This is a genomic window from Luteibacter sp. dw_328 (genome assembly GCF_018449605.1).
Taxonomy (GTDB): Bacteria; Pseudomonadota; Gammaproteobacteria; order Xanthomonadales; family Rhodanobacteraceae; genus Luteibacter.
The window spans coordinates 339,470-395,320 of record NZ_JAAVUW010000003.1 but is presented as its reverse complement, the minus strand read 5'-3'; the positions used below and the strand labels follow the sequence as shown (position 1 = coordinate 395,320).

Genomic DNA, 55,851 nt, shown 5'->3' with positions numbered 1-55,851 from the left:
CTCAAGGACGGCCGCACGACCGAGCAGACGCTCAAGTCGAGCGATTCGTATGAAGAGGCCGACGCCGTCGACACCGATGCCAACTTCTCGTACGTGGAAGGCACCGGCAACGAGCGCGAGTGGATCTTCATGCAGAGCGAAACGTTCGAGCAGCACCGTGCCAGCCTCGCCGCCATGGGCGATGCCTGGAAGTGGCTGAAGGGCGAGGAAGAGTGCGTCGTCACCCTGTTCAACGGCAACATCATCGCTGTGCAGGCGCCGAAGTTCGTCGAGCTCAAGATCACCGAGACCGATCCGGGCGTGCGTGGCGACACCTCGGGCGGTGGCGGCAAGCCAGCTACCCTGGAAACCGGCGCCGTGGTTCGCGTTCCGCTCTTCGTCAACCAGGACGAAATCATCAAGGTCGATACGCGCACTGGCGAGTACGACAGCCGCGTCAAGTAAGGCGCAGCGTCTGATGCATCGATCGGCACGGCTGCCCTCCCGGGCGCCGTGCCGTTTTTTTTACGCTTCCCTGAGGCAGCAATGACTTCCAGCCCTACTGACATCGACCTCCTCATCGAAGCCCGCTGGGTCGTCCCCATCGAACCACACGCCGTGGTCCTCGACGAGCACGCGGTTGCTATCAACGGCGGCGAAATCCTGGCGATCCTGCCGATTGCCGACGCGCGTGCGGCTTACGCACCCCGCGAGCGCATCGAGCTGCCTGAGCATGCACTCATGCCGGGCCTGATCAACGCCCACACACACAATCCGATGACCCTGCTGCGGGGTCTCGCGGACGACTTGCCGCTGATGACCTGGTTGCAGGAGCACATCTGGCCGGCCGAGGCACGCGTGATGGGTCCGGACTTCATCCGCGATGGCGTCGAACTCGCGGTAGCTGAGATGATCCGCGGCGGTACCACCTGTGCGAATGAAAATTACTTCTTCCCCGACGTCATCGCCGCGACCTACAAGCACATGGGTTTTCGCGCGGTGATCGGCCTGCCGGTGATCGACTTCCCCACGCCGTGGGCGAAGACCTCCGACGAATACTTCAGCCGCGCGCTCGAAGTGCACGAGTCGCTCAAGGCCGAGCCGCTGCTGACCACGGCCTTCGTGCCGCATGCGCCGTACACCGTTTCCGACGAGAACTTCGTGCGCATCCGCGACCTGGCCAACGAGCTCGACATCCCCATCCACCTGCACACGCACGAGACCGCGCTGGAAGTGCAGCAGGGCAAGGACAAGGACGGCGTGCGTCCGTTCGAGCGGCTGCAGAAGCTTGGTATCGTGACCGACCGTCTGGTCGCCGTGCACATGACCCAGCTCAACGACGACGAAATCGCCGCCTGCGCGGCGGCCGGCGTGTCGGTAGTGCATTGCCCGGAATCCAACCTCAAGCTGGCCTCCGGCTTCTGCCCGGCGGAAAAGCTGCGCGCTGCGGGCGTCAATGTCTGCATCGGCACCGATGGCTGTGCGTCGAACAACGATCTGGACATGTTCGGCGAGATGCGCACGGCAGCGCTCCTGGCCAAGGCCGTCGCCGGGGACGCGGCGGCGTTCGACGCCGCGTTTGCCCTGCGCGCCGCCACGCTCAATGGCGCGAAGGCGATTGGCCTGGGCGACCGCATCGGCTCCATCGAGCCGGGCAAGCGCGCCGACCTGACCGCCGTGCGTCTCGACGCGCTCGAAACGCAGCCGCTCTATCATGTCGCGTCGCAACTGGTGTATGCCACGGGCCGTCATCAGGTCAGCGATGTGTGGATCGATGGCAAGCGCAAACTCGCCGATGGTGAACTGGTCGGCATCGACAAGGCGCGCATCCTCTCCAAGGCGCGCGCCTGGCGCGAGATCATTGCCTCCGAGGAGGAAGCGTGAGCGATTCAGAGCACCTGTACCTCGTACTCGTCATGCGGACGCCGGCCTTCCAGGCGGCCGCGGGGGACGCGCACCAGGCTTTTCTCGCCGGCCTTATCGCAAAGCATCAGCTTGAGATGACCGGCCCGTTCACCGACGGTACGGGCGGCGCATACATCGTGCGTGCCCCCGACCTGGCCGCGGCGACCGCGCTCGCGCACAGCGATCCCCTGCACTCCAGTGGATCGTCCACGCTCACTGTTCACGAATGGCGCGTGCGTCGCTTCGCGCCCGAGGGCTGAACCATGCAAACCAACGCCAATGTCAGCGCGGAAGAGATCGCGCGCTTCGAGAAACTCGCCGCGCGCTGGTGGGATCCCGATGGTGAGTCCCGTCCGCTGCACGACCTGAACCCGGTGCGCGCGGCTTACGTTTCCGCTCGCGTGAACCTGCGCGGCGCCAGGGTGGTCGATGTCGGTTGTGGTGGTGGCCTGTTGAGCGAAGCGCTCGCGCGTGCCGGCGCCCAGGTGACCGCCATCGATCTCGGCGCCAAGCTGATCGAGATCGCCAAGCTGCACCTTTTCGAATCGAACCTGCAGGTGGACTACCGCGTGCAGTCGTCGACGGAGCTGGCGGAGGCCGAGCCGGCGTCGTTCGATGCGGTCTGCTGCATGGAGATGATCGAACACGTGCCCGATCCGGCCGCCCTGATCGGTGACCTCGCCGGCCTGCTGAAGCCGGGCGGCCAGCTGTTCCTGTCGACGCTCAACCGCACCCCGGCCGCTTTCGGCGCTGCCATCCTTGGTGCCGAGTACCTGATGCGCCTGCTGCCGCGCGGCACCCATCACTACGCGCAGTTCCTCAAGCCCTCGGAAGTGGCCGGCATGTTGCGTCGCTTCGACCTCGAGCTCGAGGACATCAAGGGCCTTGCCTACAACCCGCTCACGCGCAACGCGAGCCTGTCGTCGAATACGGCGGTGAACTACGTCCTCAGCGCGAGGAAGCTCGGGTGAAGCGCTTGCCGTTCACGCTGGACGGGGTGTTCTTCGACCTCGACGGGACCCTGCTCGATAGTGCCCTCGACCTGCATGGGGCCCTGGTCGACCTATGTGCGGAGCAGGGCATCGCACCGCCCCCTTACGAGCAGGTGCGACCGGTGGTCTCGCGCGGTTCGCGCGCGATCATCGCGGTGGGCTTTCCCGGTATCGATGCCGAGCGCGTGCTGGCGCTGGTCCCGCGCTACCTCGACATCTACGAAGCGACCATGGCCCGGCACACCGTGCCATTCGACGGTGTCGAAGCCATGCTCTCCGGGCTGGACGCCGCTGGCCGTCGCTGGGGCATCGTCACCAACAAGCCAGGCTTCCTGACCGACGGATTGCTGCCGCGGGCTGTGCCGCACTGGAATCCCGCCGCGGTGGTCTCCGGCGACACCTTGCCAGTGAAGAAGCCGGACCCGGCACCCGTCCTCCACGCGTGTGCTCTCGCGGGATGCGATCCGGCGCGCTCGGTTTTCGTCGGCGACGATCGTCGCGACATCGAAGCCGGCCACGCCGCCGGTCTGTTCACCGTAGCCGTTCGCTGGGGCTATCTCGACGGCGGCGACCCGGACACCTGGGGTGCCGATGTCGTGCTTGACCGCGTGGACGAACTGGCTGCCCTGCTGGGTGTGCGGGAGATTCCTGCGTGACCGACGGTGCAACCCAGAGCTTTGTCGACAAATGGCTGGCAGTGCAGCCCCAGCAGCGGGTGGCCTTGCCCTTCGTCGACGTGTCCGTGCGCGACGCTCATGTGGCGCTGGCCGCGTTCGAGCAGGAACTGATCGCCTCGGCCTACGGCGTGCGCGAGCCGCAGGTCGCCGCGGCGAAACTTCAGTGGTGGGCCGAAGAATTGTCCGGTGCCGCTGCCAGTGGTGGGCGGCATCCGCTGACCAAGCAGCTGTTCGCCGACGAGCGTGCACGTCGCATTCCGGCCGATCGCTGGCTGGCGCCGGTGCTCGCCGCGATGGCCCAGCTGGAGCAGGGGACGCCGTCCGACTTCAACGCCCAGGTCACGGCCTCTCGCGGGATGCACGGGGCGCTGGCCGCGCTGGAGAACGCCTGGTGGTTCGGGGCGGACGCACCGGTGGAGGCCGCATCGCGCATCGCCACGTTGTCGCACCTGGTCTTCGCGTTGTCGCGCCTGGAACTCGATGCCGAGCGTGAGCGACTGCCGCTGCCCATGTCGCGGCTGGCCCGGCACGGCCTGTCGCGTGGCCAGCTGAAGGACGACACGCCGGCGCGGCGTGAAGCCCTCAAAGCCCAGTTGGGCGAGCTTGCGGCGGGCCTGCGCGAGGCCCTGGCGCTGGGTGAACCCCTCAGCACGTTTCGTGGTCTGGAGGGCCGTACAGCACTTTCGACGGCGCGTGCGGCGGCCAAGGCAACCGAACCCTTCCGTGAACTGCACTTACGGCAGTCGCGCAGCGGACCGGCCACGGCCATCCGGGCCTGGCTGGCCGCCCGACATGCGGGGCGGTTCGGCTGAACGGACCGTTTCCATGCGCGGACCATTGAGCCAATCCTCAACATCCCCATTTCGGTCACGGTAAGCCGGAAACGGCACGTCCCCTTAGGATCACCCGATGTATATCCAAGATTCCCCGACCCGCCTGCTGCCCGATGTTGCGTCCCAGGAGCATGCCCTTGCCATTGGAACCCTCGACTGGGTCGGCATGGATGGCATGGAAATGCCGGTGCAGTTCGACGCCGGTGACGGCGATGTCCGGTCGACCGGCGCGCGCGTGGGTGCCTTCGTCAACCTGAACAAGCCGGAGGTCCGCGGCATTCACATGTCGCGCCTTTACCTGCTGGTGTCGGAGGCTCTCTCGGCCGGCCCGCTGACCATCGAAGGCGTTCGCGGCCTTCTCGGTTCGTTCCTCAGCTCGCACGAGGGTCTGTCCGACCACGCGAAGATCACCATCGGCTTTGAGCATCTGGTTCGCCGTCGCGCGTTGCGCAGCGACAACAGCGGCTGGCGCTCCTACCCGATCACCATCTGTGCGAACCTGAGCGACGGCAAATTCACGATCGAGATCACGACAGACGTGGTCTATTCGTCGACCTGCCCGGCGTCGGCGGCCCTCTCGCGCCAGCTCATCCAGGACAACTTCGCGAAGACGTTCTCCGCCGATAACGCCCTCGACCGCGACACCATCCTCGCCTGGCTGGGCACGGAGCAGGGCATCATCGCCACCCCGCACGCGCAGCGCAGCACGGCCACGATTCGCGTGCGTCCCCTGGGCGAAGGCGTGTTCCCGCTGATCGACATGATCGACAACGTCGAGGCCGCGCTCGGCACGCCGGTGCAGACGGCGGTCAAGCGCGCGGACGAGCAGGCCTTCGCGCTCGCCAATGGCAGCAACCTGATGTTCTGCGAGGATGCCGCCCGTCGCATCCAGAAGACCCTCGATGCCGACGAGCGTGTCGCCGACTTCCACGTGCGCGTGGCACACCACGAAAGCCTGCACCCGCACGACGCCGTGGCGTTCGCTTCAAAGGTTCGCTGAAGGGTTGCGGGATGTTGTCGGAAAAAGGCCCGCCGTCAGGCGGGCCTTTTCGTTACTGGATGCCCGGCAACAGCAGTGGATCGAGCCGCACGCCGAACCAGTTGAATCCCCAGTGCACATGAGGCCCGGTCGCCCGGCCGGTCATGCCGGCTGCGCCGATCACGTCGCCCTGCTGCACGTGCTGTCCCACCTTCACGTCGATCCGCGACAGGTGCAGGAAGTTCGAGGACAGTCCGAAGCCGTGGTCGAGCAGCACGGTGCCGCCGGTGAGATACAGGTCGGGTTTGGCGAAGGTGATGATGCCGTCGGCCGGTGCCTTGACCGGTGTGCCCTGCGGTACGGCGATGTCCATGCCCGAATGCGGGGCCTTAGGGTCGCCGTTGTAGATCCGCTGGTTGCCAAAGCGCCCACTGATCCGGCCGGTGACCGGCCAGATGAAACCATGCGCGAAGTCCTCTCGGGCATCGTCGCGATTTCGTGCGGCGACCACTTCGGCTTGTTCGCGTTGGATGCGCGCCGCGATCTCCGGTGGCGGATTCACCGTCGCCGGCGGCACGCCTTCGACGCGCTCGATCGGCCAGTCGCGCGGCGTCACGTTGAGGCTGTGTCTGGTACCGCCGACCACGACGTCGATGGGGCCTTGCTCATCGCGGCCGGCGCCGAACACGAAGATGCCATCGGCACCGACATGGACGGGCTTGCCGGCCACGGTGACCCGGGATCCCGGCGCGGCATGGCCGATCACGAGACCACCTTGCGACACGCTGGAGGGCAGGTCGGTGATAGCGGCAGCGGCCGTGGTGGAGAGGATCAGTGCCGCCACCGCACTTACGAATTTCCTCATCGATCGAACGTCAGTCGCTGGCCGCGGACGCTCTCATCCACGGTCTTGCCGTCCCACACGCGCTGGCCGTTGACGAAGGTCGAGGCGATGCTGCTGCTGAAGGTTTCGCCCTCGAACGGCGACCAGCCACATTTGGACAGCACTTCCTCGCGAACGACAGTGTGCTTGCGCTTGGGGTCGACCAGGACGAGGTCGGCGGCATAGCCTTCACGCAGGAAACCGCGGTTTTCCACGTCGAACAGCTTGGCCGGCGCATGGCAGACCGCCTCGACGACGCGCTCCAGGGTCAGCTTGCCTTCGAAGACTCGCTCGAGCGCCGCCTGCAAGGCGTATTGAACCAGGGGCAGGCCGGATGGCGCCTTGTCATATTTCTGCGCTTTTTCTTCGAGAAGATGCGGTGCGTGGTCGGTGGCCAGAACATCCAGGCGACCTTCGGCGAGCGCCTTGGTGATGGCCTCGCGGTCCGATTCGTCCTTGATCGCCGGATTGCACTTGATCAGGAACCCGAGGCGTTCGTAGTCCGGCGCCGCGAAATGCAGGAAGTGCACGCAGGTTTCCGCAGTGATCTTCTTGCCTTCGATCGGGCCCGGCTCGAACAGGGCCAGTTCGTCGGCGGTCGAGATGTGCAGCACATGCAGGCGGGTGCCATGTTTCTTAGCGAGCGAAATCGCCAGCTTCGTGGACTTGATGCAGGCCTCGCGCGAACGGATGAGCGGATGCTCGCGGGCGGGGATGTCCTCGCCGTAGACCTCATGGGCCTTGGCAAGGTTCACGTCGATCATCGGCGTGTCTTCGCAGTGCGTGATGATCGGCGTGGGCGCGTCGCGGAAGATGTGGTCGAGGGTTTCCGGATTGTCGACCAGCATGTTGCCGGTCGAGGCACCCATGAATACCTTGATGCCCGGAGCGGCCTTGGGGTCTAGGGCACGGATGGCTTCGAGGTTGTCGTTGCTGGCGCCCATGTAGAAGGCATAGTTGACCCGAGATGTTTCGGAGGCCCGGGTGTACTTGGCTTCCAGTGAATCGCGGTCGAGCGCCGGCGGCTTGGTGTTCGGCATTTCCATGAAGCTGGTGATACCGCCGGCCGCGCACGCGGTGGACTCAGTGGCGATATCGGCCTTCTGGGTGAGGCCCGGTTCGCGGAAGTGCACCTGGTCGTCGATCATCCCCGGGAGTAGCCACAGGCCCGACGCGTCGATCACCTGTTCGTCACGCTCTTTTTCCAGGCCTTGAGCGATGGTCGCGATTTTTCCATCGCGCAAACGTACGTCGGCAGTGAAACGGCGATTTTCGTTGATCAGTTCGGCGTTCTTGATGAGCCAGGCGTCAGTCATGGATATGTGCTCCTTGGGCGCCACATCGGCGCAGGACGAAATGATCGGGTACGGGGTCCATGCCACCTTCGCAAAAGGGCTGGCAACGGCAGATGCGCCAGGCGCCAAGCACGGAGCCGCGCACCGGACCGAAGCGGGCTATGGCAACCCGTGCATAATCGGAACAGGATGGATGGAACCGGCAGCGCGTCCCTAGAAGGGGGCTCAGCCATCGTTTATAGAGGGACAGAAGGAATAGTAGGAGGCGGGTCACTTTTCAGTCCGGGGTCGACCGGCGTCAGCCAGCCGACAGTATCCCAGAAGATAGGTTGCTGGGCTAACGCATCTGGGCTATAACACCCCGCCGCCACGGCCACCGAGGTGAAGGAAATGGCGAAAATCGCTCGTAGTTCCGCAACTGCCAAGGGCGCCGCCAAAAAGGGCGGAGCCGGTGATGTGAGTAAGGCCAGGACGGCTACGGCCGTGGTGAAAACAAAGACGCCGGCGAAGACCGCAGTCAGTGCCGCGGCTAAGCCCGCGACGAAGACTTCGGCCAAGACGGCTCCGAAGAAGGGAGCACCGGTGAAGTCCGCGCCTGTAAAGAGTGTTCCCGCGAAACCGGTAGCCAAGGTTGCCGCCAAAAAGGCGCCCGCCAAGGCCGAGCCGGTCAAGGCAGCTCCCAAGGTGGCCACCAGGCCGACAACGAAGGCGGCTGCAAAGCCCGACACGAAGCCGGTGGCGAAGGCGCCTGCCAAGAAGGCGGTTTCCGCCGCGCCAACGAAAGCCGCAGCGCCCGCAGTGACCGCGGCGGCGGCCAAGAAGACAACTGCGGCGCCGGTCAAGAGCGCCGCATCCGCACCCGCGCCGGTGGTGAAGAAAGTCACCCCGGCCAACGATGTCGCGTCGCCCGTCAAGGGTCGCACGGCATCGGCCGTTGCTGCTGTGGCACCCCGGACAGCGTCCGCGGTGGGCAGCGCTACCTCATCCAGAAACGAGAAGTCCGCTCAATCCAGCATGAACAGCACAGCTTCCAATACCGCCGATAACGGCATCACGCGCGAAGACGGCCGCTATGCGCTGCCCGCTTCGACTGTCATCGACCTGCCCAAGGGCTACAAGCCGGGCAGTGACGAGGAGTACATGAGTCCTCGTCACCTCGCTTACTTCCGCAACAAGCTCAAGGACTGGCGCGACCAGCTCGTCGAGGAGTCCCGCCAGACCATGGACAACCTCCGCGAGGAAGTCCGTGATGTGGGTGACGAGGCCGAGCGCGCTACGCGCGAGACCGAAAACTCGCTCGAGCTGCGTACCCGCGATCGCTACCGCAAGCTGATCTCCAAGATCGACAAGGCCCTGCGCCGGATCGAGGAAGGCCGCTACGGTTTCTGCGAAGAGACCGACGAGGAAATCGGTGTGGAGCGCCTCGACGCCCGCCCGATCGCCACGTTGACGCTCGACGCGCAGGAGCGCCGCGAGCACCTGCAGAAGCAGATGGGCGACTGATCGTCCCTCTCGCTTCGGCAAACAAAAAAGCCCCGCCAGCGATGACGGGGCTTTTTTGTAGCCGGCCGTTGTAGGAGCCGATTCATCGGCGATCCCGCGGCAGCGGGCCAGTTCGACGCGAGCACCCATCGCCGCTGAAGCGGCTCCCACAGGGTCAGCGCAACCGGATCTCAGTCCGCCAGGGTCGCGGCAGCGTAGGCCTTGGCCTTGGCCAGCATGGCCGACAGGCCGTTGGAGCGGGTAGGGGAGAGGTGCTTCGCCAGCCCGATCTCCTGGACGAACGCCGGTTCCGTATCGACGATCTCTCGCGCCGAACGGCCGGAGTAGACGCGAAGCATCAGCGCGATCAGTCCGGAAACGATGGCCGAGTCGCTGGCGGCGTCGAAATACATCTTCGACGCATCCCCCGACGGAATCAGCCAGACCATCGACTGACACCCGTGCACGCGGTTCTCTTCGGTCTTGCTGGCGTCCGGGAAGGGCGCCAGCTGTCGGCCGAGGTCGATCAGGTACTGATAGCGCTCGGTCCAGTCGCTGAAGAAGGCGAATTCCTCGGCGATCGCGGCCTGGGCTTCTGCAGCCGTGGCTTCCCGGGGTTCGTTCATGCCTTCACCACACTCCAGCGCGTGCCTTGTGCGCTGTCTTCGATCGCGATGCCCAGGTCCTTGAGCTGATCGCGAATGGCATCGGAGCGGGCGAAATCCTTCGCGGCGCGGGCGGCGCGGCGTTCCTCGAGCAGGGCCTCGATGGCTCCTGCATCGATCGCTTCGCCTGGGTTGCCCTGGCGGAACCAGGCTTCGGGGTCTTCGGCGAGCAGGCCGAGCAGGGCGGCACCGCCAAGCAGGGCGGCCTTCGCCGAGGCGCGCTCCTCACCGGTGGCGCGGCGCGCATGGTCGGCCAGCTGCGATATCTCGGCCAGGGCCTGGGGCGTATTGAGGTCGTCGCATAGCGCGGCCTCGACAGCCGGCGGTATCACCGGCGTACCGGCATCCACGTCGGCCATGTCGCGCAGCACGCCGTACCAGCCGTCGAGGGTGCGCACGGCCTGCGTCATGGCGGTATCGGACCAGTCCAACGGCTGGCGGTAGTGGCCGCGAAGCAGCATCAGGCGAAGCGCCTCGGCGGGGTGCTTGTCCAGCAGCTGATGCAACTGGAGCACGTTGCCCAGCGACTTCGACATCTTGCGACCGTCAAAGGTGAGCATCCCGTTGTGCATCCAGAATCGTGCGAATGGCTTGCCGCCGTGCGCGCAGACGCTCTGGGCGATCTCGTTTTCGTGATGGGGGAAGGTGAGATCGACGCCACCCGCGTGAATGTCGATGGTGTCCCCCAGATGGGCCTCGCTCATGGCGGAGCACTCGATGTGCCAGCCGGGGCGACCCCGACCCCAGGGGCTGTCCCAGCCAGGCAGCGTCTCGTCAGAAGGCTTCCACAGCACGAAGTCGCCCGGACTGTTCTTGTAGGGCGCCACTTCGACACGCGCGCCAGCGAGCAGCTCGTCCGGGTCGCGACCGGAAAGCGCGCCGTAGGCGGGGAAGGACTCGACGTTGAACAGGACGTGGCCTTCGGCTTCGTAAGCGTGTCCGCTGGCGATCAGCCGCTCGATCATGCGGATGATCTGAGGAATGTGATCCGTCGCGTAGGGCTCGACATCCGGCGGAGCCACGCCGAGACGCGCCAGGTCCTCGTTGTAGGCCTTGGCGTAGCGGCTGGTGATCTGCCCGATCGGTACACCCGCCGCCGCCGCCGCGTTGTTGATCTTGTCATCCACGTCGGTGATGTTCCGGGCGTAGACCAGCTTCGGGTAATGGCGCCGGATGAGGCGTGCCAGCACATCGAAGACGACCGGCGGCCGGGCGTTGCCGATGTGGATGTAGTTGTAGACGGTGGGCCCGCAGACATACATGGTCACCCGCTGCGGATCGAGCGGGCTGAACGCTTCCGTGCGGCGCGACAGGGTGTTGTAGAGCGAGATCGGCATCGGGGATCCGTGGACGGGCGCGGCGGGCGGCCGGTCGGAGATATTAGCAAGCCCGGCCCGGCGTGCGGCACACGCGCGGCTCGGAATTCGGTTGACATGACTATGTGAAGGTCATCCCCGCGCCTCTAAGCGTGGATTCAGCGTGAACTTGATGAAATGCACCGGTAGGCGTTTTGTGCGCCTGGCTGGAGGTTCTCCTAAATGTCTCGCCTGCTTATCCCCGCGCTCATCCTCGCGGTTTTCGCTACCGGTGCCAGTGCCCAGGACGGTCGTTACGGCCCGCCCCCGGGTCCGCCGCCCGGTCCCGCCCAGGGTCCGGACGACAATACCCACTTCGGTTGGGCCGACGTCCTGCGCGTCGATCCGGTCTACGGCGTCGCGCGCGTCGAGACACCCCGACAGGAATGCTACGACCAGCCTGTCGTCCGACAGGAGTCCAGCGGTAATTCCGCGGCCGGCACCATTCTCGGCGCCGTGGTCGGCGGCGTGCTCGGCAATACCATCGGCAAGGGCGATGGCCGCAAGGCCGCCACCGTGGTCGGTGCGGTTGCTGGCGGCGCCGTCGGCAACAACATCTCCCACCAGGGCGACCGCACCTACCAGGGCACGGAAACCCGCTGCCGCGACGTCAGCTCGGTCTCCGAGCAGCGCCGTATCGCCGGTTACGACGTCGAATACCGCTACCGCGGTGAGGTCTACGTCTCGCGTCTGAACTACGACCCGGGCGAGCGTCTTCGCGTCCGCGTGAGCGTGGCGCCGGCTGACTGAGCCGGTTTCGCGCTGCGATCCCCCAGGAAGGCCGCGAGGAATCGCGGCCTTTTTTTGCTGGCTGTGGGAGCCGCTTCAGCGGCGATGGGGCTGCCGCGTCCCGGATGAAAGGTGGGCGCAAAAACGGACGCCGTGAATCCAGTCGATTGAAGTCCATGGAGACGCACTCGGGCCTCTATATCCAAGGCGCCATTCCACGCTTCTTGACGGGGGTCTAGGTTAAGACGCGTTGCATCACCGACGCCATCCGAGGGAAGCGAGATGAATGCGTTCATTCGAAAGGGATCTTTTTTACCGGCCGTGGCGCTGTTCGCTGCCTCGATTCACGCGCCAGGCGCTGCCGCCGCTTCGCTCACCAATCTTGGCCATAACGCAGGCGCCCAATGCGTGGCGTCGGATGTGAACGATAGCGGGATCGCCGCTGGCGCCTGCAGTGCACCGAACGGCACGGGGCCAACGGTCGCTTGGGTGGCCAACGGATCGGGAGGTGAGTTTGCCCTCGCACCCCTCGCAACGGGCCGTTCGTGCTCCGCCAGCGGCATCAGCAACAACGGGCTGGTCATCGGTGGCTGCGTCGATGCGAGCGGTGTCGGCTTCGCCGTGACCTGGACCGCGCCAGGGACGACGGTGGTGAAGCTGCTGCCGCTATCTGGTCTGCTCGGCCTCGGTGCGGATGTCAGCACCGATCTGGAGGCTTTCAATGAGCATGGTGATCTGGCCGGAAGCAGCATCTCGGGCGGAGGCAACTCGACGTCCGTCATCTGGAAGGCGGGATCGACGACCCCTGTCACGGTGTCCAGTCCGGGGGACAACTGCGTACCGGTGGACATCGCGGAGCCCGTCGGGACGGCGAATCCCGAGGTGGTCCTCGACTGTCCAAACGGCACCGGCGTGACCAAGGCAGTCGTTGCCACGCCGACCGGTCTGCTTGGCGCGTACCTGATGACCACGCTAGCCCCGGCACCCGGTGCGTCCTATTGCGTGGCGCAATCCATCAACGTCTCTCTCAGGATCATGGGCTCGTGCATCTTCCCCACGGCTCCCACCTCGCGAGTGGCCTTCTGGCAGCCACCAAGCACCACGGCCGTTGCGCTGTCGATCACCTATAACGGCGTTGCCGTAAACACCTCGGGAGCGTTCCTGAACGACCTCGGAAACATCGTCTTCGAATTTCAGACCGTCGACGGCAAGTCGAACGCCGCCTATATGGCTATCAATGCCGGCGGAACGGTAACCGCCATTGACGCAATACCTGTGCTTGCGACGGGGAGGACGGTCCACGCGACGGGCTTTGGAGCCTCCGATCTGGTCGTCGTGGTCGGGCACAACGCGGACGACCACATGCAGTCAGCCGTGTGGAATCCGGTGTTCCCTGCCGTGTTGTCACCTGTTCCGCCCTTTTCCGGTGGCGGGCCGAGCAATGCCTTGTTAGCCGTGTCGAAAAGCGGTAACCAGGCTGCGGGTGTGGTCGAGGACAGCGCGCATGTCGCCGATCCGGTCGTGACATCGCTGCCATGAGCACAGCGACAATGTCCCTGAGGCGCCTGTCAGTCGTGGTTCTGGCGCATCGGGCCCTTCTTGCGCGCCGCACCAAATCCCGGCATCATCGCGGTTCCACTTTTCCAGACCTTGCCGTGTCCCATACCGTCTACACCGCCGTCGTCTTCACCAGCGCCCGAATGGCCGCAGGGATGACGTCGCGTGCTCGTCGACCGTACATCGGATACTCGGCCGGGTAGGCTGTCGCGCGCTTTTCATACGCAACGACTAAAAAACCCGGCCATGCGCCGGGTTTTTTCGTTTCCAATTCCTGACTCCTGATTCTTCACTTCCTCCACGGCCCCCAAGGCCACCGACCGATCTGGACCGCCATGACCGTTCGCCACTTCCTCTCCACCCAGGATTACAGCCGCGCCGAGATCGACGCCCTGCTCGCGCAGGCGGCGGAGTTCAAGCGTTCGCGGCAGGGCCAGCAGATGGCCGGTAAGTCCATCGCGCTGATGTTCTTCAATCCGTCCATGCGCACGCGTACCAGCTTCGAGCTGGGTGCCTTCCAGTTGGGTGGCCATGCCATCGTGCTCTCGCCGGGCAAGGACGCATGGCCGATCGAGTTCGAGATGGGCACGGTGATGGACGGCGATACCGAAGAGCACATCGCCGAGGTGGCCCGGGTGCTGTCGCGTTACGTGGACATCATCGCTGTGCGCGCCTTCCCCAAGTTCGTCGACTGGCAGGTGGATCGCCAGGACAAGGTGCTCGAGTCCTTCGCGAAGTTCGCCACGGTGCCGGTCATCAATCTCGAGACCATCACCCACCCCTGCCAGGAACTGGCGCACGCCATGGCGCTGCAGGAGCACCTGGGCAGCCTGCAGAACAAGAAGTACGTGCTGACCTGGACGTATCACCCGAAGCCGCTGAATACCGCGGTCGCCAACTCCGCGCTGTTGATCGCGACGAAGATGGGCATGGACGTGACCCTGCTGTGCCCGACGCCGGAATATATCCTCGACGAGCGCTACATGGACTTTGCCAAGGCCAACGCGAAAGAGAACGGCGGTTCGCTCCAGGTATCGCATGACATCGAGTCGGCTTACAGCGGCGCGGACGTGATCTACGCCAAGAGCTGGGGCGCCATCCCTTACTTCGGCCGCTGGGACGAAGAGAAGGCGATCCGCGAAGCAAACAAGCACTTCATCGTCGATGAGGCCAAGATGGCCCTGACCAACAATGGTCTCTTCAGCCACTGCCTCCCGTTGCGCCGGAATATCAAGGCGACGGATGCGGTGATGGATTCGCCGGCCTGCATCGCCATCGATGAAGCCGAGAACCGCCTGCACGTGCAGAAAGCGGTGATGGCTTCGCTCATTTCGCAGTCGTCGGGCGAGAAGTCCGGCCTCGGTTTCTGATTCGCCTTCCTTTGTAAACGCCTTTTACTCAAGCCCTTTCCTTCGGAGCCTTCATGTCCAGCCAAGATATCGTTCTCGCCTTTTCCGGCGGCCTCGACACCAGCTTCTGCGTGCCCTACCTGATGGAGCGCGGCTATGCCGTGCATACCGTGTTCGTCGACACCGGTGGCGTCTCGGCCGAGGAGCGCGAGTACATCGAGCAGCGTGCGCATGAGCTAGGCGCCGCCTCGCATCGCACGGTGGATGCGTCGCAGGCGATCTGGGACAGCTTCGTCACGCCGTTGATCTGGGCCGGTGAGTTCTACCAGGGCCAGTACCCGCTGCTCGTGTCCGACCGCTACCTCATCGTCAAGGCCTCGCTGGAGCGCTGCGACGAGCTGGGCACGAAGTTCTTCGCGCACGGCTGCACGGGCATGGGCAACGACCAGGTGCGCTTCGACCTGACCGTGCGCGCGCTGGGCGATTACACGATCATCGCGCCGGTCCGCGAGATCCAGCGCGAACACACCCAGGTGCGTGCCTATGAGCAGACGTACCTCGAAGACAAGGGCTTCGAAGTCCGCGCCAAGACCAAGCACTACACGATCAACGAAAACGTGCTCGGCGTGACGATTTCCGGCGGCGAGATCGACGCCTGGGAAATCCCGGGCGAAGGTGCGATCGGCTGGTGTGCGCCGCGCGCCGAATGGCCGTCCGAAGCGCTGCGTGTCGAGCTTGGCTTCGAGAAGGGCACGGCGGTGTCGCTCAACGGCAAGCCGGCCTCGGGTCCGGAAATCCTCGCCTTCCTCAACCGCGAACTGGCGAAGTACGGGGTGGGTCGCAGCTTGTACACGGGCGACACCAATATCGGCCTGAAGGGCCGCATCGTGTTCGAGGCACCTGCGCTGACCGCCCTGCTCACCGCACACCGCGCACTCGAAGAAACCGTGCTGTCCAAGCAGCAGAACCGCTTCAAGCCGGAAATCGGCCGCAAGTGGACCGAAGTGGCCTACGAAGGCTTCTTCAACGATCCGATCAAGGCTGACCTCGAGGCCTACCTCGTTTCAACGCAGCGCAAGGTGGACGGCAAGGTCATCATCGAAACCCGCGGGGGTTCGGTGTACGCGATCAAGGTGGAGTCGAAGAACCTCCTGCATTCGTCCAAGGCCACGTATGCGCAGGCCGCCGACTGGGGCGTTGCCGAAGCCGAAGGCTTCATCAAGCTCTACGGCATGAGCTCGACGATCTGGGCGGAAGTCGACCGCGCGAACGGGAACTGATCCGGGACCATGGACAAGCTTCTCGAGGACACCCTGACCCATCTGCGCGCGCTGGTCGGTTTCGACACGCGTAATCCGCCGCGAGAGATCGGCACGGACGGTATCTTCGATTACCTGCGCGCGAACCTTCCGGGGTTCGACGTGCAGGTGACCGATTTCGGCGCCGGTGCCGTGAATCTCTACGCGGTGCGCGGCAAGCCGAAGTACCTTTTCAATGTGCACATGGACACGGTGCCGGATTCGCCGCACTGGACCGCGGACCCGCATCAGCTGCGGGTGACGGAAGACCGTGCGATCGGCCTCGGTGCGTGCGACATCAAGGGCGCTGCCGCGGCACTGGTCGCCGTGGCCAACGCGACGCAGGGCGATATGGCCTTGCTGTTGTCGACGGACGAGGAAGCCAACGACGCGCGCTGTATCGACGGTTTCCTTGCGACGCCGCGCGACTACGAGGCGATCATCGTGGCCGAGCCGACCAAGGGTGAAGCGGTGCTCGCGCACCGGGGCATCCATTCGGTGCAGATGCGTTTCCAGGGCAGGGCAGGGCACGCATCCGGCGAGCAGAAGCCGTCGGACAGCGCCGTTCACCAGGGCATTCGCTGGGGCGCCGCCGCGCTGGACCACGTCCAGAAGCTGTCGCATGAGCGTTTCGGCGGTCTCACCGGGCTGCGCTTCAACATCGGCAAGGTCGAGGGTGGCATCAAGGCCAACGTGATCGCGCCAACGGCGGATATCCGCTTCGGTTTCCGTCCGTTGCCGTCGATGGACGCTGACAAACTGCTCGAAACCTTCCGCACGCTGGTCGAGCCGGCCCCGGTCGAGTACGGCGAAACCTTCCGCGGCGATTCGCTGCCGGCAGGTGACACCGCGACGGCGGAAAGCCGCCGTCTCGCCGCTCGCGACCTCGCGGACGAACTAGGTATCCCCGTCGGCAATGCCGTCGACTTCTGGACCGAGGCGGCGCTGTTCTCGAAGGCGGGCTACACCACCTTCGTCTACGGTCCCGGCGACATCGCCCAGGCACACAGCGCCGACGAATGGGTCCTCCTGGACCAGCTCGCGCATTACGCAAAGACCATCCATCGGATCGTGGACAGTGGACTCTAACAAGCACACCCGCAAAACGATCGTGCGCCTGCTGTCTTCGATGGGCAGTGCGCGTGAGATCCAGCAATACCTCAAGCGCTTCTCGCAGCTGGACGCAGCGCGCTTCGCCGTGGTCAAGGTCGGTGGCGCCGTGTTGCGCGACGACCTCCCGGCGCTCGTCTCGTCGCTGTCGTTCCTGCAGCAGGTCGGCCTGACCCCTATCGTGCTGCACGGCGCTGGTCCGCAGCTCGATGAGGAACTCTCGGCAGCCGGCATCGTGAAGAAGACGGTCGATGGTCTGCGCGTGACGTCGCCGGAGGCGTTGGCGATCGTCCGCCGCGTCTTCCAGGCGCAGAACCTGCGCCTTGTCGAGGCGCTGCAAGAAGTCGATACGCGTGCCACGTCGGTGCCCTCGGGCGTGTTCGCGGCCGACTTCCTCGACCAGGACGTGTTCGGCCTGGTCGGCAAGGTACGCGAGATCAACCTCGCACCGATCGAAGCCAGCCTGCGTGCGGGATCCATTCCGGTCATCGCCAGCCTTGGCGAGACGGACTCGGGGCAGATCCTCAACATCAATGCCGACTTCGCCGCGAACGAGCTCGTGCGCGTCCTGCAGCCGTACAAGATCGTCTTCCTAACCGGCACGGGCGGCCTGCTCGACGGCGATGGCAAGGTCATCGATTCGATCAACCTGTCGACCGAGTACGACCAGCTGCTCAAGCAGCCCTGGTTGCATTCGGGTATGCGCCTGAAGATCGAGCAGATCAAGGATCTTCTCGACGACCTGCCGCTGACCACGTCGGTGTCGATCACCCGGCCCGCCGAGCTGGCCAAGGAACTCTTCACGCACAAGGGATCGGGCACGCTGGTGCGGCGCGGCGAGCGCGTGTTGCGTTACGACTCGTGGGAGGGCGTGGACAAGGAGCGCCTTCGTGAGCTGATCGAATCCAGTTTCGGACGCCCGGTCGTGCCTGATTATTTCGAGCGCACGAACCTGTATCGCCTCTACGTCTCCGAGAACTATCGCGCGGCGATGGTGCTCACCGAGGACGAAGGCTTCGCGTATCTGGACAAGTTTGCCGTGCTCGACGAAGCGCAGGGCGAAGGTCTCGGCCGTGCGGTCTGGCAGGTCATGCGCGACGAGAACCCCAAGTTGTTCTGGCGCTCACGCCACGGCAACGCGATCAATCACTTCTACTACGCGGAGTCGGACGGCTGCTTCAAGCAGTCGCGCTGGAAGGTGTTCTGGTACGGCCTGGACAACTTCGCGGATATCGAACGCTGTGTGGCGCATTGCGCCACGCGCATCCCCACCTTGCAGGACTGACCGGTCATGGCAAACAAGACCATCGGCATCGTCGGCGCGCGTGGCCATACGGGCGCCGAGCTGATCAAGCTCATTGCGAACCACCCACAGCTCGAGCTCGCCTTCGTTTCCTCGCGCGAGCTGGACGGGCAGCGCCTGGCCGATCACAGCGATGCCTACCGCGGTGAACTCACCTATACGAATCTCGACCCGGAGGCGGTGGCCGCGCAGGCCGTCGACGTGGTGATCCTCGCCTTGCCAAATGGCAAGGCGGCGCCGTACGTCGAGGCCATCGACAAGGCCGCCGGGTCCACGGTGATTGTCGACCTCTCGGCGGACTATCGTTTCGACGAGCGCTGGTACTACGGCCTGCCCGAGCTCTACCGTGACCGCTGGCGCGGCGAGAAGCGCATCAGCAACCCAGGTTGCTATGCGACGGCGATCCAGGTCTCGATCGCCCCTATCAAGGACTTGCTTGCGGCGCCGCCGGTGTCGTTCGGTGTTTCCGGGTACTCGGGTGCCGGCACGACGCCGTCTGACCGCAACGACCCGGAAAAGCTTCGCGACAACCTCATGCCGTACGCCCTCACCGGGCACATGCACGAGAAGGAAGCGAGCCGCCATCTCGGTCTGCCGGTTGAGTTCATGCCGCACGTCGCACCGCATTTCCGCGGCCTCACGGTCACGACCAACCTGTATCTGGCGAAGCCGGCCAAGCGGGAGGAGATTGTCCTTCGCTTCGAAGCACGCTTCGACAAGGACAAGCTGATCCACATCGTCGATGAGGCGCCGTGGGTGAGCCAGGTGGCGCATAAGCACCACCTGGATATCGGTGGCTTCACCATGTCGGCCGACGGCCGTCGCGTGGTCGTCGTCGCGACACTGGATAACCTGCTCAAGGGCGCCGCCTCCCAGGCGATGCAGAACGTCAATCGTGCGCTCGGCTTCGACGAGCTCACCGCCATCCCGCTCTGAGCGAAAGGACCTTACGATGACCCAGCCGCTCTGGCAGAAATCCGACACGCAGGTAGACGCGCGCATCATGCGTTTCCTCGCCGGTAACGATGTGGTGCTCGATCGCGAGTTCTTCCTGCACGACATCACCGCGAGCAAGGCGCATGTCGAAGGCCTTGCCAATATCGGCGTGGTCTCCGGTGACGAGCGCGATGCACTGCTTCGCGAGCTCGACGTGCTGGCCGCTGACTTCTCGGCCGGCCTGTTCGTGCTCGACGATCGCTTCGAAGACGGGCACTCCGCTATCGAGGCCCGCCTTACCGAGCGCCTCGGTGACGCCGGTCGGCGTGTGCATACCGGCCGTAGCCGCAACGACCAGATCCTTGTTGCCACGCGGTTGTGGCTGAAGGAGAAGCTGTCGACGCTGGAGACATTGTGTCGGCAGATCGCCGACGTGTGCCTGCAGCGGGCCGCCGGTGATTCCGTGCCGATGCCTGGCTATACGCATATCCAGCGTGCCGTGGTCTCGTCGACGGGCATGTGGTTCGCCGCGTTTGCCGAGGCTTTCATCGACAACACGCTGCGCGCCCGCCAGGCGCTCGAGCTGATCGATGCCAATCCACTGGGCACGGCAGCCGGCTATGGTGTCAACGTGGCCCTTGATCGCGCACACACCACGGCAGCGCTCGGCTTCGGTCGTATGCAGGTCTCGCCGATCTATGCCCAGCTCTCGCGCGGCAAGTTCGAGATGGCTGCACTCGATGCCGTCGGTACGGCACTGCTCGACACGCGCCGCCTGGCCTGGGACCTCTCGTTGTTCACCACGGCTGAGTTCGACTTCGTCAGCCTGCCGGGCGAGTACACCACCGGTTCGTCGATCATGCCGAACAAGCGCAATCCGGATGTGGTCGAACTCTTGCGTGCAAGCTACGCCAGCGTGGCGGCCGCGCGCACCGAGATCGAGCAGCTGCTCTCCTTACCCTCGGGCTATCAGCGCGATCTGCAGTTCTCCAAGGGTTCGCTGTTCCACGGCTTCTCCATGGGCCTTGGCGCGCTCGAGCTCCTTCCCGACCTTCTGGCGCGTTTCAGCTGGAAGGCGGAGAAGATGCGCGCTGCGATCGAGCCGGCGATGTACGCGACGGACGTCGCCATCGAGGCGGCCGTGGCAGGTGTGCCGTTCCGCGATGCCTACCGTGCGGCAGCGGAGACGGCCGCCTCGTCAGGCGAAGGGCGGACACCCGAATCGAGCCTGGCCGCGCGCACCTCGCCGGGCGCCGGTAACGACCTTATGCTGGATACGCTGCGTGCGAGACTGGTAGCCCTGACGGGCTGATGGTTGCCAGCCCTGACGGGCTGATCGGCGATGAACCGGCTCCCACACAGAGCGCACCCCGCTCCATGTAGGAGCCGATTCATCGGCGAAGCTCTTCAAGCTCTCTGTGGGAGCCGCTTCAGCGGCGAATGGAATTACCTCAACACCAGGGAAAAACCATGCCCCAAGCCTTCGCCCCCCAAACGCTTCCCCGATGGCACCGCGCCGTGCTCAAGGTAGGCAGCAGCCTCCTCACCACCCCCGAGGGCGGCCTCACCGGCCGCCACGCCGAAGCCCTCGCCACCTTCGTCGCCCGCAGCCGCAGCGCCGGCCGCGAAGTCGTCATCGTCTCCTCCGGCGCGGTAGCGGCTGGGCGTGGCCTCGCCACGCCCGAGCGCGGCGCTGGACTGACCGGCCGGCAAGCACTCGCCGCTCTCGGCCAGACCCGCCTCATTGCCCTCTGGCAGACGTTCTTCGACGCACCGGTCGCCCAGGTCCTGCTCACCCACGACGACCTGCGCAATCGCCGCCGTTACCTCAATGCGCGCACGACGCTGCGCGAGTTGCTCGCCCTCGGCGCCATTCCCGTCATCAACGAGAACGATACGGTCGCGGTCGACGAGCTCAAGCTGGGCGACAACGACAACCTCGCCGCCATCGTGGCAGCCCTCGTCGATGCGGACGTGCTTTTCATTGCCTCCGACGTCGCAGGCTTGTACACGGCGAACCCCCGTACCGATTCGCTTGCACAGCCCATCGACGATGTCGCGGAAGTTACCGAGCAACACCTGGCCAGCGCGGGCGGCGCCGGTAGCGCGGCAGGCACCGGCGGTATGCGAACGAAGCTCGAAGCGGCAGGGAAGGCCGCAGCGGCCGGCATCGAGACCCTCCTTTTCGACGGCCGTGATGCGGCATGCATAGAGCAGTTGGCGGACGGGATCCTCACCGGCACGCGCCTGCGCGCGCCGAGGACACCACTGGCGGCCCGCAAGTACTGGCTGCGCCACGCGCCGCCAACAGGCAAGATCACGGTCGATGCCGGCGCGGGCGAAGCCTTGCGCTCCCGTGGCGCCTCGTTGCTCCCTGGTGGCGTGGTCGCGGCCGAAGGCGACTTCGCCCGTGGCGACGTGATTGATATCGCCGATGAACAAGCACCCTTTGCACGTGGCATCGCGCAGTACTCGGCCGCCGACGTGCGCCGCATCGCGCGGCGTCACACCCGCGATATCGAAACGACGCTCGGTTATAGCTACGGTGAGAACGTCGTCCACCGCGACGATCTCGTCGCCCTGACGCATTGACCGAGGCCCCGATGACTTCTTCCCTGCGTGATAAGGCGCTTGCCTGCCGGGACGCCGCGGCGGCAATCGCCAGCCTCGATACCGAGGCCAAGCGAAGCCTCCTTCATGCCATGGCGAGTGCACTTGCCGCGGACGAAAGTGTCGTGCTCGACGCCAACGCAAGGGACATGGATGCTGCCCGCGCGAATGGCACCAGTGACGCGATGCTCGATCGCCTGCGTCTGGATGCCTCGCGCATCGCCGGCATCGTCGCTGCGATCTGCGAGGTGGCGACGCTGCCTGATCCCGTTGGCATCACGACGCGACGCGAGACGCGCCCCAACGGTATCGTCGTTGAGCGTGTGCGCATTCCGCTCGGCGTGATCGCGATGATCTATGAGGCACGGCCGAACGTCACCGCCGATGCCGCCGCGTTGTGCCTGATGGCGGGCAATGCGGTGATCCTGCGCGGGGGTTCCGACGCCATGCAATCCAATGTCGCGATTGCCGCCGCGCTGCGACGTGCGCTCAAGGCGAGCGGGGTGCCCGAAGCGGCCCTGACGCTGATCGATGATCCCCGTCGCGAAACAATGGTCGAACTACTTCAGCTCACCGACATCGTTGATCTCGCGATTCCGCGAGGTGGCGAAGGCCTGATTCGATTCGTCGCGGAGCACGCGCGTGTGCCCGTGATCAAGCATTACAAGGGCGTCTGTCACCTTTACGTTGATCGCGATGCTGATCCGGAGCTTGCACTGCGGCTTCTCGTGGATGGTAAGACCAGCCGCCCTGGCGTCTGCAATGCGCTGGAAACGCTCCTCGTGCATAAAGACATCGCGGCGAGCTTCCTGCCGCGAGCCTCAAGGGAGTTGCGCGACCTGGGTGTCGAGATCCGTGGTGACGAGGCGACTCGCATGCTTATCGACGACGCCGAACCCGCCAGCGAAGACGACTACGCCGCGGAGTTCCTCGATCTCATCATTGCCGTGCGCGTGGTCGACAGTCTCGACGAAGCCATTGAACACATTCGTCGCTATGGCTCGGACCACACCGAAGTGATTGCAACACGCGATTCCTACGCAGCGGATAAGTTCGTCCGTGCCATCCGCTCCGCAGTCGTCATGGTCAACGCTTCCTCGCGCTTCAGTGACGGTGGTGAACTCGGTCTCGGAACGGAGATCGGCATTTCGACGACGCGTTTGCATGCGTACGGTCCGATGGGTGCGGAGTCGTTGACAGTCGAGCGCTTCGTAGTCCGTGGGGTAGGGCAGGTTCGGCATCCCCGTTCAGAGTGAGGTGCTGACGTGAGACTTAAGGAGCGATCAGATGCTGGATAGTGACGACGAAACTGAGAAACTCTCGCGCTATTTCGTACGCAAGGGTATGAGTGACTGCAGCACGTCGGAGTTGATCAACCTCCTGACGGATGGCGATCAGATCGTGCGAAGTTCAGCCGGTTTCCTCCTTCATATTTCGGGCGGCGATAGCGAGGACTTCAATCGAATTGTCGGACTTGCATCTCACGCCGACGCCTACGTGCGCGAAGTGGCCGCCTATGTGCTCGGCCAGTTCGGGACGCCTGATTATCCGTTTCGCGCGTTGAGCGTTCCGCTACTGTCGCGCATGGCGCACGACATGGACGACGAGGTCCGACTCTCGGCGATATCGTCTCTCGGGCATCTTCGGGGGGATGACGCCTGGGACGCGATCCTTTCGGCAGCGACGGACACGTCGCCCGACGTCCGAGGGGTCGTTGCCTTCCTGTTGGAATTCATGGACGGGTCGGAACGCTCCGTTGCCGCACTAACGGTTCTCGCAACGGACCCTGATTCCGATGTACGCGCCGCAGCTCAAGAGAGCCTAGACGCCTTGCGGCACGGATATGATTTGATATGACGTTCAGGCTCGCCCCCAAGGCATCCGAACTCCGTACCGGTCTGGGTTCTCCCGCTTAAGTCGGCCGACCAAGGTCCGTGCGTATCCGCTCGGCCACGTCGATCATGGCGTACCACGCCCGCTCAACCGCGTCCGCCAACGCATCACGATCAAGCGCCACTGTCTCCGCACGACCGCCTTCGTCAGGGATGTATTCGATGAGTACCCGCTGCCCATCTATCCACGCCTGATCGCCCGCGAGAAAGAGCGGATCCTCGAAGCTGCCCATGCCGGGTTCGGGCGGCATCGCGAAGGCGGTGCGGGCGTCGCGTGGTGCATGACGCAGAAGTTCGATCACTCGCTCGTACGAACCGTCCTCATCGTCGAGTTCGAACGCGATACTGTCCATACGTGAGCCCGCGTAAAGCTCTATCGACCCGGTGAAGATGGCATGTGTCGCGTAGCCGTCGAGGCGGATACGTGGATTCTTCAACACGCTGCGTAGCGCTGCGATGTAGCGTGAGGTGACATCCGGATGCTCGCGCAGCCACACGCTGCTGACATCTTCGATGGCCGTGACGTGACCATCCGACTTCGCTTCGATGCCGCGGTGTGACACCGTCGCAGGACGGTCGGGCAAGGCGACCGGCAAACCACCTGCCTTCAGACCCAGCATCACGCGCCCTGGTGCGACACGCAACCAATGCGTCACCGCCTGCACGGCAAACCCATTGCCCCGCTCGCTGTACGGCGTCGGAAAGAGCTCCTGCGCGCTCACGCCTGCGTCCCGCGCCACGCTTCGATCGCTTCCACGGCGCCCAGGCAATCCGCGAAGCGGTTGTACAGCGGCGTGGGCGAAAGACGGATGACGTCGGGCTCGCGCCAGTCACCGATGATCCCCTGCTGTTCGAGATAACCGAACAAGGCACGTCCCGCATCACGCCCGGCACGCACGCGCACCGAAAGCTGCGCACCACGCTGCAAGGGATCGTTCGGCGTGACGATGTCGAGCGTCTCGTCGAGTCGGCTACGAATGAGCCAGTCGAGGTAGGCGGTGAGGCGGCGGCTCTTCGCCACCAGGTTGTCGATGCCTGCACGCGTAAACACATCCAGCGACGCGCGCAGTGGCGCCAGCGCGAGGATCGGCGGATTCGACAGCTGCCAACCGTCCGCACCCGGCGTGGGCACGAACTGCGGGCCCATCTGGAAGCGCGTGGACTTGTCGTGGCCCCACCAGCCGGCAAAGCGCGGTACGTCGGCGTTCGCGTGGCGCTCGTGCACGAAGCAGCCGGCGACTGCACCGGGACCGGCGTTGAGGTACTTGTACGTGCACCACACCGCGAAATCCGCGCCGCTGTCATGCAGCGCCAGGGGCAGGTTGCCCACGGCGTGGGCCAGATCGAAACCCACGAGGCAACCCTGCGCACGCGCCAGCCTTACGATCGCGGCGAGGTCGAAGACCTGGCCGGTGCGGTACTGCACCCCCGGCAACATGACGAGCGCCACTCGATGCCCATGCTCCGCAATGGCTTCCTCGATGGCCGCCATCGACAGCGTGCCGCCGGGGCCATCAGGCTGAATCTCGATCAGATCCGTCGAAGGATCGAAGCCATGAAAACGCACCTGTGACTCGAGCGCATAACGGTCGGTGGGGAACGCGCCGGCTTCCATGAGGATGGCCGGGCGCTCGGCGGTGGGCCGATAGAAGCTCACCATCATCAGGTGCAGGTTCACGCCCAGCGTGTTCATGGCAACGACTTCGTGCGGCTGCGCGCCGACCACCTCCGCCATCGCGTCACGCACGTACTCGTGGTAATGCATCCATGGCGAACGGCCGCGAAAATGCGCCTCGACCGCCAGCTCCGACCAGTCGGCCAGCTCCGCTTCAACCGCCGCCCGAACACCCTTCGGTTGCAGGCCCAGCGAGTTGCCGCAGAAGTACAGGGTTTCCCGCCCGTGGTGCGGCGGGATGTGGAATTCGTCGCGGAACGCGCGCAGGGGATCGGCCGCATCCTGGGCTTGGGCCCAACCGCGCGTCGCTTCGAAACCGGTCATACGTTGACTACCTTGGGAATCAGGAGGGCATACGGGCTGCTACGTCGGCGCAACCCTTGTCGAACGAGGCATTCCACTTGGCATCGCCGGTCGGGCGGACGCAGCGGAGCTGGATCGCATAGCCACCACTGTAGAAATAACGCTCGAAGTAGTCGAGTTTTACCTTGCCTTCCTTCGCCGTGTAGACGTGCTCGGTGGGCGAGGTCGCCTTGCCGGCGGCGTATTCGGTCAGGCCGGAGGCGCGGCTACGCATGTTTCCCGAGAACTGCTGGAAACCGTTGAGGTTGGGCACCTTCTGGAGGGTGATCGACACCCGCGCCAGTGTCGCGTCCGCCCCGGTGGAACCGGGTACCTGGAATACCTGGGTCTCCGTCTCGCCTTCGGACTGCATGATCGGCACCCAGGTATCGGGGACGGACACGTGGAGGGCACCGCCCGCCATGGATACATCGGCGGCCGTCGCGAACGGGCTGGCCAACAGGAAGGCAAACGGAATGGTACGCAGGAGGCGTTTCACGATCAGGGGTTCCCCGTAGAGGCCGCGGCGGCGCGGCGCAACGCGGGCATTCTTGCACAGCGCCCTGTCGTGCATGGCCCGCGACAGTGTGCGTTGCGTCACGCGACGGCGGACATGGTCTGGAAGCGCGACAGCGGGATACCCAGCCATTCCAGGGCCGTTCCGTGGAACAGCCGCGCCCGGGAGGTGTCGTCGAGCCCGAGGGCTTCGATGCCGCTGCCTGGCTCCTGTTCCCCCAGGGGGAATGGGTAGTCGGTGCCGAGCATCACGCGGTCGGTGCCGGCCACCTCGAGCAGGTAACGCAGCGCGGCGTCGTCGTGCACGCAGGAATCGAAGTACATCCGCGAGAGATACTCGCGTGGGTTGCGCGCGTTGTCGGTGGCGACGAGGTCCGGACGCATACGGAAGCCGTGCTCGATACGGCCGATGGAATAAGGGAAGCTGCCGCCGCCGTGAGCGAGCATGATCTTCAGCGATGGCAGGCGTTCGAGTACGCCGCCGAAGATCAACGCGCAGGCCGCGCGGGATTGTTCGGCGGGCATGCCGACCAGCCAGGGCAGCCAGTACTTGGGCATCGTGTCGGCGCCCATCATGTCCCACGGGTGGACGAGCACGGCGGCGTCGAGGTCGGCGGCCGCCTCGAAAAACGGAAACAGCTCGGGCGCATCGAGGTTCCAATCGTTGCAGTGCGAGCCGATCTGCACGCCCTGCAGCCCGAGCTCGTCGATGCAGCGCTCCAGCTCGCGAATTGCCAGCGAGGGCGACTGCAGGGGTACCGTGCCGATGCCCGCGTAGTGACGCGGGTGGTCCTGGCAGACCCGAGCCATGTCGTCGTTCAGATGCGTGTGCAGCTCAAGGGCCTGATGGCCCTTCGCCCAGTAAGAGAACATCACCGGCACCGTTGAGACCACCTGGACGCCGACGCCGAAGCGCGCGTAGTCGGCGATCCGGTGCTCCGCGTCGAAGGCGGACTCCCAGACTTCGCGGAAAAACCGCCCGTCCTTGTAGATCCGGTGGTGGCCACTGGAATGGGTCATCACGGGGAAGCGGTCGTCGCCGTAGCGGGCCGCGAGATCGGGCCAGTCACGGGGCAGGATGTGCGCGTGGGTGTCGATCTTCAGCATGGGGTCGAGTGTAGCGCCGGCGGGGGCCGGGGACCTCTCGCGCTGCAACACGCCGCCGCCGGCGCGCCGTATCGGCGTCAGGAGGGCGTGACGGAGCGTCGGGTGACCACATGCGCCACCGTATCCACGTTGTCCGTCAGGCGGTCCGTGAGGCGCCCTATCGCTTCGGCCAGTTCCCGGTCTTTCGTCCGGGCCAGGGCCTGCACCAGCGCCCGCTGGTGCTCGCGGAGGTCGGGCGGCACCGTCGCGCCTTCGGCCACGGTGAGGGCCTCACCCTGTTCGCGCAATGCCATGGAAGCCTCGCGGATGAAGGGCCCGACATGGACCCATTCCTCCGGGACGTCGTCGACATCGATGAGGGCTTCCAGCGTCATCGCCGTACGCGCCAGGCGGTTGCCGTTGGCGTAGAGGGTTTCGGCCAGTTCCTGCAGCACTGCGGGCGTGCCGGGCTCGGCGCGCAGGCGGTCGACCGAGGCCTGCGCATTGGTGCGCGCGGTTCGGGTGGCATTGCGCACCTGGTGCCGTGTGCCGCGATCTGCCGGCTCGACCAGGGTGTCGAGGTAGTCCGCATAGGCGACGAGCATCTCCGACAAGGCGATGCGCGCACGGCTACGCTCCCACGACGGCCACAGCACGTAGGCCAGCAAGGCCATGGCGCTGCCCAGCGCGGTATTGAGCACGCGATCGGACATCGCGTTGAACGGATCGACGCCTTCGAACGAGAGCAGCACGACGACCGTGCCGGTCAGTGCGGCGACAGCAATGCCGTAATGCGCCCCGGCGAGGTAGCGGAAGGCCACGCACAGTACGCCCATCACGGCGATATGCGCCCAGACCACGTCCGGTGTCAGTCGCAGCACGAAGGTGGTCAGCATGAGGCCGAGCACCGTGCCGACGACACGCAGCAGGCCGAAGTTGAAGGTGGCGGCGAAATCCGGGCGCAGCACGATGGCAGCGGTCATCGGCAGCCAGTAACCATGTGGCAGGTGGAAATAACGCGACACGGCGAAAGCCAGCGTGAGCACCACCGCGCAGCGCACGGCATGACGAAATGCCACGGAGTGCGGCGTGATATTCGCCCGTAGCGTGGCCAGCGGCGACGCGCTGCGCAACGTCTCCGGGAGGCTGGTTTCCGCACGTTGGGCGCGTTCTTCACCGCGGCTGCCCGCCCAGTTCGTATTGCGGACCACGGCGGCGAGCTGGCCCGACAGCGCCTGGATGTGGGCGCCGATGCCCGTGCCGGTCGTGCCGGCCAGGAGGGCGCGTTCGCTCGCCTGAAGCGTCGCCAGCGCGCGCTCGGCGCGTTGCGGCGGCTCCGCCGCGTCGAGGGCGTCCGCGGTGGCGGTGAGAACGCGGGCGGCATCATTGCGGAACATCTCGCCCATGCTTTCGCGCTTCACTTCGAGCTCGGCCATGGCGACCAGCTCCAGGCGAATGCGCTCCGCAAGCTCGAGCAGCACGCGAAAGGCTTCCATCGCACGTCCGTGTGCGTGGTGGCGGCCGAGCAGGGTGAGCTGCAGGGCGTTCATGGCATCGGTGATGCCGGGAGCTTCGCCATCCTTGTGCGGCTTGCGCGCGAGATCGGCGAGCCCGCGATACACCAGGGCGAGCGCGGCCCGTTCCGGCCGATAGCGTTGCAGCGGCCATGCCGCGATGGAGAACACCGCCAGAAGCATGCCGCCGGCGAAAATCAGGCCGCCGCCGGAGAGTGCACCGCGGACGTCTTGTGGCGTGGCGGCCGTGATCACCAACAGCAGCATGCTGGTCATGCCCACCCGAGCGATGTCCGCACCGAAGACGACGAGCAGGCCACCGAAGAAACCGCACAGCGCGCAGGCGACGCACATCGGTAGCACGTCGTCGCCGATCAGGAAGCCGACCAGCGAAGCGACGCCAGCTGCCAGTGCCGCCAGGAAGAGACGGTTGAGGCGTTGCTGGTACGGACCGGGCTGGTCCGAGAACATCGTGTCCAGCGCACCGGCGGCGATGCCGATGCCGACCTGCGGGTACCCGGTGTACATGCCCGCGGCAAGCGGCAACACCACCGCAGCAGTGTTGCGCAGTGCGACCCGCATGGGAACATCGGGCCGCTTCGTCCGAATCAACGTGTCGATGACGCTGGCGCGGAACGAATAGCTCTTGGTCATGCGATCACGAAGCGCGGCCCGCAAACTCGCCGGTAAGCGTATTCACCGTCACCTTCTCTCCGTTGGTGATGTATTCGGGGACCTGCACTTCGATGCCGGTCTGCAGCTTGGCCGGCTTATTGCGCTTGGTGGCGCTGGAGCCCTTCAGCTCCGGAGCCGTATCGATCACGGACAGGACGACCGACGTCGGAACCTGCAGGCCGACCGGTGCTTCGTCGATCACCTGCACGTAGTAGCCCTCAATATCTTCTACGACATAGCCGGCGTTCTCGCCGACCACATCGGGACCGAGCGTGTACTGGGTGTAGTCCTCGTCGTCCATGAAGACGAAGTTGTCGCCGTCCATGTACGAGAATTTTGCCTGGCGGCGCTCGAGGCTGACCTCCTTCAGGTCGTCTTCGGCGCGAAGGCTCAGGTCGAACTTGCGCTGGCCCGGGATCGAGTACAGCGTGAACCGGAAGGTCACGTTGCCGCCGCGCGCCGAGGGCGAGCTGCGTTCGATATCGCGGACCTGGTACACGGTGCCGTCGTGCTCGACGACATTACCTTTCTTCACATCAGATGCTTTCATGGCGTTCGACTTCGATGTCTTTGGAGTGGATTGCGCGGGAGCGATTATTTCGGGGCGAGGCGGACGGCGCCGTCAAGACGGATCGTTTCGCCGTTGAGATAGCGGCTGTTGATGATGAAGGCCACGGTGTCGGCGAATTCCTCCGGGCGACCAAGGCGCGACGGGAAGGGAATCGAGGCGGACAGAGACTCCTGCACGGCTGGCGGCATGCCGTCGACCATGGGCGTCCAGAAGATGCCCGGCGCGATGGTGTTCACGCGGATGCCGAAGCGCGCCAGTTCGCGAGCCATAGGGAGCGTCATGCCGACGACGCCTCCCTTGGAGGCGGAGTAGGCGGCCTGGCCGATCTGGCCTTCATAGGCGGCGACCGAGGCCGTGTTGATGATCACGCCACGCTCGCCGTCTTCACCGGCGGCATTGGCCTGGATGAGCTGCGCAGCGGCCTTGGCCACGTTGAAGCTGCCTACCAGGTTCACCATGACCGTGCCCGAGAAGGTGGACAGGGGCATCGGGCCTTCCTTGCCGAGCACGCGGCCGGCGCCGAGGATGCCGGCGCAGTTGACCACGACATTGAGGCCACCCATCGCGGCCTGCGCAGCGGCGACATTGGCCGTCACGCCTTCCTCGGAGGTGACGTCGGTGCGCTGGAAGCTCGCGTTCTTGCCGAGGGCGGCGACGGCCGCATGGCCCTTTTCTTCGTTCACGTCGAAGAGGGCGACCTTCGCGCCCGCGGCGACGAGGCGCTGCGCGACGGCGTGGCCGAGACCGGATGCGCCGCCGGTGATGACGGCCCTGACCTGTTCGAGCTGCATGAATACTCCGCTGGTACGACTGGCAAAGAAGCCAATCTTAGCCGAGGGGCCACCCGGCCGGCTTGCCGCGCCGCGGCAGGGAGGGCTCCGCTCCTGTGGCGAGCCCGAATAGTGTGGGAGCCGCTTCAGCGGCGATCCCGCGGCAGCGGGCCAGGCTACGGCCAGAACGCATCGCCGCTGAAGCGGCTCCCACAGGGCGTCCCCGAAAGTTCAGAGGTCTTTGAGGAACCGATCGACAGCCCCGGAGGCGGCCAGCTCCGCAAACGGAATCACCGCCACCGGCGGCGTCTCGGGCTCCGACAGGAACAGGCTCCACACTCCCACGTCCCACCACTGCCCCAGCTTGTAGCCGGCCTTCGGCCAGATGCCGGCAGGCGCGAAACCCATCGCCTCGTGCATCGCCACGCTGGTGTCGCCGGGCAGGGTGATCACGCCCACGGCCTGGTTGATGCCCTGCAGGCGCATGGCGCCAAGCACAGCGCCGTAGAGCCGTCGGGCGATGCCACGGCGGCGGGCCTTTTCGTCCACGTAGATCGAGGTCTCGGCGATCCAGTCGTAGGCCGCGCGCTCGCGAAAGCGTCCGCCGTACGCATAGGCGAGCACGGCGCCGTCTTCTTCCCAGACGAGCCAGGGGTGAGTGGCCAGACGTGTAAGGATGCGGCCGCGCATGGCGTCTTCGCCGGGCAGCTCGGTCTCGAAGGTGATCGCGCTGGTCTCGACGATGGGTGCGTAAATGGCGTGGCAGGCGGCGGCGTGTGCCCCGGTGGCGATGCGGATCAAAGCGGTTTTTCCATGAAGATGCTGGCGGGATGGGCGTGATGATCGCCGAAGGGCGGGCAGCGGCGATAGCCGGAGCGCTCGTAGAGTTCGATCGACTCGGTCTGCGCCGTGCCGGTTTCCAGCTTCACCTTCGTCCCGCCTGCGGCACGTACCTGGGCCTCGAGCGCTTCCAGCATTTCCTTGCCCAGCCCCATGCCGCGGCACGCTGGCACGACATACATGTACTTCAGTTCCACGTAATCGCCGTGGTCCACACCTGCACCGCATGCCAGCGGCGTTCCATCGACGCGCGCCGTCATGAAGGTCACGTGGGGTTGCCGCAGGCTTTCCACGCCCACGTGGTAGGGCAGGGGCTGGTGATAGAGGTCGGAGAGGTAGCCGTGCAATTGCTCGATCAAGGGCAGCACGTCCTCGCGGCCCGGGTCGTCGATCGCGAACAACAGGGTCGGCGGCTCCGGCGCCACGATCAGGTCGCCGTCGTTGAGATGACGCAGGAAAAAGCGATCGCAGCTGAAATGGCCGGTGCCGCCCATCGGCGCATCGATGCGCGCAAAACCATGACGCAGGTAAAGCACCTGCGCCGCGTCCATGCCGGTCAGCGTTTCCAGGTAGATGCGCTGAAAGCCCGCGCGGCGCGCTGCATCCAGGCAGCGGCGCATGAGCCGTGAGGCCGCGCCGATGCCGCGTGCCTTGGGTAAGAAGTACATCTTGCGAAGCTCGCAGGTATCGTCGTCGCCGCCTTCCAGTGGGGCGATGCCTGCGCCGCCGATCGCATGGCCGTCCTTTTCGACAACGAAGTAGGCATGGCGCGGCCGTGCGTAGGCGGCGGAAAGTGCACCCACTTCGGGGTCATGGATAGCGAACCCGGGGCCGTCGGCGCCGAATTCAGGCATGACGTTACGGATCACGGCGGCCATGTCGGCATCGTCGCGGGTTTCAATGGGGCGGATCATGTAATCGGTGCGCATGACCTGATCGTGCCACGGAAAGCCCCGTTGCGGAATCACGGAAATTCCTCGCCGGGATGCGGCCTTGGATTTCCGGTGCCGATACGAACCAGCGATTCATCGGGGGGCCACCAGTAGCCTCTTGCCACAATCATGTGTGCCACGGAAGCCTTGAAACGTGCCGACGCTCTCGCATGCCAAGAGACTCAGAGTGAACAGCAGGAAGATCATCAAACGGAAAGAAACACGCATCCGGAGTGGCGCTGAGTTTCGACCACTCAGGGTCACGACATCTGACGGCACAAGAACTAAAGCGAGTGAACGGGAGTCAACATCTCAAGGCTTTAGAGAATGGTTAGAATTCGTGTATGGATAGAAATGAAGAATCGATACTGGCCATTGCGGAGATTCTTCGCGATTCGGCTGCTATGAATGACGCAGCGCTTGCCGGGGACTTCGATGAGGCGAGATTTCGGGCAAAGCTGATCGTGGGCAAAGCCGACGCAGCAGGCCATTCGGATCTCGTGCGGGCAGGCGCGCATCTGATGTATACCTTGGGCCCGATGGGTACGCCCCCGCATTCTGGATACGGCGCGGGAATGTTACGGATCGCCAATGAGTTGGATCGCATTGGCTTCACTCCCCTCTAGGCCTATCGTGTTCGTGTATTGCTCGATGTGGCTATCGGTGCATCGACTCTGAGTGGTAGCTGGTAAAGGCTTGCTCATCGTTCATGCCGCTCGTACCCGCGCTGGCCGGCCGCATGCAAGGCCGCCAACTCCCTTGGGTGATCCCAAGACAACCACCGAGTCAATTCACCGTCCGACAGCAGCTTGGCGACCATTCTCGCGAGCATGACGCCTTCGAGAACTGCGAAGGCTTCCGCATTTCCGTTCTCCGGTAACGAGCCCGATGCGCTCTCCATCCCCGCATTGGTACGACGGTTTGGTTGCTTGCGATAGATCTACAGCCACCTGGGTTTCGTTGCTAACAAAGACCTCAACTATGTGGACGTGAGATATCGCCTGCAGGATTTGCGGGTGGAACTGATAGCGCAGGTAAACGGCACAGTTTTCGTCCAACGGCGTAATGGTGGTGACAGAGGGCATGCAGCTGCGTGTCGATGATGGCTGGACCGTGTCGATCACGGTGGTGCAGGCATCGTTCTACCGCAACCGTAGCCGCTGGTACGTCCGGCAGCGACCGGAGGATGCCGATATCGTGGTTTTTGCCCGCATGTCAGGGGGTGGCACCGCCATTGAGGCTTTCGTTTTCGCGCCTCGGGTCGTTCGTGGGGCACATCCAAAGAAATTGTCGCCGAGCGGCTTTCCGGACGTCGTTGCTTACACCTTCTCCCTGACGACGTTGGCGCAGTTGGGGCACCCAAGCCCGCTGCCTTCGGCTGGACACACCACCGATGACGACACAAATGACCTTTCGAGGGCTCTCGCTGAAACGGCGGGAGCGTACCGCAGGCACATGATCCGGGTGCACGGAGCTTCGGAGGCCTTGCTATGCGCTTCCAGGGCAGTTGCCGCCGTCCTGGCAGCGCAGCCAGGGACACGAGGGCGTCCATACGGCGAGTGATTCCACGCCCCACGTTGGGCATGATCGTGCTTCGAGGCCAGGGTTGCATCCCTAATGGCGCACGCGCCGCCAGTGGAATAGCTCGCACGCCACCATCCGGCTGCGCTGGCCGTGTTCCAGGCCGCCGCCGAACTCGACGGGGTGCATGGGGAACTGTTTCACGGCTGAGACAGGGTTTCCGCACGACTTAAGTCGGCCTACAGTCGGCAGGTCTCCCGTTGATCGCTGTACGGTGCCATGCCCGTGTCTACCCGACCAGTGCCCGGTTCCAGTGCCCTGCCGGTCTTTGTCGCCGCGTACATGCGCATGTCCACGGACATGCAACAGTACTCCCTTGCAAATCAAAAGGCCGCCATCGCTGCTTATGCAGCCGATCACCTCATGTCGATTGTCCGCGAGTACCGGGACGAAGGCCGCAGCGGCCTGACGATAGAGCATCGCCCGGGCTTGACTGCCCTCATGGAAGACATTCGATCGGGGCGAGCGGCCTTCGAAGCGGTGCTGGTACTCGACGTTTCCCGGTGGGGCCGGTTCCAGAACACCGACGAACGTGCTTTCTATGAGTTCATGTGCTGGCGGGCAGGGGTCCAGGTTTTGTACGTCGGCGAGTCTTTTGAAAACGACCAAAGCCCGTTCTCGCTAGTCTTCAAAGGTATCAAGAGGGCCATGGCTGCCGAATACAGCCGGGAGCTTTCCGCTAAGGTTTCAGCGGGGCAGCGCCGCCTGGCAAGGATGGGATATCGACAGGGTGCGATTGCAGGCTATGGCTTGCGACGGCTTCTCGTCAGCGCTGATGGAGAGGCAAAGTTTTTGCTTGCCGATGGTGACCGCAAGAGCCTAGCGTCTGACAGAATCATTCTTGTGCCGGGCCCACCTGAGGAAGTGAGGATGGTCCGCTGGATATTTGAGCAATACCTGGATGGAAACGGCTGCAGCGAGATTGCGCGTCAGCTAAACCGCAAGGGTGTCCTGACCCATCGCGGCAAGTGCTGGGTCTATGCCACCGTACGGACGATTCTCGATAGTGAAAAGTACGCAGGCCGGGCCGTTTACTGCCGGTCGAGCAAGAAGCTTGCCGGCCGGTTAACCCAGAATCCGGAGACCGAATGGGTTCGGAAGGATGATGCTTACGAGCCGCTGGTCTCGACTGAAATGTTCAACGCGGTGCAGATCCGCCGCGTGTCGATGCGCCGACATCTGACAAACGTCGAATTGCTCGACCGCGTGCGTTGCCTTTATCGGGAGCGAGGTCGCCTGACCGCGCCCCTGATCGATGCAGATCCTCGCCTGCTATCAAGCCAGGTCTTGGCCCGCCGATTCGGTGGACTCACTGCATTGTATCGATTGGTTGGTTTCACACCGCTCAGACACGCGAGATATGCCGACATTCGCCTCTGGCTTAGTCGGTGGCGCGAGAGCCTGACTGACTTCGCTGCAGAGCTCCTGGAGGACAGCGGATCGATCGTCCAGCGGGAGGGATGGCAGTTGAAGGTCGATGGTGCGTGGACATTGTCATTTGTCGTTGTTCACGGATCTAGGCCAGCCGGCAATATGCAGCAGTGGTTCAACCACCGGAAGGCCGAAGATACAGATATCGTGGTCTTCGCTCGCTCGGTCTACGGCGAACCCGGGCCAATGGACTATTTCGTCCTTCCCAAGGTCCTGTTCCCTGAGTTTCCCAATTGCTTCTACACCCGAAACAAACCGATGCTTGAGAGTTGCCGATATGGATCTTTATCCATCCTTCGGGATCTCGCCCGGTTGTCCCGGATGGAATCGCAGCTGTGTGGATAAGCCACACAGAGCGGGCATGGATTCGGCGGCACGAAGCGCTGCTCTTGGCTACGGAGGCGGCCAAGGCGGAGGCCCGGTTCCACAAGGTAACAAAGGCGTTGACTGCTCTCTTTGCGGACACCAGAGCTGCCCCTTTGCTCACGCGTCACGGGTTGTGCCGGGTTGCCCTTGGACGATCCTCACGTCTTCCGGAGAGTGGAACGGCTGATGGTCTGGCGGTGCTCGAAGGTGTGGTGCTTGCCGCGTTGATTGCGAGGATCTTGTCCGACGGGGATCTGACCCGCTGGTTGTCCTGCCACCATCCAAGAGAACTCGCAGCTCTGCATGCGGCGTGCCGTTAAGAGCGGCAAGCCCAAGTCGGCATTAATGCCGACCTTCAGCTCGTCGCCGGACATTAGCAAGTTTCAGCCCGAGTATGCGGACCGCGCTAGGATTCGCTCGACCGAAGATAGCAAGCTACTGCCAGAATGGACTGTGACTCCTCGTACTTATTGCCCAGTCCGGGGACGCAGCTGGAGGTTGGCCTGGAACTTCCGCGGCAAATTTCGCGGGCATCTTCGATCAGCTTTAGTGGCGACGGCGCTGACGCTGACGCGAGAGAATCCGGATCAGAGCGTCCGTCGCGGGGCGCTTCACCCCCGACGGGCAGAAGAAGGAGTTTTTCGCTTCGTAGCTCTCTACAGGGCATGCTGTTGCTTCTTACCACTAGAGGCATGGTAGACACTTCGCCTTGGCGCATTTGTACTGCTGTGACTCATTGCGTCGGCGAGCCCACGGAACGCAACTGCTCAAAAAAATGTCGATTCATTTCTGCATCGTTAGCGATCGCAGCGAGAGACCAGAACGCACCGATCATGACGTGCGCAATTTCTACGCATTGCGAACGATTCACGCGCTTACGCGACTTGCGTGGGTCCGCCACCGTGTAGGAAATCATCGGCTCCTCGCGAAGTCCCGGTCATTTCCTTAATGACGGTGCTTGAGACGAGCATTCGCCTCGATCCAACCTTGTTGAGCTTTACGTAACCGCGAATATCTGAGGCGGAAACTTTGCTGCCGGTGTGCTCGCTTACGATCCGGGCAACGGTCGCATCAGTGAAATGCTCGCGAAGCGTAGTGATGCGTCCGTAGTTTACCTCGCGAAAAATCGGGCTGTGCAGGGCCATCTATTCCACTCCTTTATGCGTGCAAGCAAATTCAAGCACATTGCTATATCAGCACGCGTGCACCACCCTGTCAAGCACTTTGCTATAATTAAGTATGAAAGCCGAATCTCAAGTCAACTTCCGGATGCCCACTGAACTCCGCGACCAGCTTCAGCAAAGCGCTGAGGTCTCTGGGCGCACGCTTACTGCCGAGATCGTTTCGCGCTTGACGTCGAGCATCGCAATGTCTGCTAGCGACGCTACGTGGCGAAGCGGAGCACAATTTCTTCAGGCTGCCGAACTGGCTGCGTTGTTCGGGGAGCGAATCGACGAGCTTCAGAAAAAGCACGGCAGTGAGCCCATATGGAGCTGGCCTGATCATGCCCGGGGTGAGTATGAGACGTTATTGGTGGCTCGCAAAAAACTATGGGACTCGCGCGAGCAGTTGCGTAGAGAGCTGCTCGATTCTTTAGCCTCGTTGTAGTTCGACGGACTTACATAAGGAAAGGATGCTCGCCGCAAAGCCGAACGAAGCATCGCTAGAGCGCGCGAAGAACCTCTCAAGTTAGACGAAGTACTACTTATATCGAGGTCGCATACTCACGCGATCGCTCAAGGGGCACTGTACTGTGAGGAAATCGGGCACCGAGCGGGCACGGAGCAGTTCTTCCAGACGAAAGAAAGACTTGCTACAGAGCAAGTCTTTGAATAAATGGTGGCTCGGGACGGAATCGAACCGCCGACACGGGGATTTTCAGTTCGATGCCCAGTTTTACGTAAGTCATTGAAAGCCGCCGTAATCTAGTTCATTTTCTGCTAAAAACAAACACTTCCCTATGCGCCAAAAAACCCCATAAGGTGTGGGTAGGGACCGGGGTTTTTAGCAAACATAGGAGGTTGATCATGGCTCTGTACGTCATCAGTTATGACCTGCACAAGGTCCGCATATACACGCCGCTCATCAAGGCATTGAGGGATGCTGGCGCGATCGAGGCGCTTGAGTCGTTTTGGCTCGCCAACCTCGGCCAGACAGCGATTGAGGTGAGGGACAACGTTCTCTCCTGGCTAGATCCCGATGACAGTGTTGTCGTGCTGGAGCTCAAGATGGGCTCAGGTTGGGCGACGCATCTTCCGCGGCCGCCAGCGGTCGGGTGGCTCCGAGGCTACGTTGCGCCCTAACGCGCGGGCTTGACCATAAGTGGCTTCCGGTCGTAGACGCGGGAATGCGTTTTCTGGTCGAGATGGCCTAGCAGTTGCCAGTCGTCTCCGTCGGTCCCTGCCTTCGCGCGGAGATCGTGGAACGTGAAGCTCGGGAGATCAGGGTGCTCCTTGAGCGCCTGGTCTCGAGCTCGGCTCCACATCGTCCGGAATCCGGCCTCGGTATAAGGCGTCCCACGCGTGGTGGCCAGCCAGAAGCCGTCGAAGCTGGCGACCTTGTGCGCCGTTAGCTGGTAGGCCAGGCGGATACCGGGCGACCATGGGAAGTGGAGCGCCTTCTTTGTCCGACCCTTCGTCTTGCTCGGCTTGCACGTGAGTCCAGCGTCAGTGAATTCGGACCGCTTCAGGCGCAGGATATCGCCCTGGCGCAGTCCCGTGGACACCGCAAGGATAATTGCCGCCTGCAGCTGCCGGGTCGCGTACCGCAGGATGATACTGACGTGCTCGGTCGACGTTTATTGGTCCCGCGGCCGCGTCACCGCGCGCTTCAGGTTGGCCGCCGGGTTCGACGTGACCATGCCGCGCTCGATCGCGATCTTGAAGGCCCCCAGCAGGTTGGTGCGCTCAAGGTTGAATTGCGTCGGCGACTGGCTGGCGCGGACATCCCGCCACTTCACCAGGATGGACACATCGACATCGAGGATCCGCACGGCACCGAACACCTGGCGCAGCTTGTCGATGTGCTTTGATGGCTCAGGTATCCCTTGACCAAGCCTCGCGGTGAATGCTGGCCCGTCATTGGTCCGGCGATCACGCCCTGAGACGGGTGCACGTTACCCTGCCTCGATGGCACTCGTCTGGAAACCACCAAGCGTACCCGGCGCGGCGATATTCGCTGTGTGGGACGGCACAACCTTCGGCTACGTGACAGAAACGGCTTTTGCAGACGGACGCTGGCGTGTGTCCATCTTTCTTCGCGGTACAGACGATAGGCAGAGCATCGGCGCCTACGTCAGGTCCGAGGCCCAAGGGAAGAAGTACGTGGAAGCCTGGGCCCGAATCAACCACGCCCGGATCGTGCCGGCGCAGGGCGTCTGGTGATGCCCCATGAGGGCATCAAGCCCAGGAAGCCTAAGGGCTCGGACGAGCGCTCGTAATCAGCCCAGAGCCGCGGCCTGCGCCGACGATCCGGCTTCATAGCGATCGCGATCACACCCAGGGCAGTCCCGCCGGCACCATCCATATCGAGAAGGCACGTTGGGGCAATAGCCGCCGTGCTTGGGGCAAACGAGCCATTCGGTTGCCAGGCGGCTTTCTGCTGCCCGTGCGCTCTGCGCAGCCCGCCTGTTGCCCATCAGCGCCGACCCACGAATCGACCCGAGGGCGACATCGGGAAGCAGGAGGGGCAGGGCTTGCCAACGGCGTAGCGAAGACTATGGCGAGCGAAGAAGCGAAAGCCGCGACCGGCATCCGAGGAGGATCGGCTCAGTTCCTGGCGCTGCTCGCGCATGTCGCGCGCAATGCGTTGGAAGGAATCTATCCCGAAAGGATCCATCAGTGTCGTCTCACAGCCAGCGACCAGCGATCACGCATCTACTTGGAGCTTTTAACAGGTTAGTTGACACATATGCATCAATACTTATAACTTATGCGTTAAGTATCGGAGCTTAAGCATGCAAAACGAATACATGGAACGATTGGTCGCGCTGGGTGAAGCGTTTACCCCGGGCTCGCCGGTCAACAATCAGGACCTGTTTTCAGGGCGCATCGAGCAGATCCAGAAGATTCTCGGCGGCGTCACCCAGCGCGGGTATCACGTCGTTCTGTACGGCGAACGAGGTGTCGGCAAGACGTCCCTGGCGAACTTCACCTCGCGCATCTATAGCAACAGCCCCGGCGTTCTCATTGCCAAGGTCACCTGCGATGCGGGTGATAACTTCACTTCCATTTGGAAGAAAGCCTTCAAGGAGATCACGTATACGACTCCAAAGGCCGGCATCGGCTTCTCCCCGACGCCAGAAGCGACGGTGGCGGCTCTTTCTGATTTCCTGCCGGACGTCACAAACCCCGATGACGTTCGACGCATGCTGGCCTCGCTGGCGGCCGATAAGACGGTACTTATCATCCTCGACGAGTACGACCGGATCATCGATAAGCTGACGTCGACCTTGATTTCGGACACGATCAAGGTCCTCTCGGACAACGGAACGAATGCGACTCTGATGTTGATCGGTGTGGCGGACTCGGTGAGCGACCTGATCGAGGGGCATCAGTCGATTGAGCGGGCCCTTGTTCAGATCCCGATGCCGCGGATGTCGAATGAAGAGATCGGACAGATCATCGACAAGGGGGCTGGGGTCCTGAAGATGCATGTAGCCCCGGCAGCCAGATCGATGATCGTCAAGTTGTCCCAAGGCGTGCCGTACGTTGCTCACCTTCTTGGCCTGCACTGCTTCAAGTCGGCGATCGCCGCCGGGTCGAGCAGTGTCAGCACCGATAACGTGAAGCTCGGCATATCCGCTTCTCTCGATCAGTGGCACGCGTCCATTAAGAAAACCTATTACGACGCGACCAAGAGCCCCCAGCCGGGCAACATTTACCGCGAAGTCCTTTTGGCGTGCGCACTCAGCGACGTCGACGAACTCGGGTACTTCACCGCAGCGAACGTGCGCACGCCTCTTCGTGACATCACGGGTCGTGAGTATGAGATCCCGAACTTCGCCGCACATCTCAAGCAGTTCAGTGAGGAGCAGCGAGGCCATGTGCTCGCCCGGGAGGGCACGCAGCGCCGGTGGCGATACCGGTTCACCAGTCCGATGATGCGTCCGTACATCATCATGAAGGGTCACACCGACGGCCTCTGGGATCACGACGGCGTCTGAAGAGTCGGGTATTCGGCCCGCCTAATAGCCATGGGCGGGTCTTTTTCACACATCAATTTACACAACAGGCAAAAGAAAAGGGCCTGCATCACTGCAAGCCCTTTCAAGGCCTGGCGCCCGAAGTTGGACTCGAACCAACGACCCCCGATTAACAGTCAAGTGCTCTATCGGATAGGCTGCGCCATGGCCCATGGGAGGGCGCAGTTATGACCTTGGCGAAGTGGGGAAGAACGTCGCCGTACGGGATGCTCCGGTTTGCATACGACTACCGGGTCGCTGCAGGCGTGGTGCACGCCTCGCCGCTCTTTGCCCATGCATCGATGCCCGCCTACTCCCTCATGGGGCAGGCTATAGAACTGGCACTCAAGTCTTTTCTGAGGGCGCGTGGGGTCGAGATGACCTATCTCAGCCGGAAGGTGGGACATGATCTGTCCCGAGCCCTGCAGGAAGCCAGGGCGCTGAGCCTGCACCGGTTGATCCAGCTTCACGACTTTGAGATGCACTCGATCGATCTGTTGTCCTATCCGTACAGGGGGCATCGCTTTCGATACATCGTCAACGGTTCGCTGACGTTGCCCAATTGGGACTTCCTTGATCTCTCGGCGCACCTGCTCATTGATGGACTTCACGACTTCGCGATCCGCTCGACGTTCGGTCGTGACGAAGGTCGATCGATGCTCAGCAAGCGCGCGCGATACTTCCACGTGCCAAAGCCGAAGAAGCTGTGAGTTTTTAGCAATAGGGATAGTTTTTACCAGAGGCGCTTTTGCGAAGGTCTGCAAGCGTTGGTAAATGGTGGCTCGGGACGGAATCGAACGCCGACACGGGGATTTTCAATCCCCTGCTCACCCATGTGCCTTCGCACAACCGCGAGTCGGGCCCGCAAAGATGTCACCGAGCGATCCTCATAGTCGGTGCCGCTGTCGCAACTATGGGGATGTCTCACACTGCCGTGCGCGTTCGGGTGACGCGGCTGGCCGTATCCTTGCCCAACTGCGCAGCAAGCCACGCACCGGTCTCGACCAACCCATCGAGATCCACTCCTGTAGTCATGCCCATGCGATGGAGCATGTAGACGACATCCGCACTGGCTACATTGCCCGTTGCGCCTTTCGCGTACGGGCAACCACCCGTCCCCGACACGGCGCTGTCGACCACGCGGACCCCTTCTTCCAGGCAGGACAGGATGCTGGCCAGCGCCTGCCCGTAAGCGTCATGAAAATGGACGGCTAGGGCGCTCATCGGCACCCCGCTGGCCACGGCGCGCAATGATTCATATGCTGGCTAACGCTGGAATTAAGCAGCGGCGAAGCCGTCCGCTTTGAATGAATTGTTAGGTTTACACGCCATGATTGCTGTCTCTTGCGTACGGGGCAATTGCCAGACTGGCTGCGTCGCTAAACCTAGAAGCCAGTATGGGCAATGAGGTGCAGAAGAACGCGATAAACCATAGCCAACCAATCATGTTGCCTAGCTTGACGGTAACGATTGTGCCGGTGATGCCGACAACAACAGAAATTATTGCCAAGCGCCCACACGCGCGATTGATGGAATCGATGTCTGTTATGCGATTTGCTCGTCCACCACTCAGACTCTTGTCTCTCGACTCTTTGATCTGCAGACTATTCTTACGCGTGGTCCAGAACGCAGTTAGCGATGCAGCTATGCATATGCCAAAAAGGGCAAGGGCTGTGGCTCGATTGCTATTCGAAGCTGCCAAAGACGCAAGAAATCCCGCTGCACCGCCGAATAGCATGATTACGGTTTTAACAACGCCATCTGCTGCCGCCTTTTTATGAGCGATTCGCGCACTCTCGGGTAGGTAGATATTGATAACCAAGTTGGCGAAGTACGTCGCGATCAGTACGAGTACAACGATACCAAGAGTCAACGCCTTGGCTGTATCTGTTTCAATGAAGTTAGCCATAAGCTCCCCTGTGAGCCTAACGCTGGAGTTAAGCGGCAGCGAAGCCGTCCGCCTTGAACGAATGGTTATGCCTTGCCGAGAACTTGAGTCCGGTAAGCGACCCAAGCACTTTGACCGGATGCCGGTTCGTTGGACTGCTCAAGGAACTCACCGCTACCACCGTCCAAGGCTTGCCAACCATTTTGAATACACAGGGTAACGATAAGAGGGACGACTTGCTCCGATGCGCGGACATGGAGCATGAAGCCGTCGTTTGGCTCGGACTTGCCCATGTTGAACTCGATCGAGCCACCAAGGGAATCATAGTTGCCCCAAGTCGGATCGCTCCAATCGGTGCCGTGAAACACCTCAGAAATGGCAGCTCGCACCTCGGCTTGCGAGCCAAGAGGAACACAACGCTCGTCGTTGGGAATTTGTTGAAGCGAGGTGTAGACGCGACTGAAGCGTTGAATGCTTATGTCCCAACTCACGACGATTCTCCCTTTGAGGCATAACGCTGGAGGTAAGCGGCGGCGAAGCCATCCGCCTTGAACGAATAGTTAGAACTCTTGCGAACGTGCCCAAGAGAGCTTTCAGCCGGGTTGCCTATCCGCACATGAAGCCGAAAGCTACCGGATTATGGGAATCTTTCAAACTGCCGTGCGTGCTCGGGTGACGCGGCTGGCCGTATCCTTGCCCAACTGACCAGCAAGCCACGCCCCGGTCTCGACCAACCGATCGAGATCCACTCCCGTAGTCATGCCCATGCCATGGAGCATGTACACCACGTCTTCGCTAGCGACATTGCCGGTCGCGCCCTTGGCGTACGGACAACCGCCGGTACCGGAGACCGCGCTGTCGACCACGCGGACGCCTTCTTCCAGGCAGGACAGGATGTTGGCCAGCGCCTGCCCGTAAGTGTCATGGAAATGGACGGCGAGGGCGCTCATCGGCACCTCGCTGGCCACGGCGCGCAGCATGTCGCGTGCCTTGGCTGGCGTACCGACGCCGATCGTGTCACCGAGCGAAATCTCATGGCAGCCGAGCTCGTGCAGGCGCCGGGCCACACGCACCACGTCGGCGACGGCAACCTCGCCCTGATACGGGCAGCCGAGCACCGTGGAGACGTAACCGCGCACGGCAACGCCATCGGCGCGTGCCCGCTCCATGACGGGAACGAAGCGTTCGATGGACTCGTCGATGGATGCGTTGATGTTCTTGCGGTTGAATGCCTCGGACGCGGCTGTAAAGACCGCTACTTCCGTGGCACCCACCTCGCGGGCGCGCTCGTAGCCCTGCAGGTTCGGCACGAGCACCGGATAAACCACGCCGGGCGCCTTGCGAATGCCAAGGAAGACCTCGGCGGCATCGGCAAGCTGCGGCACCCACTTCGGGCTGACGAAGCTGGTTGCCTCGATCGTCGCCAATCCCGTTGCAGAGAGGCGGTCGATCAGCTCGATCTTCACCGCGGCGGCGAGCATGGCCTTCTCGTTCTGCAAGCCGTCACGGGGACCGACTTCGACGATACGTACGTGGTTCGATGCGTTCATGGACATCCCGTTCAGGCCGGTTCGGCGAAGCGGACGAGGATCGCGTCGGCGTCCACAAAATCACCTTGTGCGGCGGATATCGATTCGATGGTGCCGGCACGCGGTGCCTTCAAGGCGAGCTCCATCTTCATCGCTTCCATCACCAGCAGTTCCTGACCTTCCTCGACCACGTCGCCGACGGCGGCGCGGACCAGGACGATGCGTCCCGGCATCGGTGCGGCGAGATGACGGGCAGCCGCGCCTTTGGCGCCGGCCCATGCGAAGGCGGGGGCGCGCTCGAAGTTCCAGCGACGACCGGCTTCGTCGTGCACGCGGATCCGAACGCCAAGCAGGCCAAGTGGCAGACGCCGTGCCTGGCCGTCGAAACGTGCCGAAAGCACGCCACTGCCCAGCCGCGCGCCAGCCACCGTGCAGGAGGCGTCGCCGCTGCGAAGGTCATAGTCGCCACCATGGCCGTGCGCGTCGATCTCGTGGCGCACGTTACCTTCCATCAGGGCGACGACGCGCTTGCCCGAATGACCGATGCGCCATGCGTCGGCACTGGCCCACGGCGAATGCGGGTCGGCTGCGGCGCCTTGCTGCGCCAGTTCGTCGGCCATCAGCACGGCGGTCGCCGCGGCGAACAGCTCGGTGCTGCCCGCGACGCTGTCTGCGGTGAGGAATTCCTCAAGGTGGCGATCGAGATAGCCCGTGTCGATGCGACCCTCGACCACAGCCGGATGACGTGCAAGCCGCTCGAGGAATCCAACGTTGGATTTCGGTCCGATGATGTCGATGACGGCCAAGGCTTCGCGCAGCCGCTCGAGTGCCTGCTCGCGATTTCGGTCGTGGACGATGAGTTTGGCGATCATCGGGTCGTAGAAAATCGTTACGGTGTCGCCGGCGATCACGCCACCGTCGAGACGGACATGGCGCGAAGGCGTCGGCAGGTTGAGCGACTGCAGGCGGCCGGAGCCCGGCAGGAAATTCGCTTCCGGGTCTTCGGCGTAAAGGCGTACCTCGATGGCGTGGCCCTGGGCGTGAATATCCTGCTGGCCCAGCGGCAGCGGCTCACCCGCCGCCACACGTAGCTGCCATTCGACGAGGTCCAGGCCCAGGGTCTCCTCGGTGACCGGATGCTCGACCTGCAGGCGCGTATTCATCTCCATGAAGAAGAACTCGCCGTCCTGGGCCACGATGAACTCGACCGTGCCCGCGCCGACATAGTCCACTGCGCGGGCGGCGGCGACCGCTGCCGCACCCATGCGTTCGCGACGCGCTTCGTCGAGGAAGGGCGAAGGCGTCTCTTCGAGTACCTTCTGGTAGCGGCGCTGCGCCGAACACTCGCGCTCGTTGAGATGGATGATGTTGCCGTGGGTGTCACCGAACACCTGGAACTCGATGTGCCGCGGATGCTCCACATAACGCTCGAGGATGACGCGGGTGTCACCGAAAGCATTCGCCGCTTCGCGCTGGGCCGAGGCCAGTGCGTCGGCGAAGCCGGCGGCATCGCGGCAAATGCGCATGCCCTTGCCGCCGCCGCCGGACGCCGCCTTGATCATCAGGGGGAATCCCGTGCTGGCCGCTTCCTTCGCGAGCCGGTCCGGATCCTGGTCGGCGCCGTGGTAGCCGGGGACCAGCGGTACCGCGTGCGTCTCCATCAGCGCCTTCGCGGCCGCCTTGGAACCCATGGCGTCGATGCTTTCCGGGCGCGGGCCGATGAAGGCGATCCCGGCCGTGGCGCAGGCACGCGCGAAATCGGTGTTTTCAGAGAGGAAGCCGTACCCGGGGTGGATCGCCTGGGCACCGGTTTTCAGGGCCACCTCGATGATCGCGTCGCCACGCAGGTAGGACTCGGCGGGGCGCGGGCCACCGATGGGCCACGCTTCGTCGGCCAGGCGTACGTGCTGGGCATCGGCGTCGGCCGTGGAATACACGGCCACGGTGCGGATGCCCAGGCGCCGGCAGGTCCGGATCACGCGGCAGGCGATCTCGCCACGGTTGGCGATCAGAATGCAGTCGAACATGCGGCTCCCGGTGGGGCGTCGAAAGGGGAAGGGAAAGGCGGGAAAACTAGCAGATTACGCGGTAGCGGCGGGTTGCGCCGCAGCATCGCGAAGGCCCCGTGATTTGCAGTCAGGCGGCCGGTCGCCTAGCCTTGAGGGCCCCCAAGGTCGCCCACACGTCCTTTCTTTACTCTTCATAGCGAGAATTTTCATGCAGATTGCCAACCGCCATGCCGTTTCCTTCCATTACACGCTGACCGACGACCAGGGCAACGTCATCGACAGCTCGGATGGCCGCGAGCCGCTGGCCTATATCCACGGCGAAGGCCACATCGTGCCGGGTCTGGAAAAGGCGCTGGAAGGTCGGTCGGTCGGCGATCAGTTCAAGGTCGACGTGAGCCCCGAGGAAGGCTACGGCGTGCGCCACGACGAGCTGGTCCAGGTGGTTCCCAAAGCCGCGTTCCAGGGCGTGGAAGACCTGCAGCCGGGCATGCAGTTCCAGGGTCGTAACGACCAGGGCAGCATCAACGTGACCGTGTCCAAGATCGAAGGCGACAACGTCACCGTCGACGGCAACCATCCGCTTGCCGGCCAGACGCTGCACTTCGCCGTCGAGATCACCGGCGTGCGCGATGCCAGCGAGGAAGAGCTCGCCCACGGCCATATCCACGGTGAGGGTGGTCACCACCACTAAGCGGCGTTTTCCGGCTGCTGGCTCGTTGTAGGAGCCGATTCATCGGCGAATGGGTGCTCGTCGCACCCTGGCCCGCTGCCGCGGGATCGCCGATGAATCGGCTCCTACATTTTTATCAATACCAGTCGAGTAGCGAGACGCCGATGCCGAGGTAGGTCGCCTTGTGGTTGTAGTCGATCAGGCTTTCGCCGTAGCCGTTGAACACCTCGAGGTAGCCGCGCAGGTTGTGAACCACCGGGAAGCTCCAGGTGCCGCGCAGCGAACCGTGGGAGCGATCGCCTGTTCGGAACGAATGGCGGGCGGTCAGCGCGAACTCGTTGGCCCCCATCTCGTGGACGACCTGAACTTCCCCGCGCCCCATGTAGTCCTGGATGTTGGGGTTATCGTCTTCCTTGCCGCCCTCGGGAATGCGCCACCACGGCCGCAGATTCACCACCCAGTTCTCCCGCTCGAAGCCGAAGTCGGCTACCACCCGGTTCCAGCTGCGTGACAGCGGATCGGCGCGGCCGTTGGACTGATGGTTCAGCCCGATGTCGGCCATCCGTCCGTTCCAGCCGAAGATGTTGTAGTTGGTGTTGAACACCAGCAACGCCTCGGGCTCGTAGTTCGTTTCACGGAACGGGCGCGAGTTTTCCTTGTTGTAGACCTGCCAGCGCGACGACTGGGTATAACCGACCCACAGGTCGCCGTTGTCGCCGAAGATGTTTTCCCAGACTTTGGTTTTCAGGCTTATCTGGAATTTCGCCTCGACATTCTGCAATTCCTGCGGCTCGGTCACGGTGTGGTCCGGCGCTGGACTGGACGGTGTCTTGTTCTGCTTGGTCGTGCCGAAGAACGGCAGCGCATAGGTGGGCTTGTAGCCACGCAGGTTGAATGTGCCGAGTTTGCTGTCGGGCGAGAGCTCCCAACGGCTATCGAGGAGGGAGACGGGGCGAGCGACGTCGTTCGAGTTGCGCGTGGCCAGATCCACGCTCACCGATTCGCCCTTCTCGTCTTTCTTCTTCGCAGCCTGTGGAAGCTTGTCGCGTCCTGTGGCCTTGTCGTAGCAGAGCAGGCGCTGCGCATCGGTCTCGATGGCCGAGCATGCCCGGATATCGATGGGGCTCGGATTTTGCGCGAAGGCGAGGCCTGCGTGTAGGCATGCATAGACGCTCAGGGCGCCTGCGGCATGGAATCGCTTCATGTGGTGTCACTCCCTGCATACCGGATACGGCACGGCGAGCGGGGAGTGTAGCCGCCACGAATGTGTGAATAACGTGCATTGCTGTCGTTAATCGCAAGAAAAGACGTAGAGCCATCACCCGGCCCTACGTCAGCCGATGCCTAGTCAATCATTGGCCGCTGGCGCCCGAGTGCTGCACCCAGCGCTGGTATTCGGCCTTGCTGATCTTTCCATCGCGGTTGGCGTCGGCATACTGGAAGTCGTTCGCCAGCAAGGGGAACGCCGATGCCTGCGTGGCGGTGATAAAGCCCTTGCCGCCGGAAAGCGTGGCGAAGTCAGGCGCCGGACCCGACGGTTTGGCCGGAGCGGGACTGCTGTTGACGGTGACTGGCCCCTGCGCGCCAGGCATCGTCGTACTCGTCGCGCCCGCTTCGGGGCTCGCCGGTGGCGGCGGGGGAGGCGGCGCATCCGATGCCGGGGGCGGCATGCCCGCGGCGTCAGCAGCCGGCGGTGGCAGGGAGCCCGGCGGCGTATGGGCGGGCGGGGGCGGAGGGGTAGCCTCGCCCGGTGGCGGCGGCGGGACCCTCGTGGCCGGCGGAACGTCCTGAGCGAATGCCGCGCCTGCCAGCAGCAGCGATGCGCCGAGTGCAACGGCGCGAACTTGCTTATTCATCGAAAGCCTCCTTTGGTCAGCGGTGGTTGGGCACATTGCCGACGCTAGCAAGGGACGATGTAATGGCGGCCCAACTGCAAACAGGCCTATACCGTGCCATCACGCGTATCCGACGGCTCCTCCACGGAAGACGTGCTCCGTCTTTCCCTGCGATCGGCGCAGTTGCTTCACCTGGCTGCGCAGGGCCTTCTCCGTCGACGCAGCCGCAAGGCGAAACGCGCGGACGTTGCCGAGACCATCGCGCACATGGGCATCCTGCAGATCGACACCATCAACGTCGTGGCGCGAAGCCCGTATATGGTCCTGTTTTCGCGACTCGGTGCGTATCGGAACGACTGGCTGGACGACGCGTTGGCCGAGGGTGCGATCGCCGAATGCTGGGCACACGAAGCGTCGTTTGTGCCTTCGTCCGAATATCGCTTCCACCGCGATTATCGCTCTGGACGCGGAGGCCACTGGGCCCAGAAGAGCGCGGAGCGCACGCGGGCCGAGGCTGGCGCCGACATGGATCGTTTGCTGGAACGCATCCGTAGCGAAGGGCCGCTGCGCGCCGCGGACTTCGAACGCGATGCACCCGCCGTCAAAGGCTGGTGGGGCTGGAAGCCGGAGAAGCGCTGGCTGGAGGCCTGGTTCGCGCTTGGTGCCCTCATGGTGACGCGACGTGACCGGTTTCAGCGCGTTTACGACCTCGCCGAACGGGTCACCGCGCGCTGGGTCGAGCCGCCTGCCGTGGGCACTCTGGAGGAGGCGGAGGTACGTCGTCACTTCGTCCTGCAGAGCGTTCGTGCGCTGGGGATCGCCAAAGCCCGCTGGATCGCGGACTACTTCCGGCTCCGTCCGAGGGTCACCGACGCGGAACTGGCTCCGCTGGTCGCCGACGGCCTGCTGATCGAGGTGACGGTCGACGGCTGGGACGACATCGCGTACGTGCACCGGGACCACGCCTCACTATTGGGCGAGGCCGCGGGCAATCTCCTTCGTGCGACGCGCACGACCCTGCTTTCGCCTTTCGATCCGGTGGTCTGGGACCGCGCCCGTGCGATGGATCTGTTCGGGTTCGAATACACCCTGGAGTGCTACACGCCGGCGCCGAAGCGAATCTACGGCTACTACGTGTTGCCCATCCTCCATCGCGGACGGCTCGTCGGTCGCCTCGATGCGAAGGCGCACCGACAGGAGGGCTTGTTCGAGGTGATCGGTGTCTGGCTGGAGGCGGATGTCGTCGCCGCACCGGGCCTCGTCGCGGGCGTGGCCTCGGCCCTCGAGGAGTGCGCGGCGTGGCATGGCACACCGCGCATCGCCATCCAGCTCAGCCAGCCACGAGGGCTGGCCAGGCTGATTCGCGCTGCGCTGGAGGACTGATCAGCGCGTGGAGGCGGGTGCGGGCGTGTCCGCGCAGGACTTGCCGTGCAGGGCATCCTTCAGCTGAGAGGCGAGCGATACGCAGCGATTCTGCAACTGGTCACGCATGTCCGGATCCTGGGACTGACGGAGCAGGCTGGTGCGCATCATTTCGTAGCGCGGTTCGATCTGGTCGCGAGCGAACACGCCGGCAGCCAGATGGCAGCTCTTGTAGCTGGCCAGGTATTCGTCACAAGCCGCGATGCCGGTGCTGTCGGGCAGCGGTCCGTTAGCGGCCGCCGGGGTCGTCCCCGCCTTGTTCTTGCTTGCCGGCACGCTGGTGACGCTTGTCGTCGCGGCGCGCGACTTGGTGGTGCTCGTGCTGGACGGCGAAGCGGTCACGGTCTGGGTGGTGGCCGGCTTCGGCTTGTGGTCGGCGCAGGCAGCGAGGGCCAGTGCGCAGACAGCCAACGGCAGGAAGCGGGTGAGATGTCGGGTCATGGTCGTCGGTCCCCCTTTGGGTTAGCGAAAGGATGGTAGGCGAAAAGTCGCACCGGTGGGTGCGACGGGACGCAAGCATGGGCCGCGAGGGGGTGAACGTAGCGTCAGGGCACCCCCGGAAGGGCCCCGGGGCGCTGCCGTCGCTATTTATCGTAGGGACGAGTATAGTTCGCCGACTGTGTTTGCCGGGGTCATAGAGTTATGTTGACCCGATGCAGCTGATCACGTATCCGCAACATCGCTTCGCTCCTCGCGTTTCCTTGCACACCAGTTCCAGCGACGGTCACTTCGATCGTCGGTTTTATTCGCTACACAATGTATTGGAGTGTTTCTATGTCGGATCGTGAAATCGGCACCGTCAAGTGGTTCAACGACGCCAAGGGCTTCGGCTTTATCTCCCGTGAGAACGGCCCGGACGTGTTTGTTCACTTCCGCGCTATCCAGGGCAACGGCTTCAAGTCCCTCGCCGAAGGCGAGAAGGTCTCCTTCAAGGTCGTCAACGGCCAGAAGGGTCTGCAGGCTGAGGAAGTCAACAAGGCGTAAGCCTGCTGACACTCTCGCTGCATGAAAAGCCGGGCGGAAACGCCCGGCTTTTTTCATGCCTGTTTTGGGACCCGATTCATCGGCGAAGGCGCGAAGCGCCCCGAATAATTCCTAAGAAACCTGTCTATTTCACGAAAAAAGTCGTGATGGACGTCAAAATATCGTCCAATGTAGGCATTCCCCTACATAACTCGCGCGAAATATGGTTATTATCCACCTTACTGTGTCTGCGCGGTCACGAGAGTGGCCCGATGTAAGCGCGAAGTTTACGCTCCATCGCCTCACCCGGTCCTGCATTCCCAGTAAGTCGCCGGCTCGCGAGCCGGGTTTTCGAGTGTTGGATAGAGGTGTGTGTGATGGCAACTGGTACTGTTAAGTGGTTCAACGATGCAAAGGGCTTTGGCTTCATCACTCAGGATGAGGGCGGCCCGGACGTGTTCGTCCATTTCCGTTCGATCCAGGGCAACGGCTTCAAGTCGCTGCAGGAAGGTCAGAAGGTTGAGTACACCGTGACCCAGGGCCAGAAGGGCCCGCAGGCGGACAACGTCAATCCGAAGTAACTCTGTTCGGGCTGGCTAACGCCGCTCGTTCTTGCAAGACTTCAGCCCTCTCGGTGCTCGCGCTCCGAGGGGGCTTTTGGCTGCATGACTGATCATCCCGAAATAACCGCCACCCTGGAACGCCCTCCGTGCGAGGTGATCGGGTTGCATACGGCCGACGGCGCTTTCGCCGATCTGGTCCTTCATCGCCCCGATGGGGACGCATTCGCCACCTTGCTCTGGGTGCCCGCACTCGGCGTGGCCGCCCGTCATTACGAACCCCTCGCCGTGGCCCTCGCTGCCCAGGGCATCGCCGTTGCGGTGCACGAGTGGCGTGGCATCGGATCCAGCGATCGCCGAGCCAGCCGACGCGCCAACTGGGGTTACCGCGAACTCCTTACCGACGACCTACCGACCAGTCTGAACGCCCTGCGCGCGGCGATCCCGGACGTGCCGCTCTACGTCGGCGGACACAGCCTGGGCGGACAAATGGCGACCCTGCTTGCCGCGACCACCCCGCACCCGTTGGCTGGCCTGGTTCTGATTGGTAGCGGATCCCCCTATTGGCGCTGTTTCAAACTGTGGGTCGGACTGGCGCTGGTCGCCGCGCCACTGCTTGCCAACCTGGTGGGCCGACTGCCGGGCCGCCGGGTAGGTTTCGGCGGCAACGAAGCGCGAGGCGTTATCAGTGACTGGGCACGTACAGGTCGCACCGGACGCTACGCCGGTCGAGGCATCGACATGGATCTGGAAGCGGCGTTGCGCCGACAACACCGCCCCGTTCTCGCGTTGCGTCTGCGCGACGACTGGTTCGGTCCCGAAGCATCGCTGGATTTTCTGCTCGGCAAGATGCCGGAGGCGCCGCGGCGCGTCGAAGTGATTGCACCGGAAGATATCGCCGGCGCGCCTGCGGACCATTTCGCCTGGATGAAGGTGCCGACGGATATAGCGCGTCGCGTTGCCGGATGGATGCGCGCCCACTAGCCCGTGGACGGAAACAAGCTTCGCCCACGGTGCATCGGCTACGCTTGCTTACCTCCGGCCAGCGAAGAGACGTCACCATGACCACGGTCCCCATCGACGGTAAGCAGCGCGATCTCGGTGGCGGGTTCGTCGTGCGGCGCATGCTTCCGCACCTGAAGGCCAGGCATGTCGGGCCGTTCGTCTTCTTCGACCAGATGGGCCCGGCCGCCTTTGGCGAAGACACCGGCATGGACGTGCGCCCGCATCCGCACATCGGGCTGGCCACGGTCACCTGGCTGTTCGCCGGCGCGATCCGCCACCGCGACAGTCTGGGCAGCGCCGTCGATATCCATCCGGGTGACGTGAACTGGATGACGGCGGGGCGTGGGATCGTGCACTCCGAACGCACGCCGCCGGACGAGCGTCACCATGGGCAGAACCTGCACGGCATCCAGGTGTGGGTGGCCCTGCCTAAATCCCACGAGCGCATCGATCCCGAGTTCCACCACCACGGCGCCGACACGCTGCCGAGGGTGACGCGTGATGGCGCCAGGCTGGTGGTTATTGCCGGCGATGCCTTCGGCGTAACGTCTCCCGTGCATGTCTACGCGCCGATGTTCTTCGTCGAAGCGCGTCTCGAGGCGGGAGCGACGCTGACCATGCCGGAGCAGCATGCAGAGTGGGGCGCTTATGTGGTCGAAGGAGCCGCGCGCTTTGGCGACCTCGAGCTCGGTGCGTTGGATATGGGCGTGGCCGTCGACGGCGAGCCTCCCGTGCTCACGGCTCGCGAGGCTTCCCTGATCATGCTGTTCGGCGGCGCACCACTCGATGGCGAGCGCCATCTGTGGTGGAATTTTGTCGCGAGTTCGCCGGCGTTGATCGAGGCGGCCAAGGTGGAGTGGTCGGAAGGTCGTTTTCCGATCGTTCCCGGCGATGCGTACGAGCGGATTCCCCTGCCCACGTATTGAACGGAGCTTCGTGATGGCACGCTTTGCCAGTTTCCGCGACTTCTATCCCTACTACCTGGGCGAGCACGCCGACGTCCGCTGCCGGCGCCTGCATTTCGCCGGAAGCTGGGTCGTGCTGGCGGCGCTGGCGATGCTCGTCGCCACCGGCCAGCTGCGCTGGTTAGGGCTGGCGCTGGTCGGCGGCTACGGCTTCGCATGGGTGGGGCATTTCGTCTTCGAGAAGAATCGCCCCGCCACCTTCAAGCATCCCCTGTATAGCTTGATGGGTGACTGGGCGATGTTCTGGGACATCCTGCGCGGGCGCGTCTCGTTGCACTGAGTGCAAAGGGATGCGCCCGCGCCTGAGGTCAGGCCACTTCGGTCGACAGTGATCGGGCCGCCTCTCGAGACAACCGGCGCGTGGCACTCCATGCAGGCAGGTCCAGGGCATCGCGTGCCACGCGGCACACGTCGATCAGACGCTCCACATCGGCGTCGCTCATGCCTGCATTCAGGGTCAGGCGCAGCAATGAGCGGTTGGCCGTGGTGGCAGGCGCACTGAACACCGAACCGAACACGCCGTGGTGTTCCATGACGTCGCGCACGCGCCCGGTAAGGATCTCCACGCCGGCTTCGAACGCGACGATCTGCTCGGTGCCGTCGGCGATGGGATAGCCCAGTTCGGTCAGCTCGCTGCGCACGCGTCGCGTGACCTGCCTCAGGCGCTGGCGACGCCAGCCCTCCGACTGGATGACCCGATGCGAAGCGGAAAGACCGGCCAGTTCATGGGGCAACAGGGAGGAACTGAAGATCGCCGGGAGGGCCTCGCAGCCGAAGTAGTCCTTGAACGCCGTGGTGCAGGCGATGAAGCCGGCGCGCGAGCAATACGCCTTGGCCAGGCTGGCGGTGATGAAGTGGACGCGGTGATTGAGGCCGAGGCTGGCCACCAGGCCTTCGCCACGCACGCCATGCGTACCCAGGGAATGGGACTCGTCGACGACCAGTACGCAGCCGTGCTCATGGGCGACGCGGGCAATCTCGACCAGCGGTGCCACGCTGCCGTTGGTGCTGTATACGGCGTCGACGACGATGACGCCGGGGCCATTTCGCATCACCTGTCGCTCGAGGTGGGTCATGTCGTTGTGGAGGACGGAGACCGCCCTGGCACCGGCGCTGCGAATGCCTTCCCACAGCGAAGCGTGGGCCAGCATGTCCACGTAGACGGGTACGCGCTCACCCGCGATCGATTGAATAAGTCCCACGTTGGCGGCAAAGCCGGACTGGGCGAGGATGCCGTCCTCGCTGCCGACCGCACGGGCGAGCTCACCCTCGACACGATGCAGCGGGTCATCCGCGTGTTGTTGGAACAGCGCCGACATCATCATGCCGAGGCCGCCGCTGGCCAGCGCCTCGCGCTGCGCTTCGACGATAGCGGGATGCCCTGCGATGGCCAGGTAATCGTTGCTCTGGAGCATCAGGTCGGCATCCGTCGATTGCCGGCCCCGCAAAATGTGACGGCCGCCCCAGTCGATGGCAACCCGTTCGTTGTGAAATTTGTCGACCCTGCGTTGAACGAATTCAGGAAGCGTCGGTGCTTTGGCAATGCGATGCAGGACGGAAACGTTTTCCATGACTATCTCTCTCTGGCAAGGGGGATGGGCGATATCCACGGCGACATCCCTGCGGATGACGCACGCACGTCTGCCTCGCCCAGGCAGACGCATGAAGATGAGAGAGGCGTCCTACGGAATCCGC

At 63.7% G+C, this 55,851-nt stretch carries 59 protein-coding genes and 2 pseudogenes (1 of these 61 running past the window's edge); 32 read left to right on the top strand and 29 right to left on the bottom strand.

What is annotated here, in order from left to right; genetic code table 11:
* The 7 genes from efp to folE2 form a co-directional block, all read left to right on the top strand.
* Positions 1 to 444, top strand: partial view of an elongation factor P gene (gene efp, locus HB634_RS09620; protein WP_213948412.1) — the 3' portion only. 135 nt of this gene lie to the left of the window's left edge; only the last 444 of its 579 coding nucleotides appear in the window; its start codon lies off the left edge, out of view; it ends in the stop codon at positions 442 to 444.
* An 81-nt stretch (positions 445 to 525) separates the two neighbouring features.
* The gene (locus tag HB634_RS09615) at positions 526 to 1,863 is read left to right on the top strand and encodes a TRZ/ATZ family hydrolase (RefSeq protein ID WP_213948411.1); all 1,338 of its coding nucleotides are present in this window, start codon (positions 526 to 528) and stop codon (positions 1,861 to 1,863) included.
* On the top strand, positions 1,860 to 2,144 hold the full coding sequence (locus tag HB634_RS09610) for a YciI family protein (RefSeq protein ID WP_231874092.1): 285 nt from the start codon (positions 1,860 to 1,862) through the stop codon (positions 2,142 to 2,144). The genes HB634_RS09615 and HB634_RS09610 overlap by 4 nt, the downstream gene beginning before the upstream one ends.
* 3 nt (positions 2,145 to 2,147) lie before the next feature.
* Complete coding sequence (gene ubiG / locus HB634_RS09605) at positions 2,148 to 2,855, top strand: bifunctional 2-polyprenyl-6-hydroxyphenol methylase/3-demethylubiquinol 3-O-methyltransferase UbiG (protein ID WP_213948410.1); 708 nt, start codon at positions 2,148 to 2,150, stop codon at positions 2,853 to 2,855.
* Entirely contained in the window at positions 2,852 to 3,532 is a 681-nt protein-coding gene (gene gph, locus HB634_RS09600) for a phosphoglycolate phosphatase (protein WP_213948409.1), read from the top strand. The genes ubiG and gph overlap by 4 nt, the downstream gene beginning before the upstream one ends.
* A complete protein-coding gene (locus HB634_RS09595; RefSeq protein WP_213948408.1) occupies positions 3,529 to 4,365 on the top strand; it encodes a squalene/phytoene synthase family protein in 837 nt (278 codons plus the stop codon). The genes gph and HB634_RS09595 overlap by 4 nt, the downstream gene beginning before the upstream one ends.
* A 97-nt stretch (positions 4,366 to 4,462) precedes the next feature.
* Positions 4,463 to 5,386, top strand: a complete 924-nt coding sequence (gene folE2 / locus HB634_RS09590; protein WP_213948407.1) for a GTP cyclohydrolase FolE2 — start codon at positions 4,463 to 4,465, stop codon at positions 5,384 to 5,386.
* A 52-nt stretch (positions 5,387 to 5,438) separates the two neighbouring features.
* On the opposite strand, the gene HB634_RS09585 is transcribed toward folE2, so the two are convergent.
* Genes HB634_RS09585 through HB634_RS09570 form a run of 4 tightly spaced genes read right to left on the bottom strand, consistent with a single transcriptional unit; the run spans position 5,439 to position 8,457 of the window.
* A complete protein-coding gene (locus HB634_RS09585) occupies positions 5,439 to 6,230 on the bottom strand; it encodes a M23 family metallopeptidase (RefSeq protein WP_213948406.1) in 792 nt (263 codons plus the stop codon).
* A complete protein-coding gene (locus tag HB634_RS09580; protein ID WP_213948405.1) occupies positions 6,227 to 7,564 on the bottom strand; it encodes a dihydroorotase in 1,338 nt (445 codons plus the stop codon). Before HB634_RS09580 ends, HB634_RS09585 begins: the two co-directional genes overlap by 4 nt.
* The gene (gene yidD / locus HB634_RS09575) at positions 7,557 to 7,817 is read right to left on the bottom strand and encodes a membrane protein insertion efficiency factor YidD (RefSeq protein WP_082879195.1); all 261 of its coding nucleotides are present in this window, start codon (positions 7,815 to 7,817) and stop codon (positions 7,557 to 7,559) included. The genes HB634_RS09580 and yidD overlap by 8 nt, the downstream gene beginning before the upstream one ends.
* Positions 7,780 to 8,457: a hypothetical protein gene (locus HB634_RS09570; RefSeq protein ID WP_213948404.1), complete on the bottom strand. Its 678-nt coding sequence runs from the start codon at positions 8,455 to 8,457 to the stop codon at positions 7,780 to 7,782. Before HB634_RS09570 ends, yidD begins: the two co-directional genes overlap by 38 nt.
* Positions 8,458 to 8,557: 100 nt before the next feature.
* Here HB634_RS09570 and dksA point away from each other — a divergent pair, with 100 nt between their 5' ends.
* Positions 8,558 to 9,046 carry an RNA polymerase-binding protein DksA gene (gene dksA, locus HB634_RS09565; protein WP_082879196.1) on the top strand — a complete coding sequence of 163 codons (489 nt, stop codon included), beginning with the start codon at positions 8,558 to 8,560 and terminating at the stop codon, positions 9,044 to 9,046.
* A 170-nt stretch (positions 9,047 to 9,216) separates the two neighbouring features.
* Here the strand turns inward: dksA and HB634_RS09560 are convergent, their stop codons facing one another.
* Both HB634_RS09560 and cysS read right to left on the bottom strand, forming a co-directional pair.
* A complete protein-coding gene (locus tag HB634_RS09560; RefSeq protein WP_213948403.1) occupies positions 9,217 to 9,651 on the bottom strand; it encodes a SufE family protein in 435 nt (144 codons plus the stop codon).
* On the bottom strand, positions 9,648 to 11,027 hold the full coding sequence (cysS, locus tag HB634_RS09555; RefSeq protein ID WP_063572871.1) for a cysteine--tRNA ligase: 1,380 nt from the start codon (positions 11,025 to 11,027) through the stop codon (positions 9,648 to 9,650). The genes HB634_RS09560 and cysS overlap by 4 nt, the downstream gene beginning before the upstream one ends.
* 201 nt (positions 11,028 to 11,228) lie before the next feature.
* Between cysS and HB634_RS09550 the strand changes: the two genes are divergently transcribed.
* Entirely contained in the window at positions 11,229 to 11,795 is a 567-nt protein-coding gene (locus HB634_RS09550; RefSeq protein ID WP_213948402.1) for a glycine zipper 2TM domain-containing protein, read from the top strand.
* 261 nt (positions 11,796 to 12,056) lie between these two features.
* On the top strand, positions 12,057 to 13,313 hold the full coding sequence (locus HB634_RS09545) for a hypothetical protein (RefSeq protein ID WP_063570824.1): 1,257 nt from the start codon (positions 12,057 to 12,059) through the stop codon (positions 13,311 to 13,313).
* 130 nt (positions 13,314 to 13,443) lie between these two features.
* Here HB634_RS09545 and HB634_RS09540 read toward each other — a convergent pair whose 3' ends face one another.
* Positions 13,444 to 13,602, bottom strand: coding sequence for a hypothetical protein (locus HB634_RS09540; protein ID WP_157503863.1), 159 nt, complete (start codon positions 13,600 to 13,602; stop codon positions 13,444 to 13,446).
* Positions 13,603 to 13,666: 64 nt separating this feature from the next.
* On the opposite strand from HB634_RS09540, the gene HB634_RS09535 reads away from it, so the two are divergent.
* From HB634_RS09535 to HB634_RS09495, 9 genes are all read left to right on the top strand, one after another.
* Complete coding sequence (locus HB634_RS09535; RefSeq protein WP_213948401.1) at positions 13,667 to 14,701, top strand: N-acetylornithine carbamoyltransferase; 1,035 nt, start codon at positions 13,667 to 13,669, stop codon at positions 14,699 to 14,701.
* Positions 14,702 to 14,754: 53 nt separating this feature from the next.
* Positions 14,755 to 15,960: an argininosuccinate synthase gene (locus tag HB634_RS09530; RefSeq protein ID WP_213948400.1), complete on the top strand. Its 1,206-nt coding sequence runs from the start codon at positions 14,755 to 14,757 to the stop codon at positions 15,958 to 15,960.
* Between the two features lie 9 nt (positions 15,961 to 15,969).
* Positions 15,970 to 17,067, top strand: a complete 1,098-nt coding sequence (locus HB634_RS22850; protein ID WP_213948399.1) for an acetylornithine deacetylase — start codon at positions 15,970 to 15,972, stop codon at positions 17,065 to 17,067.
* Positions 17,057 to 18,373: an acetylglutamate kinase gene (locus HB634_RS09520; protein ID WP_063570828.1), complete on the top strand. Its 1,317-nt coding sequence runs from the start codon at positions 17,057 to 17,059 to the stop codon at positions 18,371 to 18,373. Before HB634_RS22850 ends, HB634_RS09520 begins: the two co-directional genes overlap by 11 nt.
* A gap of 6 nt (positions 18,374 to 18,379) precedes the next feature.
* A complete protein-coding gene (gene argC, locus HB634_RS09515) occupies positions 18,380 to 19,327 on the top strand; it encodes an N-acetyl-gamma-glutamyl-phosphate reductase (protein WP_213948398.1) in 948 nt (315 codons plus the stop codon).
* A gap of 16 nt (positions 19,328 to 19,343) precedes the next feature.
* Positions 19,344 to 20,639, top strand: a complete 1,296-nt coding sequence (locus tag HB634_RS09510; RefSeq protein ID WP_213948397.1) for an argininosuccinate lyase — start codon at positions 19,344 to 19,346, stop codon at positions 20,637 to 20,639.
* A 158-nt stretch (positions 20,640 to 20,797) separates the two neighbouring features.
* Positions 20,798 to 21,919 (top strand): glutamate 5-kinase, encoded by a 1,122-nt coding sequence (gene proB, locus HB634_RS09505; protein ID WP_213948396.1) that lies wholly within the window; start codon positions 20,798 to 20,800, stop codon positions 21,917 to 21,919.
* A gap of 11 nt (positions 21,920 to 21,930) precedes the next feature.
* A complete protein-coding gene (locus tag HB634_RS09500; protein ID WP_213948395.1) occupies positions 21,931 to 23,193 on the top strand; it encodes a glutamate-5-semialdehyde dehydrogenase in 1,263 nt (420 codons plus the stop codon).
* Between the two features lie 31 nt (positions 23,194 to 23,224).
* Complete coding sequence (locus HB634_RS09495; protein WP_213948394.1) at positions 23,225 to 23,794, top strand: HEAT repeat domain-containing protein; 570 nt, start codon at positions 23,225 to 23,227, stop codon at positions 23,792 to 23,794.
* Positions 23,795 to 23,849: 55 nt separating this feature from the next.
* Here HB634_RS09495 and HB634_RS09490 read toward each other — a convergent pair whose 3' ends face one another.
* The 10 genes and pseudogenes from HB634_RS09490 to HB634_RS22845 all read right to left on the bottom strand — a co-directional run.
* A complete protein-coding gene (locus HB634_RS09490; protein ID WP_213948393.1) occupies positions 23,850 to 24,551 on the bottom strand; it encodes a hypothetical protein in 702 nt (233 codons plus the stop codon).
* Complete coding sequence (gene kynU / locus HB634_RS09485; protein WP_213948392.1) at positions 24,548 to 25,828, bottom strand: kynureninase; 1,281 nt, start codon at positions 25,826 to 25,828, stop codon at positions 24,548 to 24,550. Before kynU ends, HB634_RS09490 begins: the two co-directional genes overlap by 4 nt.
* Positions 25,829 to 25,847: 19 nt before the next feature.
* A complete protein-coding gene (locus HB634_RS09480; protein WP_213948391.1) occupies positions 25,848 to 26,345 on the bottom strand; it encodes a hypothetical protein in 498 nt (165 codons plus the stop codon).
* A gap of 98 nt (positions 26,346 to 26,443) precedes the next feature.
* A complete protein-coding gene (locus tag HB634_RS09475; RefSeq protein WP_213948390.1) occupies positions 26,444 to 27,469 on the bottom strand; it encodes an amidohydrolase family protein in 1,026 nt (341 codons plus the stop codon).
* 77 nt (positions 27,470 to 27,546) lie between these two features.
* A complete protein-coding gene (locus tag HB634_RS09470) occupies positions 27,547 to 29,616 on the bottom strand; it encodes an FUSC family protein (protein ID WP_213948389.1) in 2,070 nt (689 codons plus the stop codon).
* Between the two features lie 4 nt (positions 29,617 to 29,620).
* Positions 29,621 to 30,187, bottom strand: a complete 567-nt coding sequence (gene yeiP / locus HB634_RS09465; RefSeq protein ID WP_063572938.1) for an elongation factor P-like protein YeiP — start codon at positions 30,185 to 30,187, stop codon at positions 29,621 to 29,623.
* Positions 30,188 to 30,231: 44 nt separating this feature from the next.
* Entirely contained in the window at positions 30,232 to 30,999 is a 768-nt protein-coding gene (locus HB634_RS09460; RefSeq protein ID WP_213948388.1) for an SDR family NAD(P)-dependent oxidoreductase, read from the bottom strand.
* A 210-nt stretch (positions 31,000 to 31,209) separates the two neighbouring features.
* Positions 31,210 to 31,779, bottom strand: a complete 570-nt coding sequence (locus HB634_RS09455) for a GNAT family N-acetyltransferase (RefSeq protein WP_213948387.1) — start codon at positions 31,777 to 31,779, stop codon at positions 31,210 to 31,212.
* Complete coding sequence (locus HB634_RS09450; RefSeq protein ID WP_269447999.1) at positions 31,776 to 32,111, bottom strand: GNAT family N-acetyltransferase; 336 nt, start codon at positions 32,109 to 32,111, stop codon at positions 31,776 to 31,778. Before HB634_RS09450 ends, HB634_RS09455 begins: the two co-directional genes overlap by 4 nt.
* A 150-nt stretch (positions 32,112 to 32,261) precedes the next feature.
* Positions 32,262 to 32,747, bottom strand: a pseudogene (locus tag HB634_RS22845) (GNAT family N-acetyltransferase); the annotation flags it as partial.
* Between the two features lie 347 nt (positions 32,748 to 33,094).
* On the opposite strand from HB634_RS22845, the gene HB634_RS09445 reads away from it, so the two are divergent.
* Positions 33,095 to 33,376, top strand: coding sequence for a hypothetical protein (locus tag HB634_RS09445; protein WP_213948386.1), 282 nt, complete (start codon positions 33,095 to 33,097; stop codon positions 33,374 to 33,376).
* A 1,180-nt stretch (positions 33,377 to 34,556) separates the two neighbouring features.
* On the top strand, positions 34,557 to 36,107 hold the full coding sequence (locus tag HB634_RS09440; RefSeq protein WP_213948385.1) for a recombinase family protein: 1,551 nt from the start codon (positions 34,557 to 34,559) through the stop codon (positions 36,105 to 36,107).
* 896 nt (positions 36,108 to 37,003) lie between these two features.
* Here the strand turns inward: HB634_RS09440 and HB634_RS09435 are convergent.
* Positions 37,004 to 37,273 (bottom strand): hypothetical protein, encoded by a 270-nt coding sequence (locus tag HB634_RS09435; RefSeq protein WP_213948384.1) that lies wholly within the window; start codon positions 37,271 to 37,273, stop codon positions 37,004 to 37,006.
* 94 nt (positions 37,274 to 37,367) lie between these two features.
* On the opposite strand from HB634_RS09435, the gene HB634_RS09430 reads away from it, so the two are divergent.
* Positions 37,368 to 37,736, top strand: coding sequence for an Arc family DNA-binding protein (locus HB634_RS09430; RefSeq protein WP_213948383.1), 369 nt, complete (start codon positions 37,368 to 37,370; stop codon positions 37,734 to 37,736).
* A 419-nt stretch (positions 37,737 to 38,155) separates the two neighbouring features.
* A complete protein-coding gene (locus tag HB634_RS09425; RefSeq protein ID WP_213948382.1) occupies positions 38,156 to 38,431 on the top strand; it encodes a hypothetical protein in 276 nt (91 codons plus the stop codon).
* Here the strand turns inward: HB634_RS09425 and HB634_RS09420 are convergent.
* Together HB634_RS09420 and HB634_RS09415 are read right to left on the bottom strand one after the other, a co-directional pair.
* Positions 38,428 to 38,877, bottom strand: a complete 450-nt coding sequence (locus HB634_RS09420; protein WP_345777482.1) for a tyrosine-type recombinase/integrase — start codon at positions 38,875 to 38,877, stop codon at positions 38,428 to 38,430. The genes HB634_RS09425 and HB634_RS09420 overlap by 4 nt on opposite strands.
* Before the next feature lie 48 nt (positions 38,878 to 38,925).
* Positions 38,926 to 39,120, bottom strand: a complete 195-nt coding sequence (locus tag HB634_RS09415; protein ID WP_213948381.1) for a hypothetical protein — start codon at positions 39,118 to 39,120, stop codon at positions 38,926 to 38,928.
* Positions 39,121 to 40,083: 963 nt separating this feature from the next.
* Between HB634_RS09415 and HB634_RS09410 the strand changes: the two genes are divergently transcribed.
* Positions 40,084 to 41,292 carry an AAA family ATPase gene (locus tag HB634_RS09410; RefSeq protein ID WP_213948380.1) on the top strand — a complete coding sequence of 403 codons (1,209 nt, stop codon included), beginning with the start codon at positions 40,084 to 40,086 and terminating at the stop codon, positions 41,290 to 41,292.
* A 212-nt stretch (positions 41,293 to 41,504) separates the two neighbouring features.
* Positions 41,505 to 42,020, top strand: coding sequence for a hypothetical protein (locus tag HB634_RS09405; RefSeq protein WP_213948379.1), 516 nt, complete (start codon positions 41,505 to 41,507; stop codon positions 42,018 to 42,020).
* 214 nt (positions 42,021 to 42,234) lie between these two features.
* Here the strand turns inward: HB634_RS09405 and HB634_RS09400 are convergent.
* From HB634_RS09400 to HB634_RS09380, 5 genes and pseudogenes are all read right to left on the bottom strand, one after another.
* Positions 42,235 to 42,573, bottom strand: a pseudogene (locus HB634_RS09400) (hydroxymethylglutaryl-CoA lyase); the annotation flags it as partial.
* Positions 42,574 to 42,631: 58 nt separating this feature from the next.
* On the bottom strand, positions 42,632 to 43,219 hold the full coding sequence (locus HB634_RS09395; RefSeq protein ID WP_213948378.1) for a hypothetical protein: 588 nt from the start codon (positions 43,217 to 43,219) through the stop codon (positions 42,632 to 42,634).
* Positions 43,220 to 43,284: 65 nt separating this feature from the next.
* Positions 43,285 to 43,689, bottom strand: coding sequence for a hypothetical protein (locus HB634_RS09390; protein WP_213948377.1), 405 nt, complete (start codon positions 43,687 to 43,689; stop codon positions 43,285 to 43,287).
* Between the two features lie 159 nt (positions 43,690 to 43,848).
* Entirely contained in the window at positions 43,849 to 44,748 is a 900-nt protein-coding gene (locus HB634_RS09385; protein ID WP_213948376.1) for a hydroxymethylglutaryl-CoA lyase, read from the bottom strand.
* Between the two features lie 11 nt (positions 44,749 to 44,759).
* On the bottom strand, positions 44,760 to 46,754 hold the full coding sequence (locus HB634_RS09380; protein WP_213948375.1) for a biotin carboxylase N-terminal domain-containing protein: 1,995 nt from the start codon (positions 46,752 to 46,754) through the stop codon (positions 44,760 to 44,762).
* A gap of 190 nt (positions 46,755 to 46,944) precedes the next feature.
* Between HB634_RS09380 and HB634_RS09375 the strand changes: the two genes are divergently transcribed.
* Positions 46,945 to 47,427: a peptidylprolyl isomerase gene (locus HB634_RS09375; protein ID WP_159895319.1), complete on the top strand. Its 483-nt coding sequence runs from the start codon at positions 46,945 to 46,947 to the stop codon at positions 47,425 to 47,427.
* A gap of 115 nt (positions 47,428 to 47,542) precedes the next feature.
* Here the strand turns inward: HB634_RS09375 and HB634_RS09370 are convergent, their stop codons facing one another.
* Together HB634_RS09370 and HB634_RS09365 are read right to left on the bottom strand one after the other, a co-directional pair.
* Entirely contained in the window at positions 47,543 to 48,610 is a 1,068-nt protein-coding gene (locus HB634_RS09370; RefSeq protein WP_063574089.1) for a phospholipase A, read from the bottom strand.
* Positions 48,611 to 48,758: 148 nt separating this feature from the next.
* Positions 48,759 to 49,262: an EF-hand domain-containing protein gene (locus HB634_RS09365; RefSeq protein ID WP_276571525.1), complete on the bottom strand. Its 504-nt coding sequence runs from the start codon at positions 49,260 to 49,262 to the stop codon at positions 48,759 to 48,761.
* A 93-nt stretch (positions 49,263 to 49,355) separates the two neighbouring features.
* On the opposite strand from HB634_RS09365, the gene HB634_RS09360 reads away from it, so the two are divergent.
* Positions 49,356 to 50,624 (top strand): crosslink repair DNA glycosylase YcaQ family protein, encoded by a 1,269-nt coding sequence (locus HB634_RS09360; protein WP_345777477.1) that lies wholly within the window; start codon positions 49,356 to 49,358, stop codon positions 50,622 to 50,624.
* Here HB634_RS09360 and HB634_RS09355 read toward each other — a convergent pair whose 3' ends face one another.
* Positions 50,625 to 51,104 (bottom strand): hypothetical protein, encoded by a 480-nt coding sequence (locus HB634_RS09355; RefSeq protein WP_063572147.1) that lies wholly within the window; start codon positions 51,102 to 51,104, stop codon positions 50,625 to 50,627.
* A gap of 333 nt (positions 51,105 to 51,437) precedes the next feature.
* On the opposite strand from HB634_RS09355, the gene HB634_RS09350 reads away from it, so the two are divergent.
* From HB634_RS09350 to HB634_RS09330, 5 genes are all read left to right on the top strand, one after another.
* A complete protein-coding gene (locus HB634_RS09350; protein WP_046967385.1) occupies positions 51,438 to 51,647 on the top strand; it encodes a cold-shock protein in 210 nt (69 codons plus the stop codon).
* A 356-nt stretch (positions 51,648 to 52,003) separates the two neighbouring features.
* Entirely contained in the window at positions 52,004 to 52,207 is a 204-nt protein-coding gene (locus HB634_RS09345) for a cold-shock protein (RefSeq protein WP_046967384.1), read from the top strand.
* Positions 52,208 to 52,291: 84 nt separating this feature from the next.
* Positions 52,292 to 53,170: an alpha/beta fold hydrolase gene (locus HB634_RS09340; protein ID WP_213948374.1), complete on the top strand. Its 879-nt coding sequence runs from the start codon at positions 52,292 to 52,294 to the stop codon at positions 53,168 to 53,170.
* Between the two features lie 77 nt (positions 53,171 to 53,247).
* Entirely contained in the window at positions 53,248 to 54,117 is an 870-nt protein-coding gene (locus tag HB634_RS09335; protein ID WP_213948373.1) for a pirin family protein, read from the top strand.
* A gap of 13 nt (positions 54,118 to 54,130) precedes the next feature.
* Positions 54,131 to 54,436, top strand: coding sequence for a DUF962 domain-containing protein (locus HB634_RS09330; protein WP_063572144.1), 306 nt, complete (start codon positions 54,131 to 54,133; stop codon positions 54,434 to 54,436).
* A gap of 28 nt (positions 54,437 to 54,464) precedes the next feature.
* Here HB634_RS09330 and cqsA read toward each other — a convergent pair whose 3' ends face one another.
* Positions 54,465 to 55,727: an alpha-hydroxyketone-type quorum-sensing autoinducer synthase gene (cqsA, locus tag HB634_RS09325; protein ID WP_063572143.1), complete on the bottom strand. Its 1,263-nt coding sequence runs from the start codon at positions 55,725 to 55,727 to the stop codon at positions 54,465 to 54,467.
* Positions 55,728 to 55,851 lie beyond the last annotated feature (124 nt).

Bases quoted from the DNA above. Each gene is read 5' to 3' on its own strand.
- HB634_RS09615 (WP_213948411.1), top strand. From the start codon at position 526: ATGACTTCCAGCCCTACTGACATCGACCTCCTCATCGAAGCCCGCTGG.
- ubiG (WP_213948410.1), top strand. From the start codon at position 2,148: ATGCAAACCAACGCCAATGTCAGCGCGGAAGAGATCGCGCGCTTCGAG.
- folE2 (WP_213948407.1), top strand. From the start codon at position 4,463: ATGTATATCCAAGATTCCCCGACCCGCCTGCTGCCCGATGTTGCGTCC.
- HB634_RS09585 (WP_213948406.1), bottom strand. From the start codon at position 6,230: ATGAGGAAATTCGTAAGTGCGGTGGCGGCACTGATCCTCTCCACCACG.
- HB634_RS09580 (WP_213948405.1), bottom strand. From the start codon at position 7,564: ATGACTGACGCCTGGCTCATCAAGAACGCCGAACTGATCAACGAAAAT.
- dksA (WP_082879196.1), top strand. From the start codon at position 8,558: ATGAACAGCACAGCTTCCAATACCGCCGATAACGGCATCACGCGCGAA.
- HB634_RS09560 (WP_213948403.1), bottom strand. From the start codon at position 9,651: ATGAACGAACCCCGGGAAGCCACGGCTGCAGAAGCCCAGGCCGCGATC.
- cysS (WP_063572871.1), bottom strand. From the start codon at position 11,027: ATGCCGATCTCGCTCTACAACACCCTGTCGCGCCGCACGGAAGCGTTC.
- HB634_RS09550 (WP_213948402.1), top strand. From the start codon at position 11,229: ATGTCTCGCCTGCTTATCCCCGCGCTCATCCTCGCGGTTTTCGCTACC.
- HB634_RS09545 (WP_063570824.1), top strand. From the start codon at position 12,057: ATGAATGCGTTCATTCGAAAGGGATCTTTTTTACCGGCCGTGGCGCTG.
- HB634_RS09535 (WP_213948401.1), top strand. From the start codon at position 13,667: ATGACCGTTCGCCACTTCCTCTCCACCCAGGATTACAGCCGCGCCGAG.
- HB634_RS09530 (WP_213948400.1), top strand. From the start codon at position 14,755: ATGTCCAGCCAAGATATCGTTCTCGCCTTTTCCGGCGGCCTCGACACC.
- HB634_RS22850 (WP_213948399.1), top strand. From the start codon at position 15,970: ATGGACAAGCTTCTCGAGGACACCCTGACCCATCTGCGCGCGCTGGTC.
- argC (WP_213948398.1), top strand. From the start codon at position 18,380: ATGGCAAACAAGACCATCGGCATCGTCGGCGCGCGTGGCCATACGGGC.
- HB634_RS09510 (WP_213948397.1), top strand. From the start codon at position 19,344: ATGACCCAGCCGCTCTGGCAGAAATCCGACACGCAGGTAGACGCGCGC.
- proB (WP_213948396.1), top strand. From the start codon at position 20,798: ATGCCCCAAGCCTTCGCCCCCCAAACGCTTCCCCGATGGCACCGCGCC.
- HB634_RS09500 (WP_213948395.1), top strand. From the start codon at position 21,931: ATGACTTCTTCCCTGCGTGATAAGGCGCTTGCCTGCCGGGACGCCGCG.
- HB634_RS09495 (WP_213948394.1), top strand. From the start codon at position 23,225: ATGCTGGATAGTGACGACGAAACTGAGAAACTCTCGCGCTATTTCGTA.
- kynU (WP_213948392.1), bottom strand. From the start codon at position 25,828: ATGACCGGTTTCGAAGCGACGCGCGGTTGGGCCCAAGCCCAGGATGCG.
- HB634_RS09475 (WP_213948390.1), bottom strand. From the start codon at position 27,469: ATGCTGAAGATCGACACCCACGCGCACATCCTGCCCCGTGACTGGCCC.
- HB634_RS09470 (WP_213948389.1), bottom strand. From the start codon at position 29,616: ATGACCAAGAGCTATTCGTTCCGCGCCAGCGTCATCGACACGTTGATT.
- yeiP (WP_063572938.1), bottom strand. From the start codon at position 30,187: ATGAAAGCATCTGATGTGAAGAAAGGTAATGTCGTCGAGCACGACGGC.
- HB634_RS09460 (WP_213948388.1), bottom strand. From the start codon at position 30,999: ATGCAGCTCGAACAGGTCAGGGCCGTCATCACCGGCGGCGCATCCGGT.
- HB634_RS09445 (WP_213948386.1), top strand. From the start codon at position 33,095: ATGGATAGAAATGAAGAATCGATACTGGCCATTGCGGAGATTCTTCGC.
- HB634_RS09435 (WP_213948384.1), bottom strand. From the start codon at position 37,273: ATGGCCCTGCACAGCCCGATTTTTCGCGAGGTAAACTACGGACGCATC.
- HB634_RS09430 (WP_213948383.1), top strand. From the start codon at position 37,368: ATGAAAGCCGAATCTCAAGTCAACTTCCGGATGCCCACTGAACTCCGC.
- HB634_RS09425 (WP_213948382.1), top strand. From the start codon at position 38,156: ATGGCTCTGTACGTCATCAGTTATGACCTGCACAAGGTCCGCATATAC.
- HB634_RS09410 (WP_213948380.1), top strand. From the start codon at position 40,084: ATGCAAAACGAATACATGGAACGATTGGTCGCGCTGGGTGAAGCGTTT.
- HB634_RS09395 (WP_213948378.1), bottom strand. From the start codon at position 43,219: ATGGCTAACTTCATTGAAACAGATACAGCCAAGGCGTTGACTCTTGGT.
- HB634_RS09385 (WP_213948376.1), bottom strand. From the start codon at position 44,748: ATGAACGCATCGAACCACGTACGTATCGTCGAAGTCGGTCCCCGTGAC.
- HB634_RS09380 (WP_213948375.1), bottom strand. From the start codon at position 46,754: ATGTTCGACTGCATTCTGATCGCCAACCGTGGCGAGATCGCCTGCCGC.
- HB634_RS09375 (WP_159895319.1), top strand. From the start codon at position 46,945: ATGCAGATTGCCAACCGCCATGCCGTTTCCTTCCATTACACGCTGACC.
- HB634_RS09370 (WP_063574089.1), bottom strand. From the start codon at position 48,610: ATGAAGCGATTCCATGCCGCAGGCGCCCTGAGCGTCTATGCATGCCTA.
- HB634_RS09365 (WP_276571525.1), bottom strand. From the start codon at position 49,262: ATGAATAAGCAAGTTCGCGCCGTTGCACTCGGCGCATCGCTGCTGCTG.
- HB634_RS09355 (WP_063572147.1), bottom strand. From the start codon at position 51,104: ATGACCCGACATCTCACCCGCTTCCTGCCGTTGGCTGTCTGCGCACTG.
- HB634_RS09350 (WP_046967385.1), top strand. From the start codon at position 51,438: ATGTCGGATCGTGAAATCGGCACCGTCAAGTGGTTCAACGACGCCAAG.
- HB634_RS09345 (WP_046967384.1), top strand. From the start codon at position 52,004: ATGGCAACTGGTACTGTTAAGTGGTTCAACGATGCAAAGGGCTTTGGC.
- HB634_RS09340 (WP_213948374.1), top strand. From the start codon at position 52,292: ATGACTGATCATCCCGAAATAACCGCCACCCTGGAACGCCCTCCGTGC.
- HB634_RS09335 (WP_213948373.1), top strand. From the start codon at position 53,248: ATGACCACGGTCCCCATCGACGGTAAGCAGCGCGATCTCGGTGGCGGG.
- HB634_RS09330 (WP_063572144.1), top strand. From the start codon at position 54,131: ATGGCACGCTTTGCCAGTTTCCGCGACTTCTATCCCTACTACCTGGGC.
- cqsA (WP_063572143.1), bottom strand. From the start codon at position 55,727: ATGGAAAACGTTTCCGTCCTGCATCGCATTGCCAAAGCACCGACGCTT.